Origin of the sequence: Selenomonas sp. CM52 (assembly GCF_000292955.1) — a bacterium.
Classification (GTDB): Bacteria; Bacillota; Negativicutes; order Selenomonadales; family Selenomonadaceae; genus Selenomonas.
This window is the reverse complement of record NZ_ALNM01000046.1, coordinates 1-56,554: the sequence shown is the minus strand read 5'-3', so window position 1 is coordinate 56,554 and position 56,554 is coordinate 1. Positions and strand designations below refer to the sequence as shown.

The window sequence follows — 56,554 nt, the reverse complement described above, 5'->3', positions numbered from 1 at the left end:
ACTCCTGCACGGCGCGGTTCAGCGGATCGCGCAGGAGGCGCTGGGCGACGGCGAGAGGCTCTGCGTCCTTCGCCGCGACATCGATCTTCTCTTCTTCCAAGAGGTGCACGAGCACCCTCTGCCAGCGCGTCCTCGGCTCTTCCCCCGCACGCAGGCCGCTCTGCAGCTTTTCGAGCGCCGCAGTGAGAGCCGGCTGGACGACGCACGAGAGGAACGTCGCGCTGTAGACTCCCTTCGCGTAGCGGCGATAAGCGTCGTACATGCCTTGCGGCAGGCGGGCGACGATGTAATCCGAGCCGCAGTCGACGCGAAGCGCTGCCTCGCCCGCCTCGCGCCCCAAAGGCTCGACGCGCACGATGGAAGGAAGCGTCTCGCGTTCGTCATGCGCCTGCAGCAGGAATTCCGTCGTCTGATCGACGGCGAGGATATGTCCGCGTGCGAAAGAAAAGGCCTGCCCTTCGTAGACTTCATGAAAATCATCGCTCGCATATCCCTCGATCGCCGCCTTCGCGACGACGAACGGCGTGACCTGCAGAGAGACGCGCACCTCGTCCGCCGCCAGCGTCAGATGAAACGGCGCATCGTTGAACTCGAAGAGGCGGCGATACGACGTGACGGGCGACTCGACGTGCAGCGCATAGCCAGCAAGCCCCGCACGCACGAGGTTCCTGAGCGAAGTACAGCGAAGCACGGCGCGAAACTCAAGGCGCAGTTCTTTCCCCGACGCCTTCAGCTCGGCGATACCGTCGAACGACGACTTGCGGTAGCTGTCATTCGTCTTCGCCAGCAGCGGATACGGCGCCAGATGCCCCCGGATCTTCAACGTACTTCACCTCCATCAGGCAGTAGTCACGATAGTCCATCGTATAGTCGACAAAGAGTTTCGCGCCCTTCGCGACATTCTGCAGCTCGATGACGTTCTTCTCGAACTTTGTCAATTTCGCCCTGGCTCTGCCCGAAAGCGAGGCCGCAAGCAGCTTGACGGGAACATCCGTCTGCTCGCCCGCGAGAAAAAGCTCCAGGCGCACGCGCTCGACCTTTCGCGGCGCGATGAGGCTCAGGCGATAGCGTCCCTTCTCGCGCTCGACGCAAAAAGAGCGCATGTGAAGCGGCGAGAGGCGCGATGCCGCCGCCTTCTTCTTGCGGATCTTCTCGACACCGCTTTGAAGCTCCTCTTTGCGCCCGCCCTTTCGTGCAGCAAGGGCGCGGCGCACGGCTGCGTCTTCCAAGTCGGGCAGGAAATCGCCCGCGCCGAAGGCGTCGACGCCGCGCTCCTCCTCCGCCATCAGCCGTTCGCGCACCTTTTCCTTCAGGTAACGCTTGAGCCCCAGGTACATCTCCTTCGCCTGCTTCTCCTCTGCCGCGTCCTGCAGGACGCCCGGCTCCCACGCGTCGTGCGACGGCACCTCGATGCGGCGAAACGCCTGCCCCATCGCGTTCTCCTTGATGAGGAAGATCCCCGTGAAGTCGATACCGCTCGGAAACCCCTTCTGCTCGAAGAGCTTCATGCCAATGTGGCGCGACATGAGGATGCGGCGGTTCAGCCCCTCGCCGCGCGTCAAAAAGAGCGTTGCCGCGCCGTCGGGAAAGCCGTACTTCGCACCGTATTCTGCGGCACGAAGCTCGATCCTCTGCGTCGCCTCATCCTCGCCTAGAAGCATGCGCGCGTAGCGCTGGATCATGCGGTTCTCCTCATAGTATTCCTTGTGATGCGGACTGCCAGCCGTCTTTTCAACGGGAAGTGAATCCGCGTAAAGGCCGAGGCTCGTCTTCGTGATGCGGTGATCGCCGATCTCCACCTCCAGGTTGCCCAGCCATATCGCGAGAAGGAAATTGTCGAGAACGGCGCGGATCATCTCCTGCTCCAAGCCCTCGATGGGCACAAGCCCCATGATGAAGATGTCCGTGCCGCTCGTGCGCCGCCGAAAGGCGGGATCGAGCGTGAAGATGTCCAAAAGCGCCTTCTTGTTCTCGTCGCTGTAGTAGACCGTGCCCGTCGTCCAGCGATCCTTCTCGTCCCTATAGGAGACGAGCTTCGCGACGCCCGTATACGACTCCACGCCGTCTTTGTCCAACGAGGCGAAGAACGCCGTGCGAAGCTCCGAGCAGCTATAGACGACCGCCTTGCCGATGCCGAAACTGCCGCCCGCGTTCTCCTCCTTCTGCACGGAAAACCCCTGCTCCTTGACGAGTCCGCTCCAAAGCGAACCCTTCTCGCCCGCGAGCGCTCCCTCAAGCCCGCGCGTGCGAAAATCGCTGATGCGAAGGACAGCGATGCGCTCCGCCTTGAGGACATCCGCCGCACGCTCAAACGCCTCGCGGCACTTCTTGTCGTCCCGATTGCTGAGGAAGCATCGCTCCAGGATATTCTGAAAATCCTCGCGCCCTGGAAACCTCTCGCGCGGGATGTCAAACGACTGAAAGGAAACGAGGACGGCGCCCTCAGCGTCATCTCTTCGCGCGTCGAGCGAGTTCTGGATCGTCTCGCGCACGAGGTAGTGCACCGTGCGTATGCCGAAGGAAACGCGTGCGAGGTCGTTGTAGCCGACAAGCTCGCCGCTGTCGTTTGCCGGCGCACGCCAGCCGCCCTTCTTCCTGTCCATGAAAGGAAACAATTTTTCCACCTCATTCCTGTACGTTTCCTAGTATAGCAAAGAGACCGCCCAGTGACAATGCGTGAGGTGCGGCCAAAAATTAACAAAAGCTAAATATTGCAAAAATTTACCTGCGCCCTCTTGCATATACGAGCCAATATGCTATAATAAAGGTGCGGCAGGTGGACTAAGCGTCATCCCGCCTTTAGTGCCGTACCTTACTAACCACCAGAAGGAATCATCGCGTATGGTTCCTCCTGGTGGCAATATAATCGAATCCCGCCAGGGGTTCAGGCTGCAAGGCCAACAAGAAAAGAACAGGCAGCGAGCCTAGGCTCGCTGCCTGTTTTCTTTCGCTTTCTTTCCTTTTCCAGTATTCTCAATTTCTGGTATTTTCCCGCAACTTTTTTGCACCCGTGCGGGAATTGTGCTATAATGAGGCTCGTGCGGCAGACCGCACGGCTTCATACATTTCATCATTTCTCAGATGCGGCATATCTTCTCACAACGTGCCGCACAAAACGAAAGGAGTCTTTTCCATGCCAACAGCAGCAAAATCGAGCGGCGCAAGAAAGACCGCCGCCCCAAAGAAAAGCAGCGCCCCCTCGCGCACGCGCAGGACTTCGAACGTCGCCTACATCTTCTTCAACTGCGATGCCGAAAAATCCCACGACTCGATGAACATCTTTTACAACCATGAGATCTACCGCGACACACAGGCCTCGCGCAAGGCTCTTTGGCAGAAAGTCAAGGAGGAGCAGGATGCCTCGCGCATCGAAATCGCCGAAGACGATCTGACGAGCGTGCGCACGGCAATTCTTGAGAACGACCCCGCCGAAGCGAGCCGCTACATCCGCTTCGGCGCGATCGAGACCTTCGTCTGCCACTGATTCGTCCGCGATTCCCATACGGCCGAACGAGAAAAGCCCAAGAGCCGTCCCTAACGGTCATCCTTGGGCTTTTCTTTTTCAGGGATATCAAGCTCCTCGGCTTTCGTCTGCGTCGTCGGCACGCCCTCGGGCGTGAGGCTCGGCGCATAGCGCCAGCTCTCCTTGATCCTCTTTTCCAGACGCTCTTCGAGAAGTCGGCGCTCCCTCTCGTCGGTGATTTCCGGCTCGAACTGCCACGCTTGGACGCCCGTCACGCGGCCTTCCGGCGAGATGTCCGCAAAGAACTGCACATGCCCTCGGTACGCAGTCTCCTTCTCGGTCAGGCCGCGCTTCGTCTCCTCACGCAGCACGGCGGGCTTGTTCGGCTTACGCATCGCAGGATAGTCGCGCTTCTTCGGCGGCTTCGCTTTTTGACCCTCGACTGGTCTTTTCTTTGCCTCACTCGGCGACTTCAGCGCTTCTTGTGAAGGCGGCTTCCAAGACTCGGGAACGCTCTCCTCTTCCGTCGCCAACGTCTCATTCTCCACCCGCGGCTTCTCCTCCGCCAGTAGCTTCTCCTCCGCAGAAGGCGAAACTTTCGCGGCAGCCTCATCCGAGTCCGGCACATCGAGCCAGGTAATTTCCTGCGCCGTGTCCCAAAACGACTCCTCATGCGGCAAAAGAAGCCCCGCGATGCCAAACGCGAACATATGCAGAAGAACGGCAAGAAGCACGACAGTCCCCCAGCGTTGGCGTACGATCACAATCATCCCTCCCCACACGTTTCGTCCTTTCATTATAGCACACGAACACCAATCACACGGCAAAAACTATTGCACTTTATTCAGTATTCGCGGACGAGATTCTTCCCTTTTGGAGCAAAATATAGTATCATGAAGATGAGTAGATATTTCTCCTTTATATTTTAGGATAAAAAACTCAAAATTATTCGTCGAATATAAAACGATGCTCGAAACACTGCATCAAGTAAGATGATAGGCGGGTAAAATGATTCATATACCTATAAAAAAACTAAAAAACGGCATGATCACGGCGCAGAGCATATACAATCCGCTCGGCGCCAGCTACCTGACGAAGGGCATGGAACTCAGTCCGACATACATCGAGCGTCTGGAGAAAGCGGGATTTGACGGCGTGACCGTCACCTCCCTGGATCCCAAGCTCAAGCTCGCGCCGCCCGATGATATCGTGCAGGAAAAAACGCGCATCTCCGCCATACAAAACGTGGCGACGGCTTTCCATAGCGTCGAGGAGAACGGCACCTTCGACCCGGCGCCGCTGCAGGGCATTTCGGAGAACATCCTGCAGGACATCATCGCACAGCAGAAGAACCTCGTGCAGCTCACGGACATCCGCCTGCACGACACTTATACCTTCGCCCATTCGGTCAACGTGGCCATCCTCTCGTCTCTCCTCGGCGTGCTTCTGAAGCTTTCCAGGGAGGAGCAGCTAAAGCTCACGCTCGGCGGTCTCCTGCATGACATCGGCAAGATCACCGTACCCTATGAGATTCTCACGAAGGCCGGCCATCTCACAGACGACGAGTGGAGCGTGATGCAGGGACATCCGGAAGCCGGCAGACAGCGTCTGAAGAAGATGTTTCCCAACGACACGCTGCTCTCCACCATCGCCCTGCAGCACCACGAGCACATCGACGGCTCGGGCTATCCCAACCATCTGAAAGGCGAGCAGATCCACCGCTACGGACGCATCGTCGCCATCGCCGACGTCTACGACGCCCTGACGAGCGTGCGCCCGTACAAGAGAGCCTATACGCCATCCGTCGCACATCGCCTCATGGCTACATGTTCGCCCGGGCATTTCGATCTCGATCTCTTGAAGCTTTTCTTCGACAACGTCGCGATTTACCCCGTCGGCACGATCCTCAAGACACAGGATGGCTACGCCATCGTGAAGAAGGTCGAATTCGGCTATACGCTGACGCCCGTTGTCTGCGTCTTTGCCAACCGTGAGGGCAAACTTCTCAATGCCCCCAGCGACCTCGATCTGAAAGAAGCGCCAAAAGGGATGCTTGATGGTGTGATTTCCGACAGCGAGCTGTACCATTTCATCCACAACATCAACGTCGATCCGGCCATCTTCCTCCAAGAAAACACAGAGAAAGAATACGCGTCACAAGAAAATACTGAATGAACTACGGCGCATTTCAAGGTGTTCCGCCACTGAAACCGGGGTGTTTTCTCCATGATACGCTTGAAATCGAATCAGCTCAAAACCGGCATGGTGACGGCGCAAAGCATCTTCAATGAGAAGGGTGCCGCCTTTCTCGTACGTGGCACGCCGCTGACTGATCGCTACATCTATCGGCTTCGTCAGCTCAGCGTGCCCGAACTTCACGTCACATCGCTTTCTTCTAATTTTCAGCTGCAACCGCCCCCTGACATCATCAAAGAGCACACGCGCGTGCAGGCCGTCGAAAACGTCGCGGAGACCTTCCGCCAGGCGGAAAAGTATGGCCAGTTCAACATGAGCCTCATGGAGCGATGTGCCGATCTCCTCGTATGCGACATCATGTCGAAAAAGAAGAATCTCGTGCAAATCACAGACATTCGTCTGCACGACTCCTACACGTTTTCCCATTCAGTCAACGTCGCCGTCCTCGCGACGATGCTCGGCAATCTCTGCGGCTACTCCAAGAGTAAGCTGCAGGTCATCACGCTCGGAGGACTCCTACACGACATCGGCAAGCTCGCCGTGCCCACATCCATCCTCAACAAGTCTGGCGCCCTGACGGCGGACGAATTCAAGATCATCCGCCGGCATCCAAGTGAAGGGCGCAGACTCCTCAAGGAATTGAAGTCGCCGCTCGCCTCGATCCTCGCCATCATTGCAGTCCAGCACCACGAGCACCTTGACGGCTCAGGCTATCCCTACCATGTGCGCGGCAAGTCCATCCATCCGTACAGCCGCATCACCGCCATCGCCGACGTCTACGACGCGCTGACGAGCGTGCGTCCTTACAAGAGGGCATACAAGCCGAACGTCGTCTATCAGATGATGATGAAGAACTCCCCCGGTCATTTTGACATGGATCGCCTGCGCCTCTTCTTCGACAATGTCGCCATTTACCCCGTTGGTACAGTCATGAAAACACAGCTCGGCTACGCCATCGTCAAGAAGGTCGTCTTCGGCCACACGCTCGCCCCCATCGTCATCGTCTTTGCAGACAAGAACGGTAAGCTTCTCCCAAAACCCTTCGGCGTAAACCTCGCCCACTGCCGCCGCGATGCCATACATTACGTCATGGACGACGTGGAACTCTTGAACTTCATCCGTCATACAGGCATCGACCCCGCCGTATTCCTTGACGACGATCTTCGCGCGATGAAGGACTATCCGCGCATGGGGAAGCATGAAATCTGAGTTGATAAAGGCATACAAAAAGACCCTGCCGCCCGGCAGGGTCTTTTTGTATGCTCTTATGCCTCGCGCAATTCTGCGCGGGCAAGCTTGTACTCCGTCTTGTCGAGAACTGCATGAAGCTCCTCGTCGGAGATCATGCGCTCCATCTTGAGGACAGCGATGTTCTTTCCGAGATCGACCTCGGCGACCGCGCCGTCGATGCCGTTGAGCATACGCTCGACGGCGTTCTTGCAGTTGTCACAGTGCATGCCCTCGATATGCAGCACCTTCTCGCCGATGACGTCGTGATAGAGCTTCTTCTTCGGGCCGCCCTCGATGCTGCCACCCCCGCCGCAGCACGCACCGCCGCCGCCGAAGTGGCGCACCATGCCGCGCACAGCGAAGAAAAGCGCCGCCAAGAGAACCGCTCCCAAAATATACGTTGCCATGATTTCTCCTTCTTTCCTTACCAAAGGGCATTGCCCTTATATACCATGCTATCGCTCTATTTTACCCGCGCTTTATCGACTTGTCAATAGTGATTCTTAGTGTTGGCAATATGCTTTGAGACGAAAACAGCCTCCCCGTCGGGGAGGCTGTAAATCTTGAGAATCACTGAAACTTTCCGTTCAAATTCACGGCAGAGGCACGTTGAAGGCATTCTTGCCCGCGAAGACGGCGTTCTTGCCCAGCTCTTCCTCGATGCGCAGAAGCTGGTTGTACTTCGCGACGCGCTCGCTGCGGTTCGGTGCGCCCGTCTTGATCTGCCCGGCGTTCAGCGCGACGACGAGGTCGGCGATCGTCGTATCTTCCGTCTCGCCCGAGCGATGCGATACGACGGCCTTGAAGCCCGCGTTGTGCGCCATGGCAACGGCGGCGAGCGTCTCGCTCAGCGTGCCGATCTGATTGACCTTGATGAGAATGGCGTTCGCGGCCTTCATGTCGATGCCCTTCTTGAGGCGCTTCGTATTCGTCACGAAGAGATCGTCGCCGACGATCTGCAGGCGGTCGCCAAGCTCCTTCGTGATGAGCTGCCAGCCCTCCCAATCCTCTTCATCAAGCGGATCCTCGAGAGAGATGATCGGATACTTATCGACGAGCTTCTTCCAATGCTCGACGAGCTCTGCCGTCGTGAAGACCTGACCGGACTTGGGCTGCTTGTACTCGCCCTTCTTCGATCCCTTCCATTCGCTAGCGGCCGCGTCCATCGCGAGCACGAAATCCTTGCCGGGCTTGTGGCCTGCCTTCTCAATGGCACGCATGATGTAGTCGATCGCCTCGTCGTCCGACTTGAGGTTCGGTGCGAAGCCGCCCTCGTCGCCGACGCCCGTCGCATGGCCGTCCGCCTTCAAGAGGCTCTGCAGTGCATGGAAGACTTCCGACGACCACTGGATGCACGTGCGGAAATCGGGAGCGCCGACCGGCATGATCATGAATTCCTGCACGTCGATGCTGTTCGCCGCATGGGCGCCGCCGTTCAGGATGTTCATCATCGGCACGGGCAAAAGGCCGCCCTGGCTGCCGCCCAAGAAGCGATAGAGCGGCGTTTCCTCGCTCGCAGCGGCCGCCTTCGCCGCCGCCATGGAAACGGCGAGGATGGCGTTCGCGCCGAGCTTCGACTTGTCTTCCGTGCCGTCCGCTTCGAGCATCGTGCGGTCGACGAGAGCCGTATCCGCAGCGTCGACGCCGACGACCGCCTTGGCGAGCGTCGTGTTGACGTTCTCGACCGCCTTCAGGACGCCCTTGCCGAGGTAGCGAGCCTTGTCACCGTCACGCAGTTCAAGCGCTTCAAACTGGCCCGTCGATGCGCCCGACGGCGACGCCGCACGGCCGAAGCTGCCGTCCTCCAGAACGACATCGACTTCCACCGTCGGATTGCTGCGCGAGTCAACGATTTCGCGTGCATGGATGCATTTGATCTTGCTGTTCCTCATCGTATCCACTCCTTGTAAAATCCGGGAGCGCCGATAGCATTTGCATCGCGTCGGCGAACTTCATTCTATCAGCAAATCCCAATGAAAACCCTTACTCCTAGCTTATCACGAAAGCGGCAGATGTCAAGCCTTTTGCTGAAAGCAATTCGCATTTGTCGCCGCTTTCATGAAAAAAAGCGCACGGGCTTCGTCCTGCCCGCACGCTTTTTCCACTTGCCGAAGCCGTACAGGCATGAACGGCCTGTATTCATATCAGCTTAAGCAAGCTCCAGCATCAACGCCATCTTGAAATTCTTCACGGCACGCACATAATGTCTGCCGTTCTTCGCAAACTTGAAGTTCTCACCCGCGTGAACCGTGTATTCCTTGCCCTCGTAACCGATGACGGCCTCGCCTTCGAGCGCGAAGACGAGAGCCTCGCCCGGCGCCGCGTGCTCGTCAAGCCCCGTGCCCGCGCCGAAGCTCATGAGCACGAACTTGAGGTTCGGGCTCTGCACGAGATCCATGTTGACGATCTTACCCTCCTGGCACGGCAGAAGCTCCGCCAGCTGAAATACCTTCTTATCCTCGATTGCCTTATTCATGGTCTTTCCCTCCTGCAAACTGATCTCAAGATACACGGCGCCGCGCTCGGTCTTGACGCCCACGGGCGTACCGACGGGCACGACGAAGAAATCTCCTGCGGCGAGCGGCGTATTCCCGCTTTCCTCGACCGCTTCCATCGCGCCCGAAGCGACGTACCAGAGGCGGCGACGCTCGTAGCTCTCCGCGCTGATGTCTGTCGCCTCTGCGAGCGAGAACCAGACGACGTTGTTGCCGCCTGCCGCGCTGATGGCTTCCGACACCGTGCAGCCCGGGATGGGCGCCATTTCCTCGGCGGGGCGAAATACCCTGCCTGCCTGACCTTTCATGGCTGTCATCTCCTCTCTTTTTTCCTAGTATAGCACAGGGAAATCTTCACAGCGGGAACATTTGTTACAGATTTTGAGAAATTTTCTTATTTTCCAAAGGCAGCCGCCGCAAGACTTCCTGCGCCAAAAAGCCCGTAGCTGCGCCCGTGAAAACGGCCAGAGCAAAGAGCATGGGCGCATAGTAAAAGACGTCGAGCGTGCCGAGCCAGAAAGCGGCGGCAAGGAGCTGACCCACATTGTGCGAGAGTGCGCCCGCGACGCCGAGCAGCGCGAGCGGCACGCGCGGGACTGCCCGCAGCAAGAGGACGCCGACCGAGAGCGCCAGAAGCCCGCCCGCAAGGCTGAACGACAGCGCGGGCAGGCTGCCCGCGAAGACCGATCCGAGCACGATGCGCAGGACAAGCAGCAAGAGCGCTTCCCTCGCGCGAAAGAGACGGAGCGCGGCGACGGTCACGATGTTCGCGAAACCGAGCTTGAAGCCCGGCACCGCTGCGACAAGCGGCAGGCGAAGCTCGACGAAGAAGAGCATCAACGAGAGTGCGAGGCAGATGGAAAGAAGCGTCAGCCGCGCCGCCCCCTGCTGCGCCAGACCCGCTTCCTGCGCTCCCTCTGCGCATATACGCGCCCGCGCCTCGGACGCACCCTGCCGAGCGCCGCGCTCCTGCCGCGCGCCCCTCACCTCGCCACCGCGTCGGGCGCATCGGCCTCGCCCGCCACCTCGCCCGCGCTGCCCGCTTTCGCCCAGCGAATCTCCAGGCGATGCGGCAGGCAGATGATCGGTGCGCCGTCCCCCTTCAATTCGCCTGTATGCACGCAGATCTGATCGGGACAGTCGGCGCTCTCGATGCGGATTGTGCCGCCGCCCGTCGCGATGACGTTCTCGTGCTCGCCATAGGGCACGCGAATATGGCGCTCTTCTTGCAGTTCCTCCTGCGTGAAGCGATAGATCACCGCGCCGTCCTGCACGACCTCGACCGCGCCCGACTCCGATGCGTCTTCGCCGCGAGAAGCGGCTGCGAAGAGCCACGCGCCCGCCGCACCGAGCAGGAGCACGGCGAAAAGAGCGAAGAGCCGCGCCTTCTTTTCCCCGTTCATCGAATGACCTCCGCTTCTCCCGTCAGCCCCTCGCCCGCCGAGAAGCGGTCAAGAAGCCCCTCTGTAATCCACACATGACCATCCATGCCGACGAGCACCATCTCAAAATCCTGCCGCTCGCGCCAGAAAGCGGCGGCGCGTTCTGCGCCCATGACGAAGAGCGCCGTCGAAAGCGCATCCGCTCTGCCGCCCGCTTTCGCGACGACAGTGGCGGATGCAAGGCCGCTCGCCGCAGGTGCGCCCGTCGCAGGATCAAGGATGTGCCAATAGCGGTTTCCTGCCTCATCCGTGAAGAAGCGCTGGTCGATCGCCGAGGTCACGACGGCGGCATCCGCGACCTCGACCGCGCCGAGAAGTGCTCCACCGAAAGGATTCCGAAGCCCCACGCGCCACGGTGTGCCGTCCTCGCGCATGCCGACCGCCTCGATGTTGCCGCCGAGATCGAGGAGCGCCGAGCGCACGCCGCGCGACTTGAGTTCCGCCGCGACAAGCTCGCCCGCATAGCCCTTCGCCACCGCGCCGAGTTCGACGCTGCTGCCCTTTTCGAGCCGCGCCGTACCCGCCGCCTCGTCGAGCTTGAGCTTTCCCGCTCCCGTCAAGGCACGCGCCGCCTCGATTTCCTCTGCCGTCGGCACGCGATGCACGCCGCCCGAAAATCCCCAGAGCTTGAGGAGCGGCAGAAGCGTCACGTCGAGTGCGCCCTTCGTCTCCTCGCGCACCGCCTCGGAGAGGCGCAGAAGCCGCATCGTCTCGGGCGCGAGCGCGACGGCCTCGCCCGCGCCGCTGTTCAAGCGCGCGACGTCGCTTCCCTCGCTCGTCGCGCTCCAAAGCGCATCGAGCCCTTGAAGCCGCTCCTTCGCCTCCCGCGCCGCCTCGGGTGCGCCTTCGCCATAGACCTTAACCGTCATCTTCGTATCCATCGCGAAGAACTCCTCACTCGCTTCCTCTGCGGTGCGGGAAGCGTCGTCGGAAGCCGCGCTCTTCATCTGCGCGGGCAAGCATCCCGCCGAAAGAGAAGCGGCAAAAAAAACGAGCAAAAGGCACAGGGCAAGATGCCCTGCGCCTTGAGCTACTAAATTCTGCAAGCGAATCATAGCTACTTCTTCGCTTCATCGAGCGCCTTCGTCGAGGCCTCGATGAACTGCTCGTAGGAGATCGTCGCACCCGAGATGGCATCGACCTTACCCGGCTGCTGACGCTCGACGAGCTGTGCGCCGTAGGTCGCATTCGCCTTGACGGCATTCTGCGCCTTCTTGTAGTTCTGCGCATCGCTGACCTGGCCGTTCTTCTTGCCGTAGTCCTCGCCCTTCATCGTGCCGTCCTTGTCGATGCCAAAGTATGTCGCGCTCACGATCTTGTGATCCTTAATCGTGATGGCGATCTTACCGTGACCGTACTCAGAGTTCTCGCTGCTCTCGCCGTTGTACGTGCCGTCCTTCGCCTGCGAGAGGTCGATGTCGGCAATCTTCTTGACGGCGACGCCCTGCGCCCCGCCGTCTTTCGGCTCGTCCTTCGCCGCATCGTCACCGCAGCCCGCGAAGAGAGCCGTCGCGAAGGCGACGCCCAAGACCAGCGTCAGAGACTTCCTGTCCAAATTCATTGTTTCGCCCCTTCCTTCAGCTTTGCCGCCGCCTGCTCCTCGGCGCTCTTTTCCACCATGCGCCCATGCTCGATGATGACGCAGCGCTCCGCTGCCGCGCCAACCTCGGCGGAGTGCGTGACTGTGAGGATCGTATGACCTTCCGCGTGCAGTTCGCGGAAGATCTTCATGACGAGATTCTGATTGACCTCGTCGAGGTTGCCCGTCGGCTCGTCCGCGAGGATGAGCACGGGGTAGTTGATGAGAGCGCGCGCAATGCAGACGCGCTGCTGCTCGCCGCCCGAAAGCTGGCTCGGCAGATGGTCGGCGCGGTCAGCAAGCCCTACGCGGTCGAGCGCTTCGAGCGCTTCCTTCTTGTCGGGGATGCTGTGATAGTACTGCGCCGCCATGATGTTCTCGATCGCCGTCAAGTACGGGATCATGTGAAACTGCTGGAAGACGATGCCGATCTTGTCACGGCGCAGGAGCGTCAGCTCGTGGTCGGAAACTTTCGTGATGTCGATGCCGTCCAGAAGCACCGTGCCGCTCGTCGCGTGATCCATGCAGCCGATGATATTCATGAGCGTCGTCTTGCCCGAGCCGGAAGGCCCCATGACGGCGAGCCAATCGCCCTTTTCCACCTTGAGGTTGACGTTGTCGAGCGCCTTGACCTTGCCGCCGTAGGCCATCGTCACGTCTTTCAATTCCAATAGACTCATAAAACCCTCCTACTCTCCCCGCAAGACGATGGCGGGGTCAACGCTCGTCGCGATGCGCACAGGAATGAGGCTCGCGACGCCCGTCACGATGACGGACAAGACGACGGCGAGCACGGCGATGCCCGGAGCAAAGGCGATGCCGCGCGAAAAGACGTTGATGCTGACGCTCTGTGCGAAGAGGTAGCCGAAACCGCTGCCTAAAAGGCCGCCGACAAGGCCGAGCACGCAGCCCTCACCGAGGAACTCCATGACGATGTTCGCATTCGAAGCGCCGAGCGCCTTCTTCAGACCGATCTCGCGGCGGCGCTCCGTAACGACCGCCGTCATCGTCGTCGTCACGCAGATGAGCGTCAAAATGAGGACGATGATCGTCACGAGAAGTATCAGAACTTCGAGCTTCTTCAAGACGTTGAACTCCGAGTGCGCGATCTGCTGCACCTCCTGCGGCTCGATGCCGATATTCGCGGTGCGAATGGCGTCCTCAACGGACTTCAAGCTGTCGCCGTCGGCGACGACGCTGAGCTGTGCGAGTCCGACGGCGCCGGGCTTCTCGACGATCTTTTGCAGCTCGTCGAGATTCAGGAAAGCGAACTGCTCTTCCTTGCCGCCCGTCGAGACGATGCCCGAGACGGTGAAGGAGAGCATGGCCTTGCCCTCGCCCGCGCTGACCGAGACGGTCTGCCCGATCAGCTTGTCCGTATCACGCGCGATCTTCGAGGCCATCTCTGCGCCCAGGAGGATCTCGCGCTCACCTGCCTTCGGGTACTCGCCCTTGACCATCCAATAGGGGCTGACCTTCTTGATTTCCTCGAAGTCCGTGCCGCCCGTCAGGACGGGCTGCTTGTTGACCTCAAGGCGCTCGTAGAGAAATGGCGCAAGACCGACGACGTCGCGTCCCGCCAGTGCCTCACGCGCCTTCTGCAAGGCGGCGGCGTCGAAGGTCTTCGCCTCGCCCGCCGGCAAGAGCAGCACGTTCGCGCCGTAGGCGCGGAACTCGCGCCCGAGCTGCGCGGGCACTTCGCGGTAGACCGTGATCATGCCCGAGATGATCGCCGCGCCGACCGCGACCGCCAGGAGCGCAACGAACATGCGCGACTTCTGGCGGAAGAGCGCCCGCACGATCATGCGCAGAAACATTTCCAGTATCTTTATTCTTCCTGCCATATCAAATCACCTGCCATGAAGGACGCTTGCGGGCTGCAAGGAGAGAAGCATGCGGATGGCGGGCAGACTGCCGATGAGGAGCATCAGAGCCATGAGTCCGCCCACGATGGGAATGACGACGAGGTTGTTCGCAATGCTCGATCCGAAGACCGTCTGCCCGATCGCCTGTGCGAGTGCCAGGCCGCCGAAGTAGCCGAAGAAGCCGCCCAAGGCGCCTGCGATGAAGATCTCGGCGAGCACCATGAGGACGACGGAGAGGTCGGTCGCGCCAAGCGCTTTCATGAGGCCGAACTCGCGGCTTCGCTCCATGATGTTCGCGCTGACGAGGTTCGACACGCCGAGCGCCGCCGACAGAAGCGAAAGCCCTGTGATGAGCAGCATGAGCATCTGCGTCTTTTCAAGAATCTTGCCTTCGGACTCGGCGATCTGCCGCACGGGCTGCGCCGAAGAACCGGGAATCGCCTCCTCGATCTGGAAGGCGATGGAGCTGACGTAGGCCGTGCAGTACCAGATCTCGCGCTCCTTCTGCGAAAGGCGCTCGGGGTTCTCCGCCGCCTTTCGCGCAAGGTCGTTTTCGGGCGTCGTGACGGCGGAGACTTCGATCTTGTCGATCTTTCCGGCAGCGCCCAGAAGCTCCTGCGCGAGCGCGAGGTTCACGGTCAGAGCATCATCCTCTGCGCCGCCGCCCGTGACGATGCCCGTGATCTTCAGCGTCCTTTCCGCGCCGTCCTTCGTGCGATAGGAAACCGTATCGCCAGGCTTCAGCCCCAGAGCGTCCGCGAGCTTCACGCCCGCCAGCGCCTCGTCGGGGCTTTCCGTCGGCCACGCGCCGTCGATCTTCCACCACGACTTCATTTCCTTCTCGCCTGTCTGCATCTTCTCGCCCGTCGGCAATTCAAGCTCGTGGTCGAACCACGTGCCCATGAGCGGCACATTCTTGCCGTCCGCGAGAGCAATTTCGCCCGAAAGTTCGGGCGCGAAAGCGACGATGTTATTCGTCCAGAAGATCGTCTTGATCTTCGCCGCATCCGCCTCGTTCAAGTATTCTTTGCGTCCGCCCTCAAGGCCGTAGACGTCCTGCAGCACGGAAGCCGTCTTTGGCGTGACCGTGATGTTCGCGCCGTAAGCCTTGAGTTCCTGATTGACCTTCTCGCCGATGTCGAACATGACGTTGAGCATGGCGGCAGCCAGCGATACGCCGAGAGCCGCCGTCAGCGCGATGAGGAAGAAGCGCTTCCTCTGGCGAATCAGCGCGCCCTTTACCATCTGCCAAAACATTGTATCCCTCCTTCACGCATCAGCGGAACACGTCGCGCGCCTTGTCCAAGGCGTCCTGCGGCACGCGCAGCTTGCCGTCCGCCACGCTGTATTCGATGGGAATCGGGTTGCAGCCGCCCTTCGTGCCGATCGTCGCCTTGTTCATCATGACGTCGCACAGGCGGCAGATGACCTGCCCGTCTTTTTCGTAGTAGCCAGTCGGACCGCAGATCTCGCAGGCGTCAAGCCCGACGCCGTAGGAATTGCCGCCCTTCAAAATCACGATGTAGCGCACCATCTGACCGCTCGCCGTCTGATAGACGAAGCGATGCAGATGTCCGTCGTTGACCACCGAGAGATCCACGTCGACGAAGCCGTCAACCGCCGTCACGGGGACAGCGGGCACAAGCTCTTCCTTGCGGTTCGCATAGCTCGCGCCGAAGCTCGACAAGAAGACCATGCCCGCGAGGAACAGTACCGTCGCCGTACCCCAGCGCCTCTTGTGCATCGCCTGCATGATCATGCGGCGGTACTGGGCGGGATTCGTGCCGGCAGGGCGCGCTGGCTTCTTCTGGGAGAAGAGCGTCAGCGGCACGAAGAGCAGCGCGAAGAAGATGATGAAGATGAGCCACGACGAGTGGTCGATGATCGGCGCCATGATGGAAAGCAGCGCCGCGCTGTCGAGGATGTGCCGCGCCATCAGCACCTGCACGAGGAAGATCCCCTGCTGGATGAACATGGCACCGGCCTGAATGACGAATACGAAAAGAAGCCGCCTCGGGTTGAGCGCCGCCGCCGCCTTGTAGGCGACGAAGGAGCTGACGACGCCGAAGAACAGCCCTGCGGCAAAGCCCGCGAGCTTCACGGCGACCGTCTGCGTCATGTAGTCGCCCGCCGCCGAGATGATCGTGCCGACGGGGATGAGCCAAAGCTCCATGCCGTGATAGAAGAAGAGCAAGACGCCGATGACGCAGGCGGAAACCTGCAGCGGGCGTGAAAGCCCCTCCTTCTGCCCTGCGCCGCGCGCGAGCATGGCGACGAGCACGACCTCGGCGATCATGGCGAAGGCGATCGCGCCGGCTTCGGCGACCTCGCGGCTCACGGCGTTTCGCGTGCCGACGCGAGCTGCCACGATGGCGACGGAAAGCCAGAAGCCCCAATGAATCGCAGTGTTATAATTGCGGCGATACTTTTCGAGCGGCAGCCGCCGCAGGATGGCGAAAAGGATGCCGAGCGGCACAGCAAGCGTCAGCACCTGCTCCATCGCCGGCACAAACTGTTGCAGGAACATCTGCAGCATATTCTGCACCTCACTTTATCTATAGGAATATGAAAGCAAAGCCCACCGCCACCCATTGGATGGTGGTGGGCTTATGCCCTTTAGGAGAGACTTGCTTCGTGGGCGGTCAACGTCTGCCGCTCATCTTCGCCCTTCGGGCTTGATTTGCGGGACGTTTTCGCATACGAGCCGTTGCCCAATCAGCTTCACCCTTTCAGGGTTCGCTTCTTGGACGGCTCAGCATTACCAACGACGCGGGACGTAGTTGAAGACCCAATCCATCGTCACAGGCTCATCCCAGAAGCGACCCTTGACGCCCGTCTCATCATCGACGTGCAGGCCGTAGTTCTGGCGATACGGGCTTTCGATGGAGAAGTGCATTCGTAGGTGCCGGCACCCAGGAGCTTGACGTTTGCGCCGTAGTGCGGGCCATCGTCTGCGTTCATCGGCATGAAGACGCCCTCGACGCTCTGGCCCGTCTCACGCTTCGTGAACTTGTAGTGAACCGTCAGATACGGAATCCACTCGCCGACGCCGAAGCCCGTGTCGTTGCCTTCCGTCGCATGGATATCCGTCTCAATGTGCATGTCCGCCTTGTCCGGCGAAAGCATCATGCCTGCAGGCAGCATCTCAATCGGCTGGAAATAGACGAGCGCTACCTTGAAGTGGTTCGCCTCGTTCTCGATCTCGTCGCCGATCGGGTACTCCGTGAAGCCCGCCGCCGACGCAGAGCCGCCGAGCGTGAAGAGCGATGCCGCTACCGCGCAGACCGCCAGAGCCGACTTGAGTTTCTTGAGCTTGAACATTTTCATAAAACACACTCCTCCGAAAAATGATGTAATGAAATTCCTCCTGGACGCCCTTACATAATACGTCCTGTATAGATGCGGCAATCCGCTGCATCTGCAAACGGAGCACTTTGCTCCGCCATTGCCAATAACTCTTGAAGAGGCGATCACGCCGCTTTCGGCTTGCGTCTCTTCGCGTAAATGACCATTCCCACGCCAAGAAGCAGCACGAGAAGCTGTGCGCCGAGCGTCTCCGCCGTTGGGAAGATGCCCAGAAGATCGACCGTAGGCCAGCCTTCGAAGCGCGTGATGCCGATGACGCCGCCCTCCTGCAGCTCCTCGATGCCACCGCCGACGAAGGTGACGGCCAACAGGAACATCAGGATGCTCGTAAACAGGAAGAACGGACGCAGGGGAATCTTCAAGATGCCATGCTGCATGCCGTAGAAGATCAAGGCCAGCGTCACGCAGCCCGCGCCGAAGCCCGCCCAAATCATCGTGACGTCGGCAGCCGCGTTGTTGAAGAGCGCTTGATAGAAGAGGATGACCTCTGCGCCCTCGCGGTAGACGGCGAGGAACGCCGCCATGCCCAATGCCCTGGCCGTGCCATGCGTGATGGATTCCTTGACGAGTCCGTCGATGTACTGCTTCCAGTTGTCCTTGTTCGCCTTGCCGCCGAGCCATGCGCTCGTCAAAAGCAGGACGACGACAGCAAAGAGCGCGGTCGCACCTTCGAGCACCTCGCGGCTCATGCCGCCCGTCGTATTGTTCAGCAACGTGTTAAACAGATACGCCGAGATGAAACTCGCGACGACCGCCGCAATTGAGAAGTTGTAGACGGTGCCGAGATGCTTCTCATCCTGCGCGCGCTTCAGATAGGCGATGATCGCGACGAGCACGAGGATCGCTTCCAATCCCTCGCGAAGGAGAATCAGATAAGCGGGCAGAAACGCTGCCCAGCCCGAACTGCCGTGCGCATTTTCGAGCGCCTTGACATTGTCGTTGACCATCGACTTGAGCTTTTCGGCTTCCTGTTTGACCGTGTCTACGCTCTCGCCGTTTTTCATGCTCTTCTTGACTTTGTAGAACTGATACTCAGTCAGGCTCGTCTCCTTGGCGGAGACAGAACTGCGCATGACGCTCTCCAAACCCTCTTTTTCATAAATGCCGTAGTAAGATGTATTGACGAGGTCGCGTGCACCCTCGTAGTCGCCCGTCTCGTAGACAGAAACGGCCTGGTCGACCATCTGAGCAATGCGATCAGCGACCTCCTGCCACTTCGGTGCTGCATCTGCGCGCGGCACGGCGAAAAGCACGAGTGCCATGCAAAGGAATAAGATTTTTTTCAAGACTCTCACCTTCTTTTTGGAAGTTCCGATATGATTTCCCTGCGCCGCCCTCTTACGTCGGCGGTGCTTGCCCCCTCGCATGAAGTTCTCGGAGGAACATCTCCTTATTCACGCGGATGCGCTTGTTCTCATCGTCCTCGTAGGCATGACTGCCCGAGCCGTCAAAGGGGAACTTCAGGAGGCGCATCGTCTTCATCGGCTGTCCGTTCGTATCGAGCGCCGGCTCGAATTTGAAGTTGCGGACGGCGTTCAAGACAATCTGATCGACGACGCGGCGTCCCGAGGGCTGCGTGAGGCGATAGCCCGTGATATGCCCCTGCGCGTCGATGCTCACGAGGATGCCGACCGTGCCGCGAAAGTCCGTGCCGCGCGTGTCGGGCGTATTGCCCGACACAATGAGCACACCGACCGCTTGCGAGGGCGGAGCGGGCGGCAGAGCCTTGCCGTCCTCGCCGCTCTTCTTCGCCTCTTCCTCCTGCTTCTGCAGCTCCGCCACCGCCTCGTCCAACTCGGCGGCTTCCGTCGGCGACGTCTCCGTCGGAATGACATCCTCGGGCGGCGTCTCCACAGGCGGCGTCTCAGGCTTCGGCGGTTCGGGCGGCTCCGGCTTCGGCGGATCAGGCTTCTTCTCTTCCATCTCGCCCGAAGAGTCTTCCTCGGGAAGGTCTACGACCTCCATCTCCTGCACCGCCAAGGGATCGCCCTCGAAGTCGAGCAGGGGCAGCGCGAGAGCCAGTCCCAGCCAGACGAAGAAGTGCAGGAAGATCGCCGCGACGACCGTCGTGCGCCAGTAGCTCTTGAACCGCATCTCACTGCCTCCCCGCTGTCTCCGTCGCGATGGAGACATGCTTCGCGCCCGAACGCTTGAGGAGGTCCAAGACGCGCACGACGGCTTCGTAGTCGGCCTTCTTGTCGCCGCGCAGCACGAATACCGTATCGGGGTCGCTTGCCAAGGAAGCCTTCATCTTGTCCGCAAGGTCTTCATTCGGCAGTTCGTCCTTGTCGTAGAGCACATCGCCCTTGTCCGTCACCGTGATCGGCACGATGTTCGGGCGCGTCTCCATCTTGCCCGCAGCCGCCTGCGGCAGAGCGACCTGCACCGTGTTCGTCTGCACCATGTAGATCGTGCTGATCATGAAGAACACGAGCAAAAAGAGCATGATGTCGATCATCGGGATGATCATGACGAGCGGTTCTTTCGTAATACGAAAATCACGCCGCATGGCCATCCTCCCCCGTCTTCTTCAACGCGTTCCGCACAGCGGCGGCCGCCTTGTCGAGCGTGGCGAGCATCTCATCGAGCTTCTGCACGAAGTACGTATGCACGATCAGCGAAAAAATCGCCACGCAAAGCCCCGTCGCCGTCGCGATCAGCGCCTCGCCGATGCCGCCCGTGATGGCAAGCGGCTCGCCCGCACGCACGCTGAAGATGCTGAACGACTCGATCATACCCGAAATCGTACCGAGAAGCCCCAGGAGTGGTGCCATCGTCACGATCATCGACAAGTAGTTGAGCCTTTCCCTCAGGCGCATCGCCATATCGGCGTACGCCGTGTCGAGCGCGAGCGTCAAGTCATCGCCCGCCGCCGCCGCACGCACGCCGATCTCAGCGATGTACGCGGGCGCCGTGTTCTCCGTCTGGCAAAGCTCCGCTGCCTGCTTCAAATCGTGCTCCTTCAGGAAGCTCGGAAGCTTCGCGACGAAATCGCTCGCACCCCTGCCCGCCTGACGATAGAAGCGGAAACGCTCAATGGCGATGACCGCAACAACGATCGAACACACCAAGAGGACGTACATGACAGGGCCGCCCTTTTGAAATAATTCCCAAGTATTCTCCACAAGAACATCTCCTTCAAGGATTTTCTATCTGAATACCGCTGATAGCGGTTATTCCTATCACGTCTGTGAGTATAGCACATACCTCGTTAAAGTTCAATATGAAAATGAAATTTGTTCATATTTGAAAAAAGATTCACTTTTTAGCGAGCGATTGCCTTGCAACAGGTACATACCATCCGCAAGGAATGCGGCATCAACATCTGAATGCGCTGCAAAAGCAAAAACACCGCAAGCATTGCTTGCGGTGTTTTTACTGCGCCTAAGCGCGTATAGTTTCACGAATCGAAGCCACTCTTACTCGGCCGGAATGATGAACGAAAGCGAGCTGAAGATCTTCTCCGTCACGATCGGATCGTCCGTCGGAAAGCCAACTTCGACGCCGATGACGTTGAGGCCGTTGTTCGCCACATGCACGGTGATGTAGCCGTTCGCATCCGCGTTCACTTCCGTCGTGAGATCGCCGAGCACGTCAGCGATGACGGGCGCATTCGCATACGGCTGGCCGTCCTTGTAGATGCGCAGGCGCAGCGCGTCGCCACGGCGAAGCGTCAGAGGATTGACTGCGGGAACGATCTGGATCGGCACATTGTAGAGCCCGCCCGGCTTCACAGCCGCGTTCCAGTAATGCACGTTGTACTTGCGCGCGTACGTCACTGCCTTGAGATTGTCAACGCTCGCGTAGTCGCGCGTCGGAATGACCTGGCCATCCGTCGTCTTGGCGAAGTAGCCATAGTCGAAGAACGTCGCCGTGACGCCGAGATCGTCACCCGGCACGACCGTCACATGGTTGCCCGCGTCGACGCGCTCGACCGTCGTCGGCTCGAAGTTCACATCGTAGGCGTCGATGCGCTGCACGCATGCGGGATCGTAAGCGTTGTCCAACGGCCCTTCGCCGAGCACGAGCGCCTTCTGATCGAGACGGTTCGCAAAGAACACGCCATGCGCGTCCGTCGGCGCCGCATACATGCCGAGACCCACAAATGCGCCAAGCGCCGCTGCCAAAAGCTTCTTCTTCATTCTTTATCCTCCCATCGAGAACAATTCACTCTGCGGAACACACTCGTTCCATACCTTTATATTATAGTACAAATGATATGAATTTGCAAGAAAGCGCCGCACAAAAAGTCGCTGTTACCTGTTCGCGCAAAACAACCGCAGCCGTTCCTCTTCCTCTTTCTGCAGCTCCTTCGCGAAAGCGACGAACCCCTGCAAATCTTCCGTGTTGAGATAGTTCATATAGCGCTTCCTTTCTTCGACGGGGATGACGATTGGAGCTTCCTTTTCCTGCAGACAGCTGTAGACGATGAGCGCACGCCCCACGCGGCCGTTGCCGTCGTAAAATGGGTGGATGCGCTCGAAGCGAATGTGCCGGCGGCAGATGGCAGTGATCTTGTCCTCGGCGGACTTCGCCGCCGCCAGCTGCGCCGCGAGATCGAGCAGCCAGTTCTGCAGATCCGTCGACACGAGATAGGGCGGCGTCGGGACGAAATCCGCTCCGACGACGAGATTCGGAATCTCTTTGAAGCGCCCGGCAACGCCCTCGATCGCGTCCTTGCAAAGCACGGCATGGACTTCCTTAATGAAGTCGAGCGAAAGGGCGCGTTCCTTTGCCAAGCTCTGCTGCAGAAAGTCCATGAAGCGCTTGTAGTTCAAGACCTCGTGCATCTCCCGAAGATCCATGGCACGCGGAATGTAGCCATCGAGCAGCAGGCTCTTCGTATCGCCCTGCGACAAGGTGTTTCCCTCGATCGCCGTAGAATGATGCGCCATGCGCACCATCAAGTCGTCCCAATAATCCATGCTCAAAGCGGCAATATCGATCATGACCATCTCTCCTCTGCACGAATTTCTCTTCCATGGCATTATACCACAGCGCCGCCCCTTCATGAAGAAAAACGAGAAAAACCGCCGTACCTGCAAAAAAAGGCAGCCGCTCCCTGACGAACGGCTGCCTTGCTGCTGCTCTCAACGTGTACGACTTCTCCCAAGCCATGAGGCTTCCTTTCAGATCACATACTCCTCGCAAAGCGCACGATAGCGTTCCGCCCCCTTTTCCGTCAGCAGGTAGTAGCCGCCCGAGCGGCGCACGATGCCGGCTTCCTTCAGTCTCTCGCTGACGCGCCGCATCTCCCTTTCGCTCCAGCGCAGATGCTCGGCGATGTCGCGCACAGCGTTTTCCTCGCTGTAAAGGTTCTCGGCGGTGTGCGTGCCGAGGTGGATGATCAAAAGCTCCTCCTTGAGCCGCGCCTTGCGCCGCATGCGCTTCAAGCGCCGCGTGATGACGCCCTTCGGATAGACGAAGACGGCGACGACGTAGATGAGCATGTTGACGAGAGCGCACATGCCCGCCATCGAAGCGTTGAAGTGAAGCGCGAGGCCGTAGCCGATGGCGCTGCCGAGGACGCCGAAGAACACGGCGAGAAAGAGCGCGTGATGCAAGCGCTTCGTGAAGAGAAGCGCCGCCGCCGCGGGCGCGATGAAGAACGAGATGACGAGGATCGAGCCGACGGCGTCGAATGCCGCGACCGTCGTCAGGGAAATCAAGGTCATGAGCGCGTAGAAGATCGCGCCCGTCGCCATGCCGATGAGACGCGCGTTCTCCTCGTCGAAGGTCGAGAGCTTGAGTTCCTTGTAAAAGAGCGTGATGAACGCCGCATTGACGAGGAAGATCGCGCCCATCTTGACGGCGGAAGACGCGACCTCATGCCCGAAAAGCGTCACCGTATCGAGTCCCGCATAGACGACCTCGCCCATCAGCACCATGTCGGTGTCGAGGTGCACGTTGCCCGCATACTTGCTGATGAGGATGACGGCGAGAGAGAAGAGCACGGGAAAGACGATGCCGATCGCGTCGTCGCTCTTCGTCGTCTTCGTCTTTCCCAGAAGCTCGACGAGGAGCACGGTCACGACGCCCATGAGCGCAGCGCCGAAGAGCAGCCACGGCGACGAGAGATCGCGCACGAGGAAGAACGCAAGCACGATGCCGAGGAGCACCGTGTGACTGATCGCATCTGCCATCATCGAGAGATTGCGCAGGAGCAGGAACACGCCGGGCAGGGCGCACGCCGCCGCCGTCAGGGCGAGCACGACGAGAGAATCGGTCATGCCTCTTCCCTCCTTCCGCGCTTTCTGAACGCACCCCGCTTGCCGAAGAACATGGACAAAAAGGCGATGGCAGAGGCCGCGAGGATGATGCTCGGCCCCGTCGACATTCCCTGCTCCAGCGTGCTCACATAAGTGCCTGCGAGAGCTGCGACGACGCCGAAGACGGCGCTCAAGAAGAGCACGTGTGCAAAATCGTCCGACCACTGGCTCGCCGCGACGCACGGGATGATGAGGAAGGAGCTGATGAGAATCGCGCCGACCGCCTTGATGCCGATGCCGATGACGGCGATCGTCAAAAAGGGCAGCAGGACTTGCAGCAGGCGCACGGGAAGCCCCACGGCACGCGCATACTCGGCGTCGAAGACGAAGACCTTCAGCTCCTTGTAGAACGCGAAGAGCAGCGCCGCGCAGAGCGCAGCGACGAAGGCGATGAGCTTCACATCGGCTTCGAGCATGTACGCCGCCTGCCCGAAAATGTACGTTTCAAGCCCCGCCTGTGACGCGCCGCGATAAGCTTCGTTCCCCTGAATGAAGCTCTTCAAGACCATGCCGAGGCCGAAGAAGCCCGAGAGGAATACGGCGAGGTTGGCATTGAGTCCGACGCGCGTGTTCTCGTGCGCCGCCTGAATGGCGAAAAAGGTGACGGCGGCCGCCGCCATTGCGCCGACGAGCAGCACGGCAGGACTTCGCGTCGAAAACGCCATGAAGGCGAGAACGACGCCCGGAAACGTCGCATGTCCGATGGCATCGCCGATGAGGCTCTGCCCCTTGTAGACGCTCAGAGCGCCGACGGGTGCCGCGACCGCCGCGAGAAGCGCCGTGCCGAGGGCGATGATCTGGAAGGCGTAGTTCATCAGAATGTCCATCGTCAACGCTCCTTCGGACGGAAGGCGAGCGCGAGAGCCGCTTCCTTGTCCATATCCTTCAAGTAGCCGCTCGCCTTGATCGTGCGGTTCAGAACGACGAGGTAGTCGAAATACATGTCGAGCGTCGAAAGATCGTGATGCACGGCGATCACCGTCTTCCTTGCCTTCTGCAGCGCGACGAACTTATCCATGACGATGCGCTCCGTCGTCTCGTCCACGCCCGCCAGCGGCTCGTCCATGATGTAGAGGTCGCTTTCCTGCGCGAGTGCGCGCGCGATGAAGACGCGCTGCTTCTGGCCGCCCGAAAGCTCCGAGATCTGGCGCTCGGCGAGCTTTTCCAGCTGCATCTCGGCGAGCGCCGCCCTCGCCCTCTCGCGATCCTCCCTGCCCGGGCGGCGCATGAGCCCGATATGCACATAGCGTCCCATGAGCACGACGTCGAACACCGTCGTCGGGAAATCCCAGTTGACCGCGCCGCGCTGCGGCACATAGGCGATGCGCTCGCGCACCTCGTCAATCGTCTTGCCCCAAAGGCGCACATAGCCCGCGACGGGCTTTTCAAGGCCGAGGACTCCCTTCAGGAGCGTTGATTTTCCTGCGCCGTTCGGCCCGACGATCGCACATCGCACGCCCGTCGGTACATCGAGATCGATGTCCCAGAGCACCGCGCTCTCGCGGTACGCCATCGTCACATCCTCCACATGAAGCAGCATCTTTTCTCCCATATTCCGCCTTCTTTCCCTAGAATCAGCCAACTCGACCGCATCGAACGGAAAAAGCAAAAAAGGGCGGTCGCCCGCCCTTCTTCCCTTTTTCCTTACTTCAGATGACGGACGATCAGATCGACGTCAAACCGATACATGTCGATGAACGTATCTCCCTTCTGCCCTGCGGGTGCGAGCGAATCGGAAAACAGTTCATTCCCCTCGCCGCCGACGATCTCGACATCGAAGCCCTTCGACCGCACGATTTCCTGCAGCTTCTTCATGCGCTCGGGATTCGTCGTGCTCTCGGCGAAAACCGCCTTGACCTTGTGCTCGACGATGAAGTCTGCGGTCTTTTCAATGTCAGCATTCGCCACCTCGGAATTCGTGCTCACGCCCTGCGGCGCGACGACCGTCATGCCGTAGCTTTTGGAGAAATAGTTGAAAGCGTCGTGCGGCGTGACAAGGTTGCGCTTGCCCGCTGGGATAGACGCAATCTTCTCCTTGACCTCGGCATCGAGCGCATCGAGCTTGGCGAGGTATGCAGCCGAGTTCGCCCGAATCTCCTTCTCATGCTCGGGCACGAGCTTGGAGAGACTGTCCGCCGCCTTCTCCGTCGCCTTCTTGTAGAGCGCAATGCTGAACCAGAAGTGCGGGTCAACGACGCTCTCGCCGTCCTCTTCCATGCGCAGTACGGCATCCGCAGGGAAGTCCGCCGTCACCGCCGTGCCGCGCTTTTCAAGGATTTCGACCATCTTGCCCTCGAAATGCAGACCGTGGTAAAGCACGAGATCGGCGTCCTTGAGCTTTTTGAGATCCGCCGGCTGCGCGACGTAAAGATGCGGGTCTTCTCCCGCTGGAATGACGAGGTCGATATCGACGTAGTCGCCCGCCAGCTCCTTCGTCATGTCGGCGAGAAACGACGTCGTCACCGTGACCTTCTTCTTGCCCGAGGGCGCATCCCCCGCCGCGCCGCCGCAGCCCGCCGTCAGAAGCGCCGCCGCGAGGCACAGAGCCAGCAGGAACAGCCCCTTGCCGTTCCCACGAAGCATCCTCTTCAAAAAATTCATATTGCACCTTCTTTCGAGATTTTCTTAGCATGTAGTATAGCACGTTCCTTGAAGGTTGTAAATGAGATAGACTATCATTATTTTATTTATATCTGAAGATTTTTGCGATAAGGTTCATCTATAAAACATCTCGTCAAAGATTCCTAAAAAAACAGCATGCGCTCCCATCGGAAACACATGCTGTTTGACTGCCTTGCGGCGTTTTGCCTTATGTGATTATGCGGTATGAAGGATGCGTCGCCTTATCCCTTCTGCACTTCTTCGCCGAGAAGCCGAAATGCCGTAGCGCATACAAGGGCCGATACTGCCAAAACGATGGTGCTCATAATGAATAACCTCCTGTTTTCATCCAAATAAATCAGGCAATACTTCAAATCAAATGTCCGAAGCACGAAATTTTCTCTCCATCCATATAAGCAGCTCTTTTCCTCTTCGCGTTCGGGGGAAGCCGCTTACATGTTCTATTATACACGCAAAATATATTTTGTCAAATACAGTTTTATAAAATATCATTTTCCCATGTTTTATTTTTCTACATTTCATTTGCTTATATTTTATTTATCTGCTAAAATATCGAAAAGGCACTGAAACAAGAATCATTCTATGGAGATGTTGTCAATGGCAAAAAAGGAATTCGATCCGCTTCTGCTGGAAAATCAGTTTTGTTTCCCGCTCTACGCCACAGGCCGCAAGATTGTGGCCGCCTACAATCCCTTTCTGAAAAAGATCGGTCTGACCTATGCACAGTACGTCACGATGATGGTGCTCTGGGAAGAGCACACCGTCACCATGCACGATCTCGGCAAGCGCCTGTACCTCGACTCCGGCACCTTGACGCCCGTGCTCAAGAAGTTGGAAAGCATGGGGTATCTGAAGCGCCGCCGCAAGGCAGACGATGAGCGCGTGGTCGTCGTGGAGATCACGAAGGAAGGGGAAGCCCTGCGCGAAGAGGCGGAGAAGATTCCCTATGCGATGGGCTGCCTCGTCAATAAAAAAGGCACCCTGTTCACCCTCGAAGAGGCCGAGGCGCTGAAGGAGCAGCTCTATCGCATCCTTCGTGCATTGGAATGACACAGCGCAGTGCGGCTATTGACAATTCAAGAAAAAGGGGTAAGATAATGAATATACCCTATCCATTCAGAAAAATTTTCCATTATTATGTATAGCAAAGGAGAGATTCATCATGAGTGAAAATTGCAGCAGCGGCTGCAGCAGCTGTTCCTCGGCGGGCGGCTGCGGCGGCGCACAGCAGGAGCCACAGAGCCTTCTTACACCACCGAACGAACACAGCCATGTCAAGCGCGTCATCGCCGTCATGAGCGGCAAGGGCGGTGTCGGCAAGTCCCTCGTCACCTCGCTTCTCGCGACCGCCATGGCGCGGCGCGGTCATCGCGTCGGCGTGCTCGATGCCGACATCACGGGGCCTTCGATCCCGAAGGTCTTCGGCGTCAAGGGCGAAGTAGAGAAGGCGAACGCCGATGCCGCGGGCATCCGCCCCTTGAAGAGCGCGGGCGGCATCGACATCATGTCGATCAACCTGCTCTTGAAGGACGAGTCCGACCCCGTCGTCTGGCGCGGCCCCATCGTCGCGGGCGTCGTACAGCAATTCTGGCAGGACGTCGTCTGGGAGAATGAGGACTACCTCTTCGTCGACATGCCGCCGGGAACGGGCGATGTTCCTCTGACCGTGCTTCAGTCGCTGCCCATCGACGGCATCATCGTCGTGACCTCGCCGCAGGAGCTCGTCTCCATGATCGTCGAGAAGGCGGTCAAGATGGCCGGCCTGATGAACGCCCCCATCCTCGGTATCATCGAGAACATGGCATACTTCAAGTGCCCCAACTGCTCGGCCGAGCACAAGATCTTCGGCGACAGCCACATCGAGGAGATCGCCCGCGACTACTACCTGCCGCTTCTCGCGCGCCTACCGATCGAACCGAAGCTCGCCGCGCTCTGCGACGCCGGCAAGATCGAGTCGTTCGAGGGCGACTGGGTCGACGCTGCGGCGCTGCTCTTAGAAGAACTGCCCGAGCATGACGCAGCCGAGGTCGATGACTTCAAAGAATCATAAACCTCTGCCCCGCAAGGGGCGCAAACTATAGCGAAAAGCCGCTTGATACCGCCCTCTCAAAAGAGAAGGCGTATCGAGCGGCTTTTTCTTCTTCCATTCTCTGCGATGCGACAAAACGAAAAAAATCCATGAAAAATCAGAAAAACTTCCTTAAAGGATTTCTTCTCTCCATGTCGAAGCCTAAGAAAGCTAAGTGAGATTAAGTTTCAACGTGATTCAATGGAGATGGTATTTCATGAAAAACATGACCGTGGCAAACAAGATCCTGTTCTCTTTCAGCATCTTGCTCATTGCCTTCATCGCTTTCGGCGTCTTCGCCTACCATTCGGTCGGCGAACTCGACGATCTCAACACGGGGATCAACCAGCGCACGACCCTCGTCGCCACTTCGAACAGGGTCGCGCAGGCCATGCAGAATACGCGCCTCTACGTCTTCTATCAGGTGGTATCGGTCGACCCGGCGAAGAAGCACGATTTCGCCCAAAAGGTTCAGGATTCGCGTCAAGAGGTGGAAGATGCGTTCAATGCCCTGCGCGAGGCAAAGAAAAACACGGATTTCGGCTCGCCCGACATCACGAAGCAGGCGCTCTCCGAACTCGATGCAGAGCAGGAGCTTTGGGAAAACTACAAGCGCCTGAGTCAAGCGGGCGACGCCATGAAGGATTCGAACAACCGTGAAGAGGCTGAAGCCGCCATCCTCTCGCCCGAGATTGTCAAGGCGTTCGACACCGCTGTCGCCGGCATTAACCAGGACGCTCAGAACTGCATCAGGGACGCCGCGACGCAGAAGGAACTCAGCCAGGCGAAAGAAGCGCGGATCGCCGTCATCACCATCGTCGCCCTGCTCCTCGTCATCGCCTTGACGCTCGCCGTCCTCTACTGGCTGCGCCGCGAAATCAACAACGCCGTGCAAGGATTCCTGCAGGCCGTGCGCCGCGCCGCAGGCGGCGACCTCAGCGTTCATGCGCCCGTGGAGAATCAGGACGAATTCGGTGAGATGGCGACGGCGTTCAACGGCATGATTGACAACATGCGCTCGATGACAAAGAAGATTCAGGACACCGCCGCTTTCGTCTCCGACACATCCGAGCAGCTCACGGCGAACGCCAACCAGTCTGCTGAGGCTACGCAGAGCGTCGCTCAGTCCATCACGGAGGTCGCCGAGTCCGCTGCCGTTCAGATGGATTCCCTCGGCGAAACGAAGCATGAGATTGACGCCCTGTCCGACGGCATCAGCCAAGCCGTCAGCCGCATCGCCACGATCCGCAAGAACATCGAGGACACCGTCGAGCGCGCCAACGAGGGCAATGAACTCGTGAAATCGACCGTCGAGCAGATGAACACAATTTCCGAGACAGTCGACCAGTCGGCGCAGATCGTCGAAAAGCTCGGTCAGCGCTCGCAGGAAATCGGCGAGATCATCTCGACGATTTCGGGCATTGCCGAGCAGACGAATCTCCTCGCTTTGAATGCCGCCATCGAGGCGGCGCGCGCCGGCGAGAACGGACGCGGCTTTGCCGTCGTCGCCGAGGAAGTCCGAAAGCTCGCCGAGGAATCCCAGCAGGCAGCACAGCAGATCGGCGACCTCATCAGTTCCATCCAGACCGAGACAGAGCAAGCAGTCAGCGCCATGAAGGACGGCCGAGAGCAGGCGGAGAAGGGGCTGGAGAATGTCTCTTCGACAGGCCAGGGCTTCTCGCGTATCCTAGAGCTCATCCGCATCTGCAGCGACGACAGCGCACAGATCACCGACACAATGCAGATCCTCGACGGACGCATCCACACGATCGTGAACCTCAGCGAGAACGTGAACAATTCCGCGAAACGTGCGAGCGACGCCTCGCAGAATGTATCTGCCGCCACCGAAGAACAGGCGGCGGGCATGGAAGAAATCGCCGCAAGCTCGCGCGGCCTTGCAGACTCCGCGAAGAACCTGAAGGAAGAATCCGTCAAGTTCAAGGTGTGACGCCGCATCTTTACATAGGAAACTACACGCACAAACGTCCACTTCACGGGCAAAAGCGCGCCGCCCTTCCATGAAAGAGCCGATCAGTCTGCGCCTTCGGCTTGACTTCTTGGACTTGCATAGTAAAACCCCGCAGGCTCCGGGCCTGCGGGGTTTTACTATGCAAGGACACAAAAACTCCGGCAAAAATCTCTTCCTGCCGGAGTTTCTCATTCTTCCTATGCGTCTTGTTCGCCCGACAGCACGATCTTACCGGGACGCTGCGGCGCCCAGAGACTGCCCATGAGGCTGAAACGCGCGGGAGCTTCGATCTCCATGTGCGTGTACGTCTTGCCCTCCTGGTAGTTCGAAGCGAATGCTTCCTTCATGCCGCAGAAGCGATGGCGTTCTTCATTGTACGGAAACGTGGGATCGGGAATGACGTAGTAATCGTCCGAACCGTCACCCTTCTCAACGGCCCAGAAGTCTCCTTCATCTCTCGTTTCAAATGTCGGCGGCGCATTCGGGTTCGTCTTCCGATCCTCAGGATTCGTGCAGGTGAACCTCTTGCTGGAAAACTCCGCCAAGAGGCTGGCAAAACGCGCTTTTTGCAGCGCCGGGTCTTCTATATCGTTCGCCTCGCTATACGCTTCCATAAAGCGTACGATCGGCGGCGATTCCGGCTCCGACTCCGGCTCTGGCTCTGGTTCAGGCTCTGGCATCGGCTCAGGCTCTGGCATCGGCTCAGGCTCTGGCATCGGCTCAGGCTCCGGCATCGGCTCAGGCGTTGGCATCGGCTCAAAGGGAGAGTCGATGTCCTCGGGCGGCTCTGCCGCAAAATTGTCCTCGCCGCAAATGCGCCGCCGCAGTTCCCGAACTTCCTTTCTCAGCTTGATATAGCCAACGAGCCCGACGACGATCAGCGCCAGCAGCACGAAGATCATGAACGACTCAATCAAGAGCGTCACATGGTAAAATTCCTCGACGTCTTCAAGCAGCATGCCGACCGTGCCGCGCAACTGCTCAAGCTCCTGCGGGTCGATGCGGGCGGCGAAAGCCTGCGTGCTCCATCCCCCAAAAGCACATGCGCTAAGCGCGAAGGCTCGCCACCCCGCACGCTTCATCCAACCCTTTTTCATTTCCAGCATTCCTCCCTTGCGCCAGGACGATTCGTAACTCTGCATAAAATCGTCCTCGTGCAACTTCCTCCATCACCTTCCGGCTTCGGGAAGCGCAGATACATTTGACGCTTCCTGAAAATACTTTTCCTCGAACTCCTCGACCGGCATGGGTTTCGCGAAGAAATACCCCTGGAACATATCGCAGCCGAGTGACCGCAGATGCTCGACCTGCTCCTTCGTTTCCACGCCTTCCGTGATGACGCGCATGCCGAGCCACTTTGCCATGGCGATGACGGCATTCAATATGACGGAACTGCGCTTCGGATTGCCCGTCTGACGCAGAAAACCCATATCGATTTTCAGAATGTCCGCCTCAATGTCCTTGAGCATGGAAAGCGAGGAGTAGCCGCTGCCGAAGTCATCGATCTCGACCTCGAATCCCGCCTCCTGCAGACTGCTGATGAGCTTTCTGTACTTTTCGATGTCTCCCATCAAGGCCGTCTCCGTGATTTCCAGCTTCAGCTGCTTTGCGTCGATGCCATAGCGCTTCACGATGTCCGTCATCGTCTGGAAAATGTCGAGATGAAGCATGTCGTTCACGGAAATGTTGACGGAGATCGTCAGCCCCTCCTTTTCCGTTCCCTGCCAACGTTTCAGAATCGCCGCCGCCGCTTCCCAGACGTACTGGTCAAGGCGATGGATCAGTCCCGCATTCTCCAGGATGCCGATGAACTGACCGGGCGCGAGGAAGCCTTTTTCGGGATGATTCCAGCGCACGAGCGCCTCCGCACCGAGCAGATCCCCCTCTGTCGAAACCTGCGGCTGCAGGTAGACGGCGAGCTGGCGCTCAGCCAAGCCTTCCTCGAAGCTGCCCAGGATTTCCTTTTCGCGCAGCGTGCGCTCCATCAGGGCGTCGTCATAGAACGCCACCTTGTTGCCATTCTCATCGCGCACGAGAGAGAGCGCGAGATGCGCCCGATCGCACATGACAGAAACGGGCATCTGCGTCTCCTGAATCTTATATATGCCGAGATGGATGTTCAGCTTGAATGAATTGCTGTCGAACGCCTGCCCCAGATGCTCCAGGCCGTCGAGCAAATCCTTTTCCGTGAAGCGCGCCCTGTCCACATAAGCGGCAAAATGGTCGCCGTGCAGACGGGCTGCCGCGCCTGAATCCATGGCAAGGTCGGCGAAAAACTCCGCCAGGCTCTTTAGGATCTCGTTTCCCTTCTCCTCGCCGAGAAGCTCGTTGACCAGTTTGAAATCCTTGATGTTCGAACAGATGATGCAGCGTTCGCCCTTTATGCCGTAGTCAAGTTCCTCGCGCACGGCGCCGTAGAAGCCCTCGCGGTCATAAAGTCCCGTGAGCTTATCGCGCGACCATGCCGCATCGTCCTGTTCCTCCATCGTTCCATGCCGATCGCGGATCGTGTAATAATAGCCCTTGTAATGTCCGTCCGCATCAAAGAGTTTCGCCATCGTCACCCGATAGACGAAGCGCTCACCTTCGAGGAAGAATTCCTGCTCCCATGCAGCTGCACTCTCCCACGGAGAGTCCCAACTTTCATCTTTGAGCCATGTCATGAAGAAGCTACGCAGAGCCTCAAGCTCGCCTGGCGGCACCTGGAAGGCGCGGTATGCCTCAAGGTTGGCATAAATGCAGGAATCCTCCACATTGAAGCACAGGACACCCGCATGAGCCGTATCTTTCACACGCGAGAGAAGCTGCAGCACCTCGCGGTCGCACATCGCGCGCGTATCCGCATTGCGTGGGTAGTTCGTCACCAGTTCCATCGCACAATGCAGGATGCTCTTGTCCGGCATCTCGATCTCAACCGGTGCAGAAAGGACGTGGTAGATCTTGTCGTCCGAAATCTCATCCTTTTCAAAGTTCGACTGCGACTCGGCGGCGCAGAAGCTCGTGCAGTGCCGGCAACGACGCGTCCTTCCCCAAGTGGTGAAGCAGCGACCCTCGCGCCGCACCGTGCCATCCGCTTCAAGATGAAGCACCTCACATGCTTTTGCATCCACAAAGCGAGCGAAATCATATATATGCGCAAGATTTTGCTCCAGCTGACGCGCTTCCTGCATACTGAATCTCGCCATGCATTTCCCTCCTAAAGGTACCACGGAGAGGATAGTCGCGCCATCCAAATTCCTTGGCGTAGTTCTCATGAAATCTCAATCAACCAAGTCTATTCTACCATGAAAATTCAAGAGGTCAAGCCCAAAGGGCGCAGAGCGATTGGCTTTTTCATGTACGTGTAGTTTACCATGTTCCAACGGGAAAAGATAGCTTTTCTTTTGGAAGAAAAAATCTTCTTTCATTTTTTCATGGGCCGGTATACGCCGCACCTGCGGCAAGCGGCAGTTTCCGAAAGATCCGCCAGCCATTCATCGATTTTCCTGCCTCGAACAATCAGCCCAGGTGCAATCTCCACCAAGGGCAAGAGCACGAAAGCTCGTTCGTGAAGATACGGATGCGGCAGACGAAGCTCCGACGCCGCACTCTCGAATCCTTCGGCGAAGAGCAGGTCGATGTCGATCGTGCGCGGCCCCCAATGCTCCTTGCGCACGCGGCCGAGCGCACGCTCGATGCGCTGAGCGCGGCGCAGGAACACGAGGGGTGAAAGGCGCGTCTCCAAAGCGGCGCAGGCATTGAGAAACGGCGGCTGCTTCTCGTTTCCCCACGGCGGCGTCTCATAAAAAGAGGATACGCGTAGGAGCCGCGTATCCTCAAGATGAGCCAAAAGTCGCAAGGCTCGCCGCAAGGAAGCGCGGCGGTCGCCGAGATTCGCGCCGAGACCGAGATAGATGCGATACATTCTCTGCGCACGCCCTGCAAGATCGTGCGCCAGTCCCCGCTCCACAGGGGGCACGCTCGCCCCCTCGCCGGCTCTCGCCTCTTCGCCGTTCATGCGCGGCCCCTCTCGATGCGCACGCAGACGTCGCGGAATGTGCCCGCAAGCGGCGCCTGGGGCTTATGCACGGCGATTTCGACGCGCGTGAGCGCCGCATACTTCTTGAGGAGCTGCGCCGCGATTTCCTCCGCTACCGCCTCGATGAGATTTTTCGCTTCTCCCTCGACAACGGTGCGCACGTCCTCGAACACCTCGGCATAATTGACGCTCCTGCAGAGGTCATCCGTGCGCCCCGCTTCGGCAAGGTCGAGGCAGAGCACGGCGTCGACGATGAAGTTCTGTCCCGTTTGCCGCTCTTCGGCAAAGCAGCCGTGATAGCCAAAGAACTCCATGCCCAAAAGCTCAATCCTGTCCATGCTTCCCGCCCTCCAAGATGACGTCCGCCATGCGGCACATGCGCACGATCTCCTTGACGTCATGCACGCGCACGATGGATGCGCCTGCGGCGACGCCGAGCACCGTCGCTGCGCCCGTCGCTTCGAGCCGCTCCTCTACAGGGAGATCGAGCGCGTAGCCGATGAAGCTCTTGCGGCTCGCGCCCAAAAGCAGCGGATACGCTTCTCCGTCGAGCTTCATCAGCTCATGCAGACGATGCAGCACCTCAATGTTCGTCTCGGGCGTCTTGCCGAAACCGATGCCCGGATCGAAGATCAGGCGCTCTTTCGCCACGCCCGCTTCCTCGGCAATGGCGCAGCTCTCGCGGAAGAAATCCTGCATGGCTTCGATGACGTCCGTCCTGTACGTCGTGCCCGTCTGATTGTGCATGACGACGACGGGCGCGTGGTACTCGGCTGCGACGCGAGCCATCGCGCCGCGTTCTTCCGCCGCGTACTGCAGCCCCCATATATCGTTGAGGATGTCCGCGCCGAGCCGCAAGGCAGCGCGTGCCGTCTCCGCCTTAAACGTGTCGATGGAGATCGGCACGGGAATCTTCGGCGCTATATGCTCCAAGAAGGGCGCGAGCCGCTCGATCTCCTCTGCCGCCGACACGGGCACGAAGCCCGGGCGCGACGACTCCGCGCCGACGTCGATGATCGCCGCGCCGTCCTCGACCATCGAAAGCGCGTGGTCGAGCGCCTGATCGAGCGTGTTCCACTTGCCGCCGTCTGAGAAAGAGTCGGGCGTCACGTTCAATATGCCCATGACGAGCGTCCCTTCGCCGACCGTCAGATCCTTGCCCGACGGCAGTCGGTAATGCCTCTTCGCCTTCATCTGCCTCATCCCTCCTTCGCTCCGCGCATCAGAAGATCCCATGCCTCCTTGCCAAGAGCCGCATCGGCGGTGATCGTGCCGCCCGTTTCCGAAGTCAGCGTGCGCGTTCCGGGCGCAAGCTCGCCGCGCATCATCATGCACAGCTGCCGCGCCTCGACAATGACGAGCACGCCCTCTGCCGAAAGCCCGTCGAGCACGGCGTCCGCGATCTCGCGCGTAAACCGCTCCTGCAGCTGCGGCCTCCTTGCGAGAAGATTCACGACATGGACGAACCTGCCGAAGCCCGCGACCTTGCCGTCCTTCGGCAAATAGGCGATATGCACCTCGCCGAAGAACGGCACGAGATGATGCTCGCACAGCGAATAAAACGGGATGTGCTGCACCGCCGTCAGACCACGCGCCTTCGTCTCGAAAAGCTCGCCCCAAGCCGAAGACACATCTTTGCCGCAGCCCGAAAAGAGCAGTTCAAACATCTCCGTCACGCGCTCCGGCGTCTTCTCCATGCCGCACGCCGCGAGATCGAGTCCCATCGCTTCAAGGAACTGGCGCATCGCCGCGCTCGCCTTTTCGTTCATCGTACCTTCCGCCTCTCGCAGATATGATAAAAAGGGCGCGAAAGCGCGCCCTCCTTCAAGTCATTCCATGGTGCGCTCGGCGGGAGTCGAACCCACGCTTTCAGCTCCGGAGGCTAACGTCCTATCCACTGGACTACGAGCGCATCAATAGAAACAATATATCACTTTTCCTGTAGGGATGTCAATTTTTATTTGCAGCAACCGGTTGCATCCGCTGCCGATTTCCCTTCAATCATCTGTGCGGCGAATGTCCGCGCCAAGCCCCACCAGTTTCTCCACGAGCTTGTCGTAGCCACGGTCGATGTGGTGGATGTAGCCGACCTGGGTCTCTCCTTCGGAGACGAGACCCGCGAGCACCATGGCAGCACCGGCACGCAGATCAGTCGCCTTGACCTGGCAGCCCGTCAGATGATCGACGCCCTCAACGATGGACGTGCGCCCGTCAATCTTGATGGACGCCCCCATGCGCTTCAATTCATCGACGTGCATGAAACGGTTCTCGAAGACCGTTTCCGTCACGAGTCCCGCACCGTCTGCGATGGCGAGGAGCGCCATGAACTGCGCCTGCATGTCTGTCGGAAAGCCCGGATACGGCATCGTCTTGATGTCGACCGCCTTCGGCCTGCGGTCGCAGGTCACGCGAATGCCCTCAACAGCCTCCTCGATCGTGACGCCCGCCTCCTTGAGTTTGGCGATGACGGGCTTCAGATGCTCGGAAATGGCGTTTTCGATATAGACGTCGCCCTGCGTCATGGCGGCGGCGACCATGTAGGTGCCCGCCTCGATGCGGTCAGGGATGATCGTATAGTTGTGCCCCGTGAGCTTCTTGACGCCCTCGATCTTGATGACGTTTGTACCCGCACCGCGCACCTTCGCGCCCATGACGTTCAGGAAGTTCGCGAGATCGACGATTTCCGGCTCCTGCGCAGGGTTTTCGAGCACGGTCTGTCCCTCTGCCATCGAAGCCGCCATGAGGATGTTTTCCGTCGCGCCGACACTCGGGAAGTCGAGATAGATGCGCGCGCCCTTGAGTCCCGCGTCAGCGCGCGCCTCGATGTAGCCATGCCCGATCTCGATCTTTGCGCCCAAGGCCTCGAAGCCCTTGAGATGCAGGTCGATGGGGCGCGTGCCGATGGCGCAGCCGCCCGGCAGCGAGATCTTCGCGTGACCAAGGCGTGCGAGCAGCGGTCCCATGATGAGGAAAGAAGCGCGCATCTTGCGCACAAGCTCGTAGGGCGCTTCCGTCCGCTTGATCTCGCAGCTGTCCACGGTCAGCGCATTCGCCGCCTTGTCGAATGTAGCATGTACGCCGAGCGCCCGCAACACTTCCGTGATCGTATGCACATCGTCGAGCGAAGGAACCTCCTCTAAGCGGCTCGGAGCATCCTGCCCCAGAAGCGTCGCGGCGATGATGGGCAGCACCGCGTTCTTCGCACCGCTGATTTTCACGCGTCCCGCAAGCCGACAGCCGCCCTTTATAATCAACTTCTCCATGAAAGTCCCATTTCCTCCCCCACACACTGCAAGTTCCATCGAGCTAATGTGGCTAATATAGCAATTTATAGTTTACCATGAAAGTCCAAGAAGTCAAGCCCGAAGGGCGCAGACTGATTGGCTCTTTCATGTAAGGGCGGCGCACAATGTCCACAAAGTGGACGTTTGTGCGTGTAGTTTACCATGAAAGTCCAAGAAGTCAAGCCCGGAGGGCGCAGACTGAAAAAACGCCCGCACATGCACTTTTGCACATGCGGGCGTTTTTCGATGCCGCCTGCGGCAGCAGTCACTTTCTTAAGAAAGCGCTGAATTGATCCGCGCTTCCTTAAATACCGAGAATCGCATCGAGCTTCGCCTTGTCGAAGCTCACGACGAAGTCCTTGCCGTTGACCGTCGTCACCGGCACGATGAGATCGCCCGAAATGGCCTTGCACTCTTTGCGCGCCGCCTCGTCCTCTTCGATGTTGTGCTCCTCGTAGGCGATGTTCTTTGACTTCAGATACTTCTTGACCTTGTCGCACCAAGGGCACTGTGTGATGGAATAGACCTTTACCATGATGTTTTCCCTCCTGTGATGTACTTCTCGGCGAGAAGCGCTGCCGTCGTGCCGTCGGATGCGGCAGTCGTCAGCTGATGGATCTCCTTCTCACGGATGTCGCCGGCGACGAAGACGCCGGGGATATTCGTGCGGCAGTCCTCGCCCGCGACGATATGACCCTTCTCGTTGATCTCGACCTGTCCCTCAAAGAGCGCCGTGTTCGGCTGCACGCCGATGTTGACAAATATGGCGTCGACGGCAAGTTCCCGTGCCTCGCCCGCCTTCTTGTCGAAAATCTCGATAGATTCGAGCTTTCCCTCGCCCCGCAAGGCACGGATCTCCGTTTCGAGCAAGATCTCCGCCTTGGGATTTTCTCGGAGACGCTTCTGCGAAACTTCGTCGGCGCGAAGCTTGGAGCGATGCACGAGGTAGAGCTTCTTCGCGTAACGCGAGAGGAAGTTCGCCGCATCGAGCGCCGCATTGCCGCCACCCATGACGGCAATGATTTTATCTTGATACATGTGTCCGTCGCAAAGCTGGCAGTAGTGGACGCCGCGCCCCGCGTACTTCGCTTCCTCAGCGAGCGGCAGCTTCCTGCGGCTCATGCCCGAGGCGATGATGACGACGGGCGTCTCGTAAACGGCGCTCTCCGTCTCGACACGCTTGACCGCGCCTTCGAGCGTAACCTTCTCAATCGCATCGAACTCGTCGACGACGGCGCCGAACGTCTCCGCCTGCTGCTGCACTGTCTGAATGAGGTCGCTGCCCGAGACGCTCAAAAAGCCCGGATAATTCTCAATGCCCGTGGCGTTCGCAATCTGCCCGCCGACGACGGCATTCTCCAGGACGAGCGTCGAAAAATTCATGCGTCCCGCGTAGAGCGCCGCCGTCAGCCCTGCCATGCCCGCACCGATGATGACGACGTCCTTCTGTATCGTTTCCTTTGCCATGGAATCCCTCCTCTATTTTGATGGGCGATATTATTCTTTTCTCCATGAAAGGGCTAAATCCTGCCGTTTTCGTCAAAACGGCTTGACACACTGTTCCTTCCATGATACGATGATAACACAGTTACCGACATATGTCGATAACAAATTCGTAAAATATTTTAAAGGAGGCGAGGGCTGTGCCAAGACCGACGCGGGGGCGAAGGATCTGCGTGCGCCCCGCCTACGAGCGCTTCACGCCTGCGGGCTTTCCCGGCGGCGAGGCCGTCACCCTGCTCGTCGAAGAGTACGAATGCATACGCAGCATCGACCACGACGGGCTCAAGCAGGAGGAATGCGCCAAACGCATGGCGATCTCGCGCACGACGGTCGCCGAAATCTATGCCGCAGCACGCAAAAAAATCGCCGAGAGCCTCGTACACGGCAGACCGCTCGTCATCGAAGGCGGCTTCTACCAGCTCTGCGACATGTCCGCACCGTGCGGCAAATGCTGCCCGCGTGCCGAAGCGCGTCAAGACTATTGCTTTTCGCCCCCGAGAAAGAAAGGAGAAGGAACGATGAGAATCGCAGTCCCCTATGAAAACGAAAACGGCACGGTGTTCCAGCACTTCGGCCACTCGCAGGCATTCAAGTTCTACGACGTCAAGGAGGACGCCGTCGAGAAATCGGAGATTGTCAGCACGCAAGGCAGCGGTCACGGCGCACTCGCCGGCTTCTTGAAGGAAAACGAAGTCGATGCGCTCATCTGCGGCGGCATCGGCGCGGGCGCGATCGAAGCGCTTGGCTCAGCCGGCATCCGCGTCTATGCCGGCGTCAAGGGCGCGGCGGACGAGGCTGTCGCACAGCACCTCGCCGGTACGCTCGACTATACGACGGAAGCAAACTGCTCGCATCACGGCGAGGGACATGAGCACGCCGAAGGCGGTCATCGCTGCTCCCATGCGCACGGCGCGGTCGAAGGTCAGCACCGCCACGGCGAGGGTAACGGAAAAGGCCACTGTGGTCAGCACCACGGCGAAGGGCACGGCGAAGGACATGCGCAGCACCACGGCGAAGGCCAAGCGCACGCACACCGCCACGGACAGGACGCCGCCGCAGTCGAAGGCCGCTGTCCGCATCGCGGCAAAGGCAGCGGCCACGGCCACGGTCGCGGCGGCCACGGAGCAGGCCACGGCCCACATCAGCAGTAACCGCAGATACGGTTTGCCTTTCTCCATCCGCTGAATCTTTATCCGTGCTTCTTCGGCACTCCCCTGCAAAATTGGACGTTCATCTTGTCGGCTTCGGCTTCGCCGCACATCTCCTAGAATCCCTGCCGCAGAGTTTCAAGCTCTGCGGCGATTTTTTTCGCCTTCTCGACAGCGAGGCGATTCTCATGTTCCACAGTTTCAAAGGAAGGAATCAGATATTCCGTCGTTCCTTCGATGTGCGGAGGCTTGCAGACATAAATCTTCGCCGTAAGCGGATTCATGCTGCCGCTCCATAGCCCCATATAATCCGCAGCCGTATCGTATGCGAGGATGCAGGGCGCATCCTTCAAGAGATCGCGCAGATAGTCGTTGTATGTGTATATGCTGCTCATCGGACTGCTCCCGCCATTTGTGTCAGCGGCTGAAGCCGCGGCTTTCCCCATCCTCGCGAGCCTGACGCTCCTGCGCTTTCTTCCATGCCGGAAGCAGCATCTGATTCAGGCGCATGGCGAGGGATTTCTTCATGTAGGTTTTGGAGATGTCGGTCATTCCCTCCGTCGCATCAATCAGCGCGTCGATGCGCGGTGCCGCGAACTTGATTCTCGGGACGATCTCCAAAATCGACCGATGCAGGTCAGCCGGAGGCGCTTTCAAGATTTCATGGTAGAAGATTCGCTTTCCTTGATGGCGATAGACAGAACACAAGTTATACTCTGTATTTTTGAAGCTTATATCATCTTCCAAGAGTTCCTCTTTTTCCCTGTCAGACACTAGCGGCGAAAGTGCTGAACCGCAATCATATACAGGCGCGGGAGATATTTTGCCATCAGACGATGCCATCACGCCCCAATTATCCAAATGACGATCCGTATTGCCAATAGCAGCATCCACTACAAACATTTCCCAGAAAAACTTTTTCAAGAACATCTTGTTCTTTATCGTCACATCGGTATCGATGATATACATAACATCGTCAATCGTAGTCTTGCTCCGTTTCTGGCTGTCCGTCTCATGTAAAAAGAACTTGCTGAATTCAATGAGAATACCTTCTCTGCTCGGGGAAAATACCTCGCACGCCACAACAAGCTTCTCTTTTTCGCTGTTCGGCGGCGTAGCACGTCCCAAGAAAGTGTTTTGTGCCGGAATCCCCAGCATCTGAAATATATGGCAGCCGATATATTCAGAGAAATGATTGTTGATGTATGGCAGCGATGTTTGTTTCGGTGCTCGATTGGGATCGGGAAACTTCACCATATAGAGCTTGTCGTTGTACTGTATAGTCCACTTGCTCTCCGAACCGCCGAAACGATTCGGCAGCCACTTCACATGCGTCAGATCAACCATCAATCAACCCTCCGAAATATGTCAGCATTTCCTCCCGGGTGCCTGATGAAATATCGCCTTCTTTCATGGCATATTTCGTTTCGGAATGAAGCCTCTGCATAGCAAGAACCATCTGGAGATGATTCCTTTCTTCATAAGCTCGATAAAATTCTTCCATATAGTCGCGAAGAAGTTCTTCATAATCTTGCGGATTGTACTTATAGACTGCTTCCATGATGAATCCCTCGTTTCTTCGAACTGTCCTAGTGATTCGTATGCCATCCTATATAGAATGTCGAGCATTCGGAATCAACTCGTCATAACAGAAAAGCATCTCAGCACGGTCTTTGGGAGACAGCATTCCTTCATCGCCTGTTTCGTGTCGTTGTACATACGCCGCCATGCGTGTTCCATGAGGAATACATCTCCCCCCTGCATCGCTTCGGCGAAAAGCGTCATGCTCTCTTCCAGATAGTCGACATAATCCTTTGGATTGTATTTGATTCGCTGCTCCATGATGCCTCTCCTTTTTTCGCGAGTTCTGGGTGTGCCAAGAGTTTTGTTTAAATCATTTTTCAGGACTCAATGCGCAAAATGTTCTGTCGCGCATCCTTGACCAAGCACGCCTCACAGGAGGCTTACCAAAGCCCGTATTCCTCGCGTTTTTGAGTGTCGCACTTATCTGTGTATCACGCCCGCGTGGGGAGTGACATGTGCGGAGGTTCTTCTTGTCGGTGTATTTCAGATTGCAATCCACGCGCCCCATGTGGGGCGCGACTCATTTACCTTGCTTGTTTTGCTCGATTGTCACGATTTCAATCCACACGCCCCGCATGGGGGCGCGACCCTTTCAGCAGCTTCCGCCAATGGCACAGCAGGATTTCAATCCACACGCCTCGCATGGGAGCGCGACGCGCTCTGTACCGTTTTCGTCAACAGCACTAGATATTTCAATCCACACGCCCCGCATGGGGGCGCGACCAGCTCCAGCTGCGTAGGCGGAAGCACGATCCGGATTTCAATCCACGCGCCCCGTGTGGGGGCGCGACGCCGACGGCGGAGCTGCCGAACGTCAAGGTACCTATTCCAATCCACGCGCCCGCGTGGGGCGCGACTCGTGACGGTGGACAAGACCACGGGCGAAGTCGAATTTCAATCCACACGCCCGCGTGGGGCGCGACCAGAAGCGCAATACGGAGTAGATGCGGCGCGGGAATTTCAATCCACGCGCCTGCGTGGGGCGCGACATATCATATCTAATTATATAAGTCAATCATACTAATTTCAATCCACGCGCCCGCGTAGGGCGCGACTACAGGCGGTCAAAGTCAACGTGCGCGGCCTGCCATTTCAATCCACGCGCCCGCGTAGGGCGCGACATCGGCATCAACACGGTGCGCCGCCTCGTCAAGGCATTTCAATCCACGCGCCCGCGTAGGGCGCGACCCATGTGCATAGGTCTTGACGGCTATCCAATCCAGATTTCAATCCACGCGCCTGCGTAGGGCGCGACATGTTCTCTTCGATCTGCCAGTAAGCCCATCTATCATTTCAATCCACGCGCCCGCATAGGGCGCGACCCGTGGACATCTCGATTCCCGGTTTGGCAAAAATATTTCAATCCACGCGCCCGCGTAGGGCGCGACCGGCGTCGAGAACAGTCCAGACACATGATTCCAATTTCAATCCACGCGCCCGCGTAGGGCGCGACTCCTCCGTGAGCGTCCTGCCTAGCACCAGCTTGTTATTTCAATCCACGCGCCCGCGTAGGGCGCGACCCATCTCATCGTTCATGACCTTCACCCATTCATAATTTCAATCCACGCGCCCGCATAGGGCGCGACCACATCGCCAAACGTCACCCAAGGCGAATAAATCATTTCAATCCACGCGCCCGCATAGGGCGCGACCTACATCACCGCCGGCTATATCCCCATCTCCGATATTTCAATCCACGCGCCTGCGTAGGGCGCGACTCAAAAGCGTGCTGCCCTTGATTTTCGCGAAGTCATTTCAATCCACGCGCCCGCGTAGGGCGCGACTCATGATTTTTTACTCCTCTCTGTTCTTTCCCTTATTTCAATCCACGCGCCTGCGTAGGGCGCGACAGCGATCCGATCTGCGGCTGCTCTTGCACACCCTATTTCAATCCACGCGCCCGCGTAGGGCGCGACCAGGTCGGTCGCCCAAAAGACAGCCATAAATAATATTTCAATCCACGCGCCCGCGTAGGGCGCGACCTACCGTATCTACGATTTCTACATCTGTTTTATCATTTCAATCCACGCGCCCGCGTAGGGCGCGACTGGCTGGAAAGCGACAGCCATGACGTATCGTGTAATTTCAATCCACGCGCCCGCGTGGGGCGCGACCTTCTGGCGTTGTTGTAATTGTTTGTCCTACGCAAATTTCAATCCACGCGCCCGCGTGGGGCGCGACGTAGGCCTTCCCGATGTCTTCGAGCTTCACGTAAATTTCAATCCACGCGCCCGCGTGGGGCGCGACTGCCCGACCCGGGAGCGGTCGGGCACGGCCTCGTAATTTCAATCCACGCGCCCGCGTGGGGCGCGACACTCCAAGTTGCGGCGGTCGACAGGGAGCTGCTGATTTCAATCCACGCGCCCGCGTGGGGCGCGACTCTCATGACCAGCCACGCTCCAACAACACCTCCAATTTCAATCCACGCGCCCGCGTGGGGCGCGACCAAGCGGTCGGTCGCCGCGAGGCCGAGCTTCGTCATTTCAATCCACGCGCCCGCGTGGGGCGCGACCACAGCCCCCTTGACCATAACAGCCGTGGATGCAAATTTCAATCCACGCGCCCGCGTGGGGCGCGACTGCGCAGATCACACTGTTCGGGTTACGCTTGGATATTTCAATCCACGCGCCCGCGTGGGGCGCGACAAATATACTTATCTTTCAGGCTGTCATAGCCTTATTTCAATCCACGCGCCCGCGTGGGGCGCGACCGCCGAACTCGGCATGAGTCCGACGACCGTCGCATTTCAATCCACGCGCCCGCGTAGGGCGCGACGCCGGCGCGGCTATCTCACGGACATCTCTTTCAAATTTCAATCCACGCGCCCGCGTAGGGCGCGACAATGTTCAGTTGTAAAGGTTTGCTTTGCAACTAGATTTCAATCCACGCGCCCGCGTAGGGCGCGACACGGCAACCTTCGCCGAGCTGTATGCCAAATGGACATTTCAATCCACGCGCCCGCGTAGGGCGCGACTATCAATTTTACCAAATCGCAAGCTTTCTGTATCATTTCAATCCACGCGCCCGCGTAGGGCGCGACCGAGGGGTCGCACAAGATGGTCGCCATACTGCGTATTTCAATCCACGCGCCCGCGTAGGGCGCGACACAGCAGAAGGAAAGTATCAACCGCCGCGGGCAGATTTCAATCCACGCGCCCGCGTAGGGCGCGACCTGCGCTATGCAGTAAAGGATTTTCGATTTCAGGATTTCAATCCACGCGCCCGCGTAGGGCGCGACGGTTCTTCCTCTGCAACGAGGGGCTGAGCATTTTGATTTCAATCCACGCGCCCGCGTAGGGCGCGACCCGTTCCGAGCACCTCTTCATCGGCTACGTCCGGATTTCAATCCACGCGCCCGCGTGGGGCGCGACGCGGCATAAAAAATCGCATCGCGCGGAAGCACTGATTTCAATCCACGCGCCCGCGTGGGGCGCGACGAATTCACATCTTTTATAAGGAGGTTTCCCTCATATTTCAATCCACGCGCCCGCGTGGGGCGCGACCCACGATCATGGTGGACGACGAGATGCGGCGGGCATTTCAATCCACGCGCCCGCGTGGGGCGCGACGTGGCGCGTGACGAGCAATCTGATCGCGGGAGAATTTCAATCCACGCGCCCGCGTGGGGCGCGACCACACGTCAATCCACGAGCATAAAAAACAGCCCCATTTCAATCCACGCGCCCGCGTGGGGCGCGACTCGCGCAGCCATTCCTCTTCGTCGGGGTTGCTGATATTTCAATCCACGCGCCCGCGTGGGGCGCGACTGCCATGGCGCGTCTGCGCCTGCATGAGCCGCCAATTTCAATCCACGCGCCCGCGTGGGGCGCGACAAGGGTGTTCAGGCGATGGGTGAGAGAGTGCGGGATTTCAATCCACGCGCCCGCGTGGGGCGCGACCGATTACCGCAAGATGGTGCAGGCGTCGCGGACATTTCAATCCACGCGCCCGCGTGGGGCGCGACTGAGGTCATGGCGGCGGTCAAGGAAATACCGAGATTTCAATCCACGCGCCCGCGTGGGGCGCGACCGCGCCGCTTGCGAGCGTCAAGATGGACGATACAATTTCAATCCACGCGCCCGCGTGGGGCGCGACCCACCAAAGCCCCTCAAATTCCTCCTCGCTATCATTTCAATCCACGCGCCCGCGTGGGGCGCGACGCATCGCCCCCGGTGCGCCTGTCTGCGTCGTGATATTTCAATCCACGCGCCCGCGTGGGGCGCGACCGGACGTGTTGAAGAATCTCCACAATATCAAGTGATTTCAATCCACGCGCCCGCGTGGGGCGCGACAGGGTTCGCGCGTCTATCCGCACGCGACGACAATATTTCAATCCACGCGCCCGCGTGGGGCGCGACTATGGGGAGGTGACGCTTGATGTATAGAGCACGCATTTCAATCCACGCGCCCGCGTGGGGCGCGACAAACGTAGGTCTTAAACTTTGCAACATCGTCACATTTCAATCCACGCGCCCGCGTGGGGCGCGACCCCCCGTGCAAACGGTGAGGGCAGCATCGGGACGATTTCAATCCACGCGCCCGCGTGGGGCGCGACACCACAAACTCGAGAATGTGTGTGCATCCCGATTATTTCAATCCACGCGCCCGCGTGGGGCGCGACGAATGTTCGCCGTGAACGTGATCTCAATATCGCGATTTCAATCCACGCGCCCGCGTGGGGCGCGACGCTTGTACGTTTTCAACACTCACTCCTATACACATTTCAATCCACGCGCCCGCGTGGGGCGCGACGCCGTTGGCCTTTGTCGGCTTACAGGGTTTGCAATTTCAATCCACGCGCCCGCGTGGGGCGCGACCAGGAGCGCTCGCGCATTGTCCAACTCCGGCAGGATTTCAATCCACGCGCCCGCGTGGGGCGCGACTCGGACTCATGCCGAGTTCGGCGGCGATCTTGCATTTCAATCCACGCGCCCGCGTGGGGCGCGACGCCTTGACGAGATCGGCGTCGCCTTCGTTTGACAGATTTCAATCCACGCGCCCGCGTGGGGCGCGACACGGCCTTCTTCGCCATGCTTCCACCCCCTTATGCAGGATTTCAATCCACGCGCCCGCGTGGGGCGCGACTTTCTTCTCAGTTGCAAGGCAAATCTTTACAACTATTTCAATCCACGCGCCCGCGTGGGGCGCGACAAATGGAATTGCCGATGATACCCACGGCAACATCATTTCAATCCACGCGCCCGCGTGGGGCGCGACTCCGCGATGCGTCGGGATAACATACCCGGCGCTATTTCAATCCACGCGCCCGCGTGGGGCGCGACCCAAAGCGATATGGCGCGGCTTGAGCCGTCCAAAGATTTCAATCCACGCGCCCGCGTGGGGCGCGACGTTTCCCGTCGTCGGCTCTTTCATCTCGACGGAATTTCAATCCACGCGCCCGCGTGGGGCGCGACCGGAGCATCCGCTACAAGGATGGCAGCTACATCGTATTTCAATCCACGCGCCCGCGTGGGGCGCGACACGGCAGGCGACAATATCTATTTCGCACTCGACATTTCAATCCACGCGCCCGCGTGGGGCGCGACTGTGCCTGTTTACACGGGCTTAATTACAGCGGTCGCGCTATATCTTTCGCGAACCTCATTTTTGGGCGTGCTGTTACAGGCATTTTTCGTCGCAAAGTCCTCTGTGTGATACGGGTTCGCACAGAGATTTTGCGGCCATTCTCGCGAAGGAGATGCCTTCTACAGCATCAGAGTTCCTTCAGCTTCATAACTTGGTTTTGCACCAACGTGCTGCGTTTTTCCTGCGTATTTATTGCCCAAGTTATAAAAACGCAGACTGTCTTTTTCTTGGTCAATCAACGTTGTTAATTCATGCCGCAAGGTGCAGAAGCGTGCTTCATCGAGAACGCATTCAAACACGGAATTCTGCACGCGCTGTCCGTGGCGCATGCAGCATTTCGCCACTTTTCTCAAGCGTGTGCGGCCGGCAGGTGTTTCCGTATTGACATCGTATGTCACGAGAATCAACATTTCCGCCGCCCCCTCCATCTTTCCTGCTTATTTCCACAGAAACGCCGGATATTCCTCCAAGTCGCCGCGTAAATATCGTGCCAGAAGGAGGGATTGGGCATGGGGAACCAAACCCCAAGGGATTTTTTCCTTGAGAAACGGATGCGTAATCTGCTCCCGCTTCTTGTCCTGCCATTCCTTGAGGACGAGCTTACGCCCAGCATCATTGAGCCAGACGGCGCCGTTCTCTTTTTTCTCAAAATGCTCCGGCTTGATGATGCGATTGTTGATCAGCGTGAGTACGAGGCGATCGACAAAGAGACTTCGCAGTTCCTCCATGAGATCGAGCGCCAAGGATTCCCTGCCCGGGCGATCGCGGTGCAGGAAGCCGACATACGCATCAAGTCCCACGCCTTCCAACGCGGAGGCACAGTCATGCGCCAGCACGGTATACAGAAAAGACAGCATGGCATTGACGCGATCGAGAGGTGGACGCTTGAGGCGGCCTTCCAGGGAAAATGCGTCCTTGTTCTGCAAAATGAATTGATTGAACAACGAGAAGTACAGATGTGCGGCATTTCCTTCAATACCGCGCATTTCATCAAGCGACTGCACTCGATGCAAGCTCTGCAGGCTGCTTTTGAGTTCCGCGCTCACTTGCGCAAGCGCCGTCAGATCCAAGCTCAGCGGATGGTCGCGCTTCATCCTTTCGACAAGGGTACGCGTGTTGAAGATTTTCCCGAAAAGGAAATCCGCCGCGAGTTTCGCACTCTCCGCATCATCTTCCGAGCGGCGATACTGCTCCTTGCACAGGAGCACATTACCTCGCACTTCCCCACAGGAGCGCGCAAGGAATCGCCCGCGCGGGCTGAAAAAGCAAAGCCCGATTTTCGCTTGGGCGCACGCGCCCATCAAGGCAGGGCTCGCGCCCTTATAGGTGAAGCAAAGGATATTTTCCAAAGTGAGCAGCGGAATCCGTCCCAGCACTTTTTCTTCCTGCAGTACGACGACATTCTCATTTTCCAAAGCCACATACGCATCTTCGGTCAAAATGAACAGGGTATTGAGCATATGACGCATATCTCACACCCCCTTCAAGGCAGCTGCATAATAGTCGGAGACGTCCACCGTTTTTTCCAGCTTCGGCAAGCACAGGTCTTTCAGCGAACAGCTGCGGCATTTTTTCGTCACCTTGACCTTGGGTGTCGCCCTGCGGGAATATTCCTTGTGCATTTCAGCGAGCGTATGCAGAACGAAATCTCGCAAATCTTGCGTGATTTCCACCTTCTGCCGCCGATGGATTTCATCATAAAAAAGATAACCGACAGGAATCTGGCAGCAAAGCATTTCCTCAAGGCAAAGCGCCTGCAGGACGAGCTGTGAAACATCCTCTTCGCCGTCTTTCGGCTTGCCGCGCTTGTATTCAACGGGGACGGGACGCCAAAATCCTTCCTGCCCGTGCAGCCTCGCGCCTGTCTTTTCCCTGTGAAATTCCACGACATCCGAGACGCCGCTCACACCGAGCTTTGCCGAGGAAATGCGCAGAGCGCGCGCCACGAGCAAATCCCCGCGCGATTCGTGCAGGCTGCCGTCATGACATTTCTCGTGGACAATCTGCCCCTCGACTGTGCGCAAGTTTTCCTGCCATTGCTGCTCGATGTGAATGAGTGCCCATTGCCTGCGGCAAAAGAGGAAATGCTGGATGCCGGCGACATCCAGCCACTCCTCTTCGCGATATGCCATCAGCTCATGCGCGTGCAGGTCACACCTTCCGGCAGATCTGCTTCATCAACGGTGACCTCATAATCCTGATAGCTGCGCGCCGGCTCCTCCGCCGCCTTCTTTTTGACATGAATGCGCTCAAAAAGCTTATAGGACGGCGCATTGCCGAGCTCACTCTCGTGGCGGAAGACGATGAGCTCGCGCGTCGCCATATTGCCGCGCGCCGCCGAGCGGTCAAGCTCAAACATGCGCAGGATCGCCTGCCACAAGAGCGCCAAGTCCTCTTCGGAGAAGCCCGTCGTCTTGCGCGCAAGGTTTGCCGAAACATAGCCTTCGACCTTGTAGAGCGCATAGGGTACGATGAACTTGCGGCCGATTTCCGTCTTCTTCGTCTGCGCGTCTTTTATCGTCGTGATCGCCGTGCGCGTGATGGTGATCTCCTGCGGCAGAATGGGATCGATGCTGCGTGCAAAACCGAGCTGCACAGGACCGCGTACCTGCCCGCAATTCAACGCTCCCTGCACGAAGGTCGTCATAACGGCGCCGAAGGTGCGGATATCGAAGAAATTGCTGCACATGAAGTCGCGAATCTTGCCGTCGATTCCAGGATCCGCCGCCTTGACCTTCTTGATGTCCTTGATGCCGAGGTGGTCACAGGCCTCTTGGTCGCTTTGAGCGAGCGGCACGTTTTCCTTGATGTAAATGCGATAGCCCGGCTTCCCTTCCTGCGCCGTTTCCACGTAGTTGCGAATCTTCCGCTTGAGGCAAACGTCAGTGACCAGTCCGTGTCCGGTCTCTTGATCGACGCGCGGCATGTTGCCCGCATCGGGATCGCCGTTCGGATTGCCGTTTTCGACATCAAAAAGAATGACAAAATCATACCGATTTTTGATTGCTTCCGCCATTTACTTTTCCTCCTTCTTTTCGTACCGCTTCTGCTTCTGATGATAATAGCCAAGGATGAATACACCCTGCTCCTCAAGCGGCAAATGACGCGGCATATCCTTGGCGTCCAGCTTTCCCATGATCTCCGAAAGCTTCTTGTCCAAATAAACTCTGGGAGCCTTCTCCAACTTTTTCAAGTGATGAAGCGCGAGCTTCTGCAGCATCGGGAACACGTGCGCCGGCGTTCCACAGGCAGAATCAAAGAAACGGTCGCGAATCGTCGCCTTGATCTCAGGATTCGCCTTCTCCTGCACCTCTTCCAAAACGGCGAACCAGCGTCCGAGCAAATAAGCAACATCGGTCGAGTTTTCATCTAATGCCACAGCGATCTTCCTCCCTCGATTTCGCATCAAATATGCTTTCAAAAAGCCGGCGCGCCTTGCATTGATTTTCCGCTCCCCCTGCTCTGCATGAATGCGCAACAAAATGTTTTGGAATACGGACACGGGATACTTGCCGCCGGTCAAAACGGCTCGCAGCATGGCTCCTGCCATGATGGGAGAAGCCATCTTCACCTTGGCGTTGGGATTCACCGTTTCGCGCAGGAGCTCCCACAACGGCACATTGCCGCGCGTCTCCCAGCTCGGGCGGACAATCTTCATCTGCTCCATGTGCAGGGCGAGATTCTTCAAGAAATCCCCGAAAGATCCTTGCAGGAAGAAGCGTACGGAAAGCCGCGCCGCATTGGGCGCCAAACCCAGGATATAGAACGGGTTGGCATAGGAGATTGCCACGCCCTCGTAGTCGATCGCTGCCCCTGCCTGTACCTTTTTCAGCACGGAATCAAGCAGATCATCGGTCATCTTATCTTCATCGCCAAAAAGCATGCCGCAAAGCAGGTCTTGCGCCGCCTCGCTCTCCTCCTCGGCCCAATAGACCATCGTCGTGTCGCCTATGATCTTCGTATGTTCGCGATCAGCAAGCAAGGCATTGAGCGCCGTGCCGTAGGCAAACGCCGCCTTCTTCGACACGGGAGCATTGCCGCCCTGCTCGCCGTCGTGACCGTAGGATTCGTAGGCATTGGCATTGAAGGAGACAAGCATGGCTCCCGTTGCTTGGGCGCCCGTGACACCCTTGAGCGCCGGATGCTTGACGGCGATCGGCGCGAATGCGCCCGTCACGAGGCAGCGGCGTTTTTCCTCAGCGCCGCTCGCATCAAGATGCGTTTCCCATGCCTCACGCACGGCCGGCTCTTCGTGCACAAAGGTGCTCGCCACACGGAATACGAGATTCGCCCCGGCAAGAATCTCATTGGCATAGGGCGCGAGGGCCGGATGCGTGCGCAGCATCGTTTCACCGCCCTGCCAGTGCCCGAAAAAAGCGATGACAGCGCGAGCAGCGTCCGACCCGGCACCATCCAGAATCTCCTCGTGCAGGGCCTTCGCAGCCGCAAAGCATTCTGCCGTACGCTTGGGCTTTCCTTTCATATCGGCGCCTAAAAAATACGACGAATTATCACAAAGGAAAAACGGGGCTATGCCAACCGTCCTCGTTTCTCCTGCCGGAACAATAAGTTCCTGCGGTCGATCCACTTCCTTCTTGCCGCGCAAAACCTTCTGGATGAGCGGCAATACTTGAAGCAATTCTCCTTCTTTGGAAAGCAAGAGCGCAAAGGAAACATTACGCTTCTCCCAACCATCTCTGGGCAATCGTCCCTCTTTGCACTCCGTCTCATATCTTTCAACCAGTGCTTGGAGCATTCAGCGGTACACCTCACAATCCCTAAGGTCGAGCACGCCGTCCACAAGCTGTGCTTGGAAAAACATCGGCTGAAGATTCTTGGGATCCGAGTAGTCGATATCATAGAGCATGAAGCCCAGATCTTTCGTTTCCCCATTTGTCGGCGGAAGCTCCGCTTCCTCGTACAGCCGGAAGCACGCGGGAAACTCGCGGCAGCCCAGATACGGTGCATGATAGCACTGTCCCTTGCGCGCGCGTCGGCAGAACATCTCACGGAATTTCCCCTCGTTGTCCGATGCCGATGCCTTCTCCGTCATCTCGAAATGCGCTTCAATGATGTAATGCGGCTCCTTCAAAATGGTGGCGGCACGCTGCTGGATATCCTCCTTCGTGGACTGATAGAGTTCCCCACGCTCTTTCTCCGCAAAAGCCTTCACCGTACGCGCAGGAATCTTTGCCTTGAGCTCGTTGCGGCGGACGTTGGTAAACTGAATTCCGGATAGGATAAATATCCTATCTATGCGCCATTTTAGGCCCGGATGCCAAAACACGGCTTCCAAGACCCCCCTCGCCGCGCTCGGCGTCATGACGGCGTAGGAAAAGCGCTCCGCCTTCAATTCCGGTCGCGTGAAGCACGCCGCTTCGCCCCAAACCTCAAGGCGAACGCCATAGGCCATAAAATCACCTCCATATGTTTTTCTTTTGTTAGGAAATATCTTATTTGTAGAAAGCATATCATAAAAAATTAACTCTGTCAATTTGAAATTCTACAACTCACTAAGAAAATCGAAAAAATACATAAAAACAATAATTTCTAAATGCTCCATAGTCACCACATTATGCGAAATCCATCAATTCTCGCCTTAGGCTTGACTTCTTGCAGATGCATGGTAAACTAACATCGTCGTGGAGATCATGTCTGCACGAGGATTGAAATTTTTGTTAGGACATATGATGCGCGAGTGCGGGGAGATTTTTCAGATCTCCCCGCTTTCGTCTGTGCGGAGAAACACGATTCCATGCAGTGAATCTACAGGAACATTCCTTCGCCCTCTCCAACATTACTCGACAGTCCCTTTTGCGAGTCATATGCCTCCATATCCACAAGCACAGCGAGGTTTTCGTCGAGCATACGGATCTTTCCCTGCGCGGCAAGCTGTTCGAACGGCGCTTCGGCATATCCCGTATAGACAGTCACGATGTAGCGTCCGACCTTTCGCATAAGCGAACGCGATCTCTCTCCTTGTTCCAGTCGTGCCAAGAGCGCCTGTCCCTCCTCGGTTTGCGGAATGAAGATCGGCTTGGTACGATCCTCGATCAAGCGAACATCGTCTGCAATATCGGCAAAGGCGAATTTTCCCGACTGCCCCATGATGTCTTTCTTGTCCAGACGATTCTTGCCGCTCAGATCGTACAGCTCTTCAAAGTAGCGGCGGATCGCTTCGGGACTTGCCAAGTCTTCGGCAAAACTCCGCGCCACATTCTTTGTGATTTCAGCTGCCAACTGTGCATTTTTCGCCAGTTTTTCCAGAGAAAATACATGCACAACGCTTTCCTCCGCCGTCCTCCTGCCCTCGCGGTTGCAGCGGCCCGCCGCCTGCACGATGCTGTCGAGGCCGTTGATCTCGCGGTAGACGCAGGGGAAGTCGAGGTCGACGCCGGCCTCCACGAGGCTCGTCGAAATGACGCGGCACGGCTTGCCGTCCTTGAGCCGGGCGCGAATCTCCTCCAACACCTGCTCGCGATGCACAGGATAGAGATTCGTGGACAAGTGGTACGTTCCTTCGTCTTCCCGCAGCAAATCGAAGACACTCTGCGCCGTCTTTTTCACATTGACGATGCAAAGCACCTGCTCACGAGCCGCCAGCTCTTCGGCAAGCTCCTCTTCCATCATCACCTCTTCGCGCAGCTCGATCTTCGTGCGCCGGAAAAATGCTGCATTTTCCATGAGCGCCGGGCAGATTTCCAACGGCTGCATATCATCGGAGAAAAACTGTCCCAGAGGCGGCTGCGTCGCCGTACAGAGCACCGCCGTACACGCATAGTGCCGCACGAGCGCCTCGATTGCGGCAAGCGAGGGGCGCAAGTAATCAATCGGAATCATCTGCGCCTCATCGAAGATCACGATGCTCTCGGCAAGATTGTGCAGTTTGCGGCATTTCGACGGGCGATTGGAAAAAAGCGATTCGAAAAACTGCACGTTCGTCGTCACGATGACGGGCGCATCCCAGTTCTCCGTCGCCAGCCGCTTGCGGTTCATATCCGTATCCTGCACATCGTCATAATCCACATTCTGATGATGCTCGACGACACTGTCTGACCCCAGCAAATCCCGAAAGACAGCCGCATTCTGTTCGATGATCGACGTATACGGTATGACGTAGATGATGCGCCTGCGCTTTCTCTTGGCATGAACGGCATAATGCAGGGCAAACGCCAGGGAAGAAATCGTCTTTCCCCCTCCCGTCGGTACGGTTAGCCGGTATAAATTTCCTTTTGCTTCTTTTCCTGCGGCGATGCTCTCGGCAAGGAGCGCGGAGCGCTTTTCATTGATCGGCAACTGTAGTTTTTGCTTTTCTTTTTCCGTCTTCGGCTTCGAGAATTTCTCTTCAAGGCTCTCCTGCAGGCGTTCGAGCAAGGTTTCCACAGAAGCAAAACCTTCCCGTTCGACATTCCCCGCCGACATGAAGTCTTCCGTGTCGAGAAAGTCCGCATCGACGAGACAGGAGAAAAGCATGCGCGTATAGAGCATCGCAGAGAGCGGCGCACGAACGACTTGCGCCAACAAGAGCGACGAAGGCGGCAAGGTCTGCGGCAGATCAGCCTCGTGATAAGCATGGTAATCGGGCAGATTCTGTCGCTTGAGCCTGCCCAAAAGCGTGCCTTCTTCCGCTGTATTCGCCGTCGTACCTCGGTTCGGTATGCCGCCATGATGCCCTGCGATACAGAACGCCATCACCTGCGTCATGCCTCTGCCGAGCCGCCTGCTTTGCTCATCGTCCGCGCTCTGCCGCAGCTTCACGACCTCCTGCGTCCCTGCCGTCGAATGATCGATGCGCCCCCTGCGCCGTTTCTTCTCCTCCTCGCCCGCACGCAGATACGCTTGAAACTCGCGCGAATACTTGCCGATATCGTGATACAAGCCCAAGAGCCGCCCCATCGCCTCCTCGCCGAAAGCGGCGGCAAAGCGCCCTGCAAGATCGGCAACGCCCGTCAGATGGTCGCACAAAAGCTGCTCACGCCCCATTTCCTCATCAAGATGCCCAAGATAAGCAGAAGATTTTGTCATTTCAAACACCTCCAAGAAATCACGCCGAAACTCGCTGAAGATAAAAATTTCCGCTCCTCTTCCAAAAGCCGTACATGTTATTTCGACAAACAATTTCCATTTCCTGTATATTCCTAATGATTTTCATAAATTTTAGCGTGAAAGTCTAAGAAGTCAATCTGAAGGCGCAGACTGCTTGGATACCTTTCATGTAAGGGCGGCACACAATGTCCACAAAGTGGATGTTTGTACATGTAGTTTTCTATGGAAATCCAAGACGTCCCCCCCGAAGGGCGCAGACCGATTGCTCTTTAACGTAAGGCGTGAGGACATATGTTCAGCTGGCAGCAAAGCGTCAAAAAAACCGCCTCACCGTACAACGGCGGGCGGTTCTTTCCCATTTTCTTCAATCCCCAAGCGGCGTGTTGATGATCTTCTTGCGCTCGCGCCAGTCGGGGCAGAACTTGTCCATGAGGCTCTTGAAATGCGCGTTGTGGTAGCGCTCCCAGAGATGCGTAAGCTCGTGGATGATGATGTATTCGAGGCAGGCGGACGGATATTTGGCGAGCTGCAGATTCAGCCAGATGCGGCGCGCGCGGATGTTGCAGGTGCCCCACTTCGTCTTCATGTTCTTGATGCGCCATTCAGCGGCGCTCTTGCCGACGATCGTCTCAGCTCGCGCCAAGAGCGGCGGCACGGCTCGCGCGAGTTCGCGGCGATACCATTCGTTCAGCAGAGCTTCACGCTCGGCGGGGCTGCTCTCGGCCTCCTGCGCCTTGAGACTCAGGATGAGGCGGCTGCCGTCTCGCAGGACGATGTTGCAGCCACGTCCGAACTTCACGGTGAGCCGGAGCGGCTCGCCC

53 protein-coding genes, 1 tRNA gene, 1 pseudogene and 1 CRISPR repeat array (1 of these 56 cut by a window edge) are annotated in these 56,554 nt (G+C 58.2%); of the genes and pseudogenes, 7 read left to right on the top strand and 48 right to left on the bottom strand.

From position 1 onward, the window contains the following. A protein-coding gene (locus HMPREF1153_RS10825; RefSeq protein ID WP_037370617.1) for a hypothetical protein crosses the window boundary here: on the bottom strand, positions 1 to 823 show its 5' portion. The gene continues 44 nt to the left of window position 1, outside the view; only the first 823 of its 867 coding nucleotides appear in the window; it begins with the start codon at positions 821 to 823; its stop codon lies beyond the left edge, outside the window. Next, positions 771 to 2,603, bottom strand: coding sequence for a hypothetical protein (locus HMPREF1153_RS10820; RefSeq protein ID WP_232208283.1), 1,833 nt, complete (start codon positions 2,601 to 2,603; stop codon positions 771 to 773). The genes HMPREF1153_RS10825 and HMPREF1153_RS10820 overlap by 53 nt, the downstream gene beginning before the upstream one ends. 530 nt (positions 2,604 to 3,133) lie before the next feature. On the opposite strand from HMPREF1153_RS10820, the gene HMPREF1153_RS10815 reads away from it, so the two are divergent. Further along, positions 3,134 to 3,484 carry a hypothetical protein gene (locus HMPREF1153_RS10815; RefSeq protein WP_009647011.1) on the top strand — a complete coding sequence of 117 codons (351 nt, stop codon included), beginning with the start codon at positions 3,134 to 3,136 and terminating at the stop codon, positions 3,482 to 3,484. Positions 3,485 to 3,534: 50 nt separating this feature from the next. Here the strand turns inward: HMPREF1153_RS10815 and HMPREF1153_RS10810 are convergent, their stop codons facing one another. After that, positions 3,535 to 4,233 (bottom strand): hypothetical protein, encoded by a 699-nt coding sequence (locus HMPREF1153_RS10810; RefSeq protein WP_232208282.1) that lies wholly within the window; start codon positions 4,231 to 4,233, stop codon positions 3,535 to 3,537. Positions 4,234 to 4,471: 238 nt separating this feature from the next. Between HMPREF1153_RS10810 and HMPREF1153_RS10805 the strand changes: the two genes are divergently transcribed. Then, entirely contained in the window at positions 4,472 to 5,638 is a 1,167-nt protein-coding gene (locus HMPREF1153_RS10805) for an HD-GYP domain-containing protein (protein WP_009646941.1), read from the top strand. A gap of 51 nt (positions 5,639 to 5,689) precedes the next feature. Beyond that, the gene (locus HMPREF1153_RS10800; protein WP_009646983.1) at positions 5,690 to 6,868 is read left to right on the top strand and encodes an HD-GYP domain-containing protein; all 1,179 of its coding nucleotides are present in this window, start codon (positions 5,690 to 5,692) and stop codon (positions 6,866 to 6,868) included. 56 nt (positions 6,869 to 6,924) lie between these two features. Here HMPREF1153_RS10800 and HMPREF1153_RS10795 read toward each other — a convergent pair whose 3' ends face one another. The 22 genes and pseudogenes from HMPREF1153_RS10795 to HMPREF1153_RS10690 all read right to left on the bottom strand — a co-directional run bounded on the left by HMPREF1153_RS10795 (position 6,925) and on the right by HMPREF1153_RS10690 (position 26,506). Continuing rightward, on the bottom strand, positions 6,925 to 7,296 hold the full coding sequence (locus HMPREF1153_RS10795) for a heavy-metal-associated domain-containing protein (RefSeq protein ID WP_037370615.1): 372 nt from the start codon (positions 7,294 to 7,296) through the stop codon (positions 6,925 to 6,927). A 186-nt stretch (positions 7,297 to 7,482) separates the two neighbouring features. Next, positions 7,483 to 8,781, bottom strand: a complete 1,299-nt coding sequence (gene eno, locus HMPREF1153_RS10790; RefSeq protein ID WP_009646950.1) for a phosphopyruvate hydratase — start codon at positions 8,779 to 8,781, stop codon at positions 7,483 to 7,485. Between the two features lie 257 nt (positions 8,782 to 9,038). Beyond that, complete coding sequence (locus HMPREF1153_RS10785; RefSeq protein ID WP_009646951.1) at positions 9,039 to 9,692, bottom strand: cupin domain-containing protein; 654 nt, start codon at positions 9,690 to 9,692, stop codon at positions 9,039 to 9,041. Positions 9,693 to 9,756: 64 nt separating this feature from the next. Then, positions 9,757 to 10,371: a Gx transporter family protein gene (locus HMPREF1153_RS10780; protein WP_009646982.1), complete on the bottom strand. Its 615-nt coding sequence runs from the start codon at positions 10,369 to 10,371 to the stop codon at positions 9,757 to 9,759. Then, positions 10,368 to 10,787: a NusG domain II-containing protein gene (locus tag HMPREF1153_RS10775; RefSeq protein WP_009646994.1), complete on the bottom strand. Its 420-nt coding sequence runs from the start codon at positions 10,785 to 10,787 to the stop codon at positions 10,368 to 10,370. The genes HMPREF1153_RS10780 and HMPREF1153_RS10775 overlap by 4 nt, the downstream gene beginning before the upstream one ends. Then, on the bottom strand, positions 10,784 to 11,881 hold the full coding sequence (locus HMPREF1153_RS10770; protein ID WP_009646986.1) for an FAD:protein FMN transferase: 1,098 nt from the start codon (positions 11,879 to 11,881) through the stop codon (positions 10,784 to 10,786). The genes HMPREF1153_RS10775 and HMPREF1153_RS10770 overlap by 4 nt, the downstream gene beginning before the upstream one ends. A 2-nt stretch (positions 11,882 to 11,883) precedes the next feature. Then, complete coding sequence (locus tag HMPREF1153_RS10765) at positions 11,884 to 12,387, bottom strand: FMN-binding protein (protein ID WP_009647001.1); 504 nt, start codon at positions 12,385 to 12,387, stop codon at positions 11,884 to 11,886. Further along, complete coding sequence (locus HMPREF1153_RS10760; RefSeq protein WP_006193832.1) at positions 12,384 to 13,085, bottom strand: ABC transporter ATP-binding protein; 702 nt, start codon at positions 13,083 to 13,085, stop codon at positions 12,384 to 12,386. The genes HMPREF1153_RS10765 and HMPREF1153_RS10760 overlap by 4 nt, the downstream gene beginning before the upstream one ends. Before the next feature lie 9 nt (positions 13,086 to 13,094). Further along, a complete protein-coding gene (locus tag HMPREF1153_RS10755) occupies positions 13,095 to 14,249 on the bottom strand; it encodes an ABC transporter permease (RefSeq protein WP_009647007.1) in 1,155 nt (384 codons plus the stop codon). 6 nt (positions 14,250 to 14,255) lie between these two features. Next, complete coding sequence (locus tag HMPREF1153_RS10750; RefSeq protein WP_009646997.1) at positions 14,256 to 15,527, bottom strand: ABC transporter permease; 1,272 nt, start codon at positions 15,525 to 15,527, stop codon at positions 14,256 to 14,258. Positions 15,528 to 15,546: 19 nt separating this feature from the next. Further along, complete coding sequence (locus HMPREF1153_RS10745) at positions 15,547 to 16,806, bottom strand: DUF2318 domain-containing protein (RefSeq protein ID WP_009647020.1); 1,260 nt, start codon at positions 16,804 to 16,806, stop codon at positions 15,547 to 15,549. 222 nt (positions 16,807 to 17,028) lie between these two features. Further along, a pseudogene (locus tag HMPREF1153_RS10740) lies at positions 17,029 to 17,597 on the bottom strand (iron transporter). 143 nt (positions 17,598 to 17,740) lie between these two features. Beyond that, complete coding sequence (locus tag HMPREF1153_RS10735; protein WP_009646955.1) at positions 17,741 to 18,922, bottom strand: FTR1 family iron permease; 1,182 nt, start codon at positions 18,920 to 18,922, stop codon at positions 17,741 to 17,743. Positions 18,923 to 18,974: 52 nt separating this feature from the next. Beyond that, complete coding sequence (locus HMPREF1153_RS10730) at positions 18,975 to 19,730, bottom strand: energy transducer TonB (protein ID WP_009646976.1); 756 nt, start codon at positions 19,728 to 19,730, stop codon at positions 18,975 to 18,977. Position 19,731: 1 nt separating this feature from the next. Further along, entirely contained in the window at positions 19,732 to 20,145 is a 414-nt protein-coding gene (locus HMPREF1153_RS10725; protein WP_009646938.1) for an ExbD/TolR family protein, read from the bottom strand. Further along, positions 20,135 to 20,761, bottom strand: coding sequence for a MotA/TolQ/ExbB proton channel family protein (locus HMPREF1153_RS10720; RefSeq protein ID WP_009646999.1), 627 nt, complete (start codon positions 20,759 to 20,761; stop codon positions 20,135 to 20,137). Before HMPREF1153_RS10720 ends, HMPREF1153_RS10725 begins: the two co-directional genes overlap by 11 nt. 294 nt (positions 20,762 to 21,055) lie before the next feature. After that, positions 21,056 to 21,778 carry a DUF4198 domain-containing protein gene (locus HMPREF1153_RS10715; protein WP_009646933.1) on the bottom strand — a complete coding sequence of 241 codons (723 nt, stop codon included), beginning with the start codon at positions 21,776 to 21,778 and terminating at the stop codon, positions 21,056 to 21,058. A 114-nt stretch (positions 21,779 to 21,892) separates the two neighbouring features. Then, positions 21,893 to 22,585 carry a Fic family protein gene (locus HMPREF1153_RS10710; protein WP_009646934.1) on the bottom strand — a complete coding sequence of 231 codons (693 nt, stop codon included), beginning with the start codon at positions 22,583 to 22,585 and terminating at the stop codon, positions 21,893 to 21,895. A 180-nt stretch (positions 22,586 to 22,765) separates the two neighbouring features. Then, a complete protein-coding gene (locus tag HMPREF1153_RS10705) occupies positions 22,766 to 23,866 on the bottom strand; it encodes a metal ABC transporter permease (RefSeq protein ID WP_009646996.1) in 1,101 nt (366 codons plus the stop codon). After that, positions 23,863 to 24,732, bottom strand: a complete 870-nt coding sequence (locus HMPREF1153_RS10700; protein WP_006193844.1) for a metal ABC transporter permease — start codon at positions 24,730 to 24,732, stop codon at positions 23,863 to 23,865. The genes HMPREF1153_RS10705 and HMPREF1153_RS10700 overlap by 4 nt, the downstream gene beginning before the upstream one ends. A gap of 2 nt (positions 24,733 to 24,734) precedes the next feature. Continuing rightward, positions 24,735 to 25,457: a metal ABC transporter ATP-binding protein gene (locus HMPREF1153_RS10695; RefSeq protein WP_006193845.1), complete on the bottom strand. Its 723-nt coding sequence runs from the start codon at positions 25,455 to 25,457 to the stop codon at positions 24,735 to 24,737. 92 nt (positions 25,458 to 25,549) lie between these two features. After that, entirely contained in the window at positions 25,550 to 26,506 is a 957-nt protein-coding gene (locus HMPREF1153_RS10690) for a metal ABC transporter solute-binding protein, Zn/Mn family (RefSeq protein ID WP_009646966.1), read from the bottom strand. A gap of 618 nt (positions 26,507 to 27,124) precedes the next feature. Here HMPREF1153_RS10690 and HMPREF1153_RS10685 point away from each other — a divergent pair. The 3 genes from HMPREF1153_RS10685 (at position 27,125) to HMPREF1153_RS10675 (ending at position 30,543) form a co-directional block, all read left to right on the top strand. Continuing rightward, complete coding sequence (locus HMPREF1153_RS10685; protein ID WP_009647003.1) at positions 27,125 to 27,577, top strand: MarR family winged helix-turn-helix transcriptional regulator; 453 nt, start codon at positions 27,125 to 27,127, stop codon at positions 27,575 to 27,577. A gap of 112 nt (positions 27,578 to 27,689) precedes the next feature. Beyond that, on the top strand, positions 27,690 to 28,577 hold the full coding sequence (locus tag HMPREF1153_RS10680) for an Mrp/NBP35 family ATP-binding protein (protein ID WP_009646991.1): 888 nt from the start codon (positions 27,690 to 27,692) through the stop codon (positions 28,575 to 28,577). Between the two features lie 235 nt (positions 28,578 to 28,812). Then, entirely contained in the window at positions 28,813 to 30,543 is a 1,731-nt protein-coding gene (locus HMPREF1153_RS10675) for a methyl-accepting chemotaxis protein (protein ID WP_009646936.1), read from the top strand. 218 nt (positions 30,544 to 30,761) lie between these two features. On the opposite strand, the gene HMPREF1153_RS10670 is transcribed toward HMPREF1153_RS10675, so the two are convergent. From HMPREF1153_RS10670 to HMPREF1153_RS10625, 11 genes are all read right to left on the bottom strand, one after another. Beyond that, positions 30,762 to 31,661 carry a LapA family protein gene (locus HMPREF1153_RS10670; protein ID WP_232208281.1) on the bottom strand — a complete coding sequence of 300 codons (900 nt, stop codon included), beginning with the start codon at positions 31,659 to 31,661 and terminating at the stop codon, positions 30,762 to 30,764. Between the two features lie 72 nt (positions 31,662 to 31,733). Beyond that, entirely contained in the window at positions 31,734 to 33,749 is a 2,016-nt protein-coding gene (locus tag HMPREF1153_RS10665; protein ID WP_009646967.1) for a putative bifunctional diguanylate cyclase/phosphodiesterase, read from the bottom strand. Positions 33,750 to 33,824: 75 nt separating this feature from the next. Further along, positions 33,825 to 33,971: a hypothetical protein gene (locus HMPREF1153_RS13130; protein ID WP_009646979.1), complete on the bottom strand. Its 147-nt coding sequence runs from the start codon at positions 33,969 to 33,971 to the stop codon at positions 33,825 to 33,827. Then, complete coding sequence (folK, locus tag HMPREF1153_RS10660; RefSeq protein ID WP_009646932.1) at positions 33,968 to 34,561, bottom strand: 2-amino-4-hydroxy-6-hydroxymethyldihydropteridine diphosphokinase; 594 nt, start codon at positions 34,559 to 34,561, stop codon at positions 33,968 to 33,970. The genes HMPREF1153_RS13130 and folK overlap by 4 nt, the downstream gene beginning before the upstream one ends. Then, complete coding sequence (folB, locus tag HMPREF1153_RS10655; protein ID WP_009647004.1) at positions 34,558 to 34,920, bottom strand: dihydroneopterin aldolase; 363 nt, start codon at positions 34,918 to 34,920, stop codon at positions 34,558 to 34,560. The genes folK and folB overlap by 4 nt, the downstream gene beginning before the upstream one ends. Further along, complete coding sequence (gene folP / locus HMPREF1153_RS10650; protein ID WP_009646964.1) at positions 34,907 to 35,776, bottom strand: dihydropteroate synthase; 870 nt, start codon at positions 35,774 to 35,776, stop codon at positions 34,907 to 34,909. Before folP ends, folB begins: the two co-directional genes overlap by 14 nt. A gap of 5 nt (positions 35,777 to 35,781) precedes the next feature. Next, the gene (folE, locus tag HMPREF1153_RS10645; protein WP_009646944.1) at positions 35,782 to 36,351 is read right to left on the bottom strand and encodes a GTP cyclohydrolase I; all 570 of its coding nucleotides are present in this window, start codon (positions 36,349 to 36,351) and stop codon (positions 35,782 to 35,784) included. Positions 36,352 to 36,419: 68 nt separating this feature from the next. Beyond that, a tRNA-Arg gene (locus tag HMPREF1153_RS10640) sits at positions 36,420 to 36,494 on the bottom strand. An 85-nt stretch (positions 36,495 to 36,579) separates the two neighbouring features. Next, positions 36,580 to 37,845 carry a UDP-N-acetylglucosamine 1-carboxyvinyltransferase gene (gene murA, locus HMPREF1153_RS10635; protein WP_009646952.1) on the bottom strand — a complete coding sequence of 422 codons (1,266 nt, stop codon included), beginning with the start codon at positions 37,843 to 37,845 and terminating at the stop codon, positions 36,580 to 36,582. Positions 37,846 to 38,170: 325 nt separating this feature from the next. Next, positions 38,171 to 38,401 (bottom strand): glutaredoxin family protein, encoded by a 231-nt coding sequence (locus tag HMPREF1153_RS10630; protein ID WP_009646978.1) that lies wholly within the window; start codon positions 38,399 to 38,401, stop codon positions 38,171 to 38,173. Then, positions 38,395 to 39,333, bottom strand: coding sequence for an NAD(P)/FAD-dependent oxidoreductase (locus HMPREF1153_RS10625; RefSeq protein WP_009647016.1), 939 nt, complete (start codon positions 39,331 to 39,333; stop codon positions 38,395 to 38,397). The genes HMPREF1153_RS10630 and HMPREF1153_RS10625 overlap by 7 nt, the downstream gene beginning before the upstream one ends. A gap of 176 nt (positions 39,334 to 39,509) precedes the next feature. On the opposite strand from HMPREF1153_RS10625, the gene HMPREF1153_RS10620 reads away from it, so the two are divergent. Next, on the top strand, positions 39,510 to 40,520 hold the full coding sequence (locus HMPREF1153_RS10620; protein WP_037370611.1) for a DUF134 domain-containing protein: 1,011 nt from the start codon (positions 39,510 to 39,512) through the stop codon (positions 40,518 to 40,520). Positions 40,521 to 40,633: 113 nt separating this feature from the next. On the opposite strand, the gene HMPREF1153_RS10615 is transcribed toward HMPREF1153_RS10620, so the two are convergent. The 12 genes from HMPREF1153_RS10615 to HMPREF1153_RS10560 form a co-directional block, all read right to left on the bottom strand. Continuing rightward, positions 40,634 to 40,912, bottom strand: coding sequence for a hypothetical protein (locus tag HMPREF1153_RS10615; RefSeq protein ID WP_009646937.1), 279 nt, complete (start codon positions 40,910 to 40,912; stop codon positions 40,634 to 40,636). A 22-nt stretch (positions 40,913 to 40,934) separates the two neighbouring features. After that, positions 40,935 to 41,864 (bottom strand): HipA domain-containing protein, encoded by a 930-nt coding sequence (locus HMPREF1153_RS10610; RefSeq protein ID WP_009646969.1) that lies wholly within the window; start codon positions 41,862 to 41,864, stop codon positions 40,935 to 40,937. After that, positions 41,857 to 42,078 carry a hypothetical protein gene (locus tag HMPREF1153_RS10605; protein ID WP_009647013.1) on the bottom strand — a complete coding sequence of 74 codons (222 nt, stop codon included), beginning with the start codon at positions 42,076 to 42,078 and terminating at the stop codon, positions 41,857 to 41,859. The genes HMPREF1153_RS10610 and HMPREF1153_RS10605 overlap by 8 nt, the downstream gene beginning before the upstream one ends. Positions 42,079 to 42,152: 74 nt before the next feature. Next, positions 42,153 to 42,359: a hypothetical protein gene (locus tag HMPREF1153_RS10600; RefSeq protein ID WP_009646984.1), complete on the bottom strand. Its 207-nt coding sequence runs from the start codon at positions 42,357 to 42,359 to the stop codon at positions 42,153 to 42,155. 229 nt (positions 42,360 to 42,588) lie between these two features. Beyond that, a CRISPR array of direct repeats spans positions 42,589 to 47,647; the repeat unit is 32 nt; unit sequence ATTTCAATCCACGCGCCCGCGTGGGGCGCGAC. A gap of 159 nt (positions 47,648 to 47,806) precedes the next feature. Continuing rightward, the gene (gene cas2, locus HMPREF1153_RS10595; protein ID WP_009647006.1) at positions 47,807 to 48,097 is read right to left on the bottom strand and encodes a CRISPR-associated endonuclease Cas2; all 291 of its coding nucleotides are present in this window, start codon (positions 48,095 to 48,097) and stop codon (positions 47,807 to 47,809) included. 27 nt (positions 48,098 to 48,124) lie between these two features. Next, entirely contained in the window at positions 48,125 to 49,156 is a 1,032-nt protein-coding gene (cas1c, locus tag HMPREF1153_RS10590) for a type I-C CRISPR-associated endonuclease Cas1c (RefSeq protein WP_009647017.1), read from the bottom strand. A gap of 3 nt (positions 49,157 to 49,159) precedes the next feature. Then, a complete protein-coding gene (gene cas4 / locus HMPREF1153_RS10585; protein ID WP_009647012.1) occupies positions 49,160 to 49,819 on the bottom strand; it encodes a CRISPR-associated protein Cas4 in 660 nt (219 codons plus the stop codon). Beyond that, positions 49,819 to 50,703 carry a type I-C CRISPR-associated protein Cas7/Csd2 gene (gene cas7c / locus HMPREF1153_RS10580; protein WP_009646939.1) on the bottom strand — a complete coding sequence of 295 codons (885 nt, stop codon included), beginning with the start codon at positions 50,701 to 50,703 and terminating at the stop codon, positions 49,819 to 49,821. Before cas7c ends, cas4 begins: the two co-directional genes overlap by 1 nt. Next, positions 50,704 to 52,443 (bottom strand): type I-C CRISPR-associated protein Cas8c/Csd1, encoded by a 1,740-nt coding sequence (cas8c, locus tag HMPREF1153_RS10575; RefSeq protein WP_009646998.1) that lies wholly within the window; start codon positions 52,441 to 52,443, stop codon positions 50,704 to 50,706. Next, a complete protein-coding gene (gene cas5c / locus HMPREF1153_RS10570; RefSeq protein ID WP_009646959.1) occupies positions 52,444 to 53,100 on the bottom strand; it encodes a type I-C CRISPR-associated protein Cas5c in 657 nt (218 codons plus the stop codon). Between the two features lie 353 nt (positions 53,101 to 53,453). Further along, positions 53,454 to 55,712: a CRISPR-associated helicase/endonuclease Cas3 gene (locus tag HMPREF1153_RS10565; protein ID WP_037370606.1), complete on the bottom strand. Its 2,259-nt coding sequence runs from the start codon at positions 55,710 to 55,712 to the stop codon at positions 53,454 to 53,456. Between the two features lie 385 nt (positions 55,713 to 56,097). Next, positions 56,098 to 56,554: M48 family metallopeptidase (locus tag HMPREF1153_RS10560; protein ID WP_037370604.1), on the bottom strand; the 457-nt coding region annotated here is incomplete at its 5' end.

Excerpts from the sequence above, each read along its gene's own strand:
- HMPREF1153_RS10820 (WP_232208283.1), bottom strand. The coding sequence starts at position 2,603 with ATGGACAGGAAGAAGGGCGGCTGGCGTGCGCCGGCAAACGACAGCGGC.
- HMPREF1153_RS10815 (WP_009647011.1), top strand. The coding sequence starts at position 3,134 with ATGCCAACAGCAGCAAAATCGAGCGGCGCAAGAAAGACCGCCGCCCCA.
- HMPREF1153_RS10810 (WP_232208282.1), bottom strand. The coding sequence starts at position 4,233 with ATGATTGTGATCGTACGCCAACGCTGGGGGACTGTCGTGCTTCTTGCC.
- HMPREF1153_RS10805 (WP_009646941.1), top strand. The coding sequence starts at position 4,472 with ATGATTCATATACCTATAAAAAAACTAAAAAACGGCATGATCACGGCG.
- HMPREF1153_RS10800 (WP_009646983.1), top strand. The coding sequence starts at position 5,690 with ATGATACGCTTGAAATCGAATCAGCTCAAAACCGGCATGGTGACGGCG.
- HMPREF1153_RS10795 (WP_037370615.1), bottom strand. The coding sequence starts at position 7,296 with ATGGCAACGTATATTTTGGGAGCGGTTCTCTTGGCGGCGCTTTTCTTC.
- eno (WP_009646950.1), bottom strand. The coding sequence starts at position 8,781 with ATGAGGAACAGCAAGATCAAATGCATCCATGCACGCGAAATCGTTGAC.
- HMPREF1153_RS10785 (WP_009646951.1), bottom strand. The coding sequence starts at position 9,692 with ATGAAAGGTCAGGCAGGCAGGGTATTTCGCCCCGCCGAGGAAATGGCG.
- HMPREF1153_RS10775 (WP_009646994.1), bottom strand. The coding sequence starts at position 10,787 with ATGAACGGGGAAAAGAAGGCGCGGCTCTTCGCTCTTTTCGCCGTGCTC.
- HMPREF1153_RS10770 (WP_009646986.1), bottom strand. The coding sequence starts at position 11,881 with ATGATTCGCTTGCAGAATTTAGTAGCTCAAGGCGCAGGGCATCTTGCC.
- HMPREF1153_RS10765 (WP_009647001.1), bottom strand. The coding sequence starts at position 12,387 with ATGAATTTGGACAGGAAGTCTCTGACGCTGGTCTTGGGCGTCGCCTTC.
- HMPREF1153_RS10760 (WP_006193832.1), bottom strand. The coding sequence starts at position 13,085 with ATGAGTCTATTGGAATTGAAAGACGTGACGATGGCCTACGGCGGCAAG.
- HMPREF1153_RS10755 (WP_009647007.1), bottom strand. The coding sequence starts at position 14,249 with ATGGCAGGAAGAATAAAGATACTGGAAATGTTTCTGCGCATGATCGTG.
- HMPREF1153_RS10750 (WP_009646997.1), bottom strand. The coding sequence starts at position 15,527 with ATGTTTTGGCAGATGGTAAAGGGCGCGCTGATTCGCCAGAGGAAGCGC.
- HMPREF1153_RS10745 (WP_009647020.1), bottom strand. The coding sequence starts at position 16,806 with ATGCTGCAGATGTTCCTGCAACAGTTTGTGCCGGCGATGGAGCAGGTG.
- HMPREF1153_RS10730 (WP_009646976.1), bottom strand. The coding sequence starts at position 19,730 with ATGCGGTTCAAGAGCTACTGGCGCACGACGGTCGTCGCGGCGATCTTC.
- HMPREF1153_RS10725 (WP_009646938.1), bottom strand. The coding sequence starts at position 20,145 with ATGCGGCGTGATTTTCGTATTACGAAAGAACCGCTCGTCATGATCATC.
- HMPREF1153_RS10715 (WP_009646933.1), bottom strand. The coding sequence starts at position 21,778 with ATGAAGAAGAAGCTTTTGGCAGCGGCGCTTGGCGCATTTGTGGGTCTC.
- HMPREF1153_RS10710 (WP_009646934.1), bottom strand. The coding sequence starts at position 22,585 with ATGATCGATATTGCCGCTTTGAGCATGGATTATTGGGACGACTTGATG.
- HMPREF1153_RS10705 (WP_009646996.1), bottom strand. The coding sequence starts at position 23,866 with ATGACCGATTCTCTCGTCGTGCTCGCCCTGACGGCGGCGGCGTGCGCC.
- HMPREF1153_RS10700 (WP_006193844.1), bottom strand. The coding sequence starts at position 24,732 with ATGGACATTCTGATGAACTACGCCTTCCAGATCATCGCCCTCGGCACG.
- HMPREF1153_RS10695 (WP_006193845.1), bottom strand. The coding sequence starts at position 25,457 with ATGGGAGAAAAGATGCTGCTTCATGTGGAGGATGTGACGATGGCGTAC.
- HMPREF1153_RS10690 (WP_009646966.1), bottom strand. The coding sequence starts at position 26,506 with ATGAATTTTTTGAAGAGGATGCTTCGTGGGAACGGCAAGGGGCTGTTC.
- HMPREF1153_RS10685 (WP_009647003.1), top strand. The coding sequence starts at position 27,125 with ATGGCAAAAAAGGAATTCGATCCGCTTCTGCTGGAAAATCAGTTTTGT.
- HMPREF1153_RS10680 (WP_009646991.1), top strand. The coding sequence starts at position 27,690 with ATGAGTGAAAATTGCAGCAGCGGCTGCAGCAGCTGTTCCTCGGCGGGC.
- HMPREF1153_RS10675 (WP_009646936.1), top strand. The coding sequence starts at position 28,813 with ATGAAAAACATGACCGTGGCAAACAAGATCCTGTTCTCTTTCAGCATC.
- HMPREF1153_RS10670 (WP_232208281.1), bottom strand. The coding sequence starts at position 31,661 with ATGAAAAAGGGTTGGATGAAGCGTGCGGGGTGGCGAGCCTTCGCGCTT.
- HMPREF1153_RS10665 (WP_009646967.1), bottom strand. The coding sequence starts at position 33,749 with ATGGCGAGATTCAGTATGCAGGAAGCGCGTCAGCTGGAGCAAAATCTT.
- HMPREF1153_RS13130 (WP_009646979.1), bottom strand. The coding sequence starts at position 33,971 with ATGAAAGAAGATTTTTTCTTCCAAAAGAAAAGCTATCTTTTCCCGTTG.
- folK (WP_009646932.1), bottom strand. The coding sequence starts at position 34,561 with ATGAACGGCGAAGAGGCGAGAGCCGGCGAGGGGGCGAGCGTGCCCCCT.
- folB (WP_009647004.1), bottom strand. The coding sequence starts at position 34,920 with ATGGACAGGATTGAGCTTTTGGGCATGGAGTTCTTTGGCTATCACGGC.
- folP (WP_009646964.1), bottom strand. The coding sequence starts at position 35,776 with ATGAAGGCGAAGAGGCATTACCGACTGCCGTCGGGCAAGGATCTGACG.
- folE (WP_009646944.1), bottom strand. The coding sequence starts at position 36,351 with ATGAACGAAAAGGCGAGCGCGGCGATGCGCCAGTTCCTTGAAGCGATG.
- murA (WP_009646952.1), bottom strand. The coding sequence starts at position 37,845 with ATGGAGAAGTTGATTATAAAGGGCGGCTGTCGGCTTGCGGGACGCGTG.
- HMPREF1153_RS10630 (WP_009646978.1), bottom strand. The coding sequence starts at position 38,401 with ATGGTAAAGGTCTATTCCATCACACAGTGCCCTTGGTGCGACAAGGTC.
- HMPREF1153_RS10625 (WP_009647016.1), bottom strand. The coding sequence starts at position 39,333 with ATGGCAAAGGAAACGATACAGAAGGACGTCGTCATCATCGGTGCGGGC.
- HMPREF1153_RS10615 (WP_009646937.1), bottom strand. The coding sequence starts at position 40,912 with ATGAGCAGCATATACACATACAACGACTATCTGCGCGATCTCTTGAAG.
- HMPREF1153_RS10610 (WP_009646969.1), bottom strand. The coding sequence starts at position 41,864 with ATGGTTGATCTGACGCATGTGAAGTGGCTGCCGAATCGTTTCGGCGGT.
- HMPREF1153_RS10605 (WP_009647013.1), bottom strand. The coding sequence starts at position 42,078 with ATGGAAGCAGTCTATAAGTACAATCCGCAAGATTATGAAGAACTTCTT.
- HMPREF1153_RS10600 (WP_009646984.1), bottom strand. The coding sequence starts at position 42,359 with ATGGAGCAGCGAATCAAATACAATCCAAAGGATTATGTCGACTATCTG.
- cas2 (WP_009647006.1), bottom strand. The coding sequence starts at position 48,097 with ATGTTGATTCTCGTGACATACGATGTCAATACGGAAACACCTGCCGGC.
- cas1c (WP_009647017.1), bottom strand. The coding sequence starts at position 49,156 with ATGCGTCATATGCTCAATACCCTGTTCATTTTGACCGAAGATGCGTAT.
- cas4 (WP_009647012.1), bottom strand. The coding sequence starts at position 49,819 with ATGGCATATCGCGAAGAGGAGTGGCTGGATGTCGCCGGCATCCAGCAT.
- cas7c (WP_009646939.1), bottom strand. The coding sequence starts at position 50,703 with ATGGCGGAAGCAATCAAAAATCGGTATGATTTTGTCATTCTTTTTGAT.
- cas8c (WP_009646998.1), bottom strand. The coding sequence starts at position 52,443 with ATGCTCCAAGCACTGGTTGAAAGATATGAGACGGAGTGCAAAGAGGGA.
- cas5c (WP_009646959.1), bottom strand. The coding sequence starts at position 53,100 with ATGGCCTATGGCGTTCGCCTTGAGGTTTGGGGCGAAGCGGCGTGCTTC.
- HMPREF1153_RS10565 (WP_037370606.1), bottom strand. The coding sequence starts at position 55,712 with ATGACAAAATCTTCTGCTTATCTTGGGCATCTTGATGAGGAAATGGGG.